This is a genomic window from Serratia sp. A07, from assembly GCF_058725505.1.
Genome location: NZ_JBZXDO010000004.1, coordinates 110,859 through 168,529, shown reverse-complemented (window position 1 = coordinate 168,529; position 57,671 = coordinate 110,859). Strand labels below are relative to the sequence as shown.

General features: G+C 60.2%; 50 protein-coding genes and 1 other annotated feature (2 of these 51 cut by a window edge). Of the genes, 14 read left to right on the top strand and 36 right to left on the bottom strand.

The window, feature by feature from the left end:
• From carB to pvcA, 6 genes are all read right to left on the bottom strand, one after another.
• A protein-coding gene (carB, locus tag AC4PR2_RS06220; RefSeq protein WP_038873387.1) for a carbamoyl-phosphate synthase large subunit crosses the window boundary here: on the bottom strand, window positions 1-2,095 show its 5' portion. The gene continues 1,130 nt to the left of window position 1, outside the view; 2,095 of the gene's 3,225 nt are visible here — the first part of the coding sequence; it begins with the start codon at window positions 2,093-2,095; its stop codon lies off the left edge, out of view.
• A 16-nt stretch (window positions 2,096-2,111) separates the two neighbouring features.
• On the bottom strand, window positions 2,112-3,260 hold the full coding sequence (gene carA / locus AC4PR2_RS06215) for a glutamine-hydrolyzing carbamoyl-phosphate synthase small subunit (RefSeq protein ID WP_048232622.1): 1,149 nt from the start codon (window positions 3,258-3,260) through the stop codon (window positions 2,112-2,114).
• A 470-nt stretch (window positions 3,261-3,730) separates the two neighbouring features.
• A complete protein-coding gene (dapB, locus tag AC4PR2_RS06210) occupies window positions 3,731-4,552 on the bottom strand; it encodes a 4-hydroxy-tetrahydrodipicolinate reductase (protein WP_197756712.1) in 822 nt (273 codons plus the stop codon).
• A 263-nt stretch (window positions 4,553-4,815) separates the two neighbouring features.
• Complete coding sequence (locus AC4PR2_RS06205) at window positions 4,816-6,075, bottom strand: glycosyltransferase (RefSeq protein ID WP_060440791.1); 1,260 nt, start codon at window positions 6,073-6,075, stop codon at window positions 4,816-4,818.
• Between the two features lie 24 nt (window positions 6,076-6,099).
• Window positions 6,100-6,963, bottom strand: coding sequence for a TauD/TfdA dioxygenase family protein (locus AC4PR2_RS06200; RefSeq protein WP_492174952.1), 864 nt, complete (start codon window positions 6,961-6,963; stop codon window positions 6,100-6,102).
• 96 nt (window positions 6,964-7,059) lie between these two features.
• Complete coding sequence (gene pvcA, locus AC4PR2_RS06195; protein ID WP_060422401.1) at window positions 7,060-8,025, bottom strand: L-tyrosine isonitrile synthase; 966 nt, start codon at window positions 8,023-8,025, stop codon at window positions 7,060-7,062.
• Window positions 8,026-8,216: 191 nt separating this feature from the next.
• On the opposite strand from pvcA, the gene AC4PR2_RS06190 reads away from it, so the two are divergent.
• On the top strand, window positions 8,217-9,143 hold the full coding sequence (locus AC4PR2_RS06190; protein ID WP_060422398.1) for a LysR family transcriptional regulator: 927 nt from the start codon (window positions 8,217-8,219) through the stop codon (window positions 9,141-9,143).
• 274 nt (window positions 9,144-9,417) lie between these two features.
• Here the strand turns inward: AC4PR2_RS06190 and ispH are convergent, their stop codons facing one another.
• The 5 genes from ispH to ribF are packed head-to-tail and all read right to left on the bottom strand — an operon-like array spanning window position 9,418 to window position 15,134.
• Window positions 9,418-10,371, bottom strand: coding sequence for a 4-hydroxy-3-methylbut-2-enyl diphosphate reductase (gene ispH / locus AC4PR2_RS06185; protein ID WP_038873368.1), 954 nt, complete (start codon window positions 10,369-10,371; stop codon window positions 9,418-9,420).
• The gene (fkpB, locus tag AC4PR2_RS06180; RefSeq protein ID WP_033637057.1) at window positions 10,352-10,822 is read right to left on the bottom strand and encodes an FKBP-type peptidyl-prolyl cis-trans isomerase; all 471 of its coding nucleotides are present in this window, start codon (window positions 10,820-10,822) and stop codon (window positions 10,352-10,354) included. The genes ispH and fkpB overlap by 20 nt, the downstream gene beginning before the upstream one ends.
• Before the next feature lies 1 nt (window position 10,823).
• Window positions 10,824-11,333: a signal peptidase II gene (gene lspA, locus AC4PR2_RS06175; protein WP_038873364.1), complete on the bottom strand. Its 510-nt coding sequence runs from the start codon at window positions 11,331-11,333 to the stop codon at window positions 10,824-10,826.
• A 13-nt stretch (window positions 11,334-11,346) separates the two neighbouring features.
• The gene (gene ileS, locus AC4PR2_RS06170) at window positions 11,347-14,163 is read right to left on the bottom strand and encodes an isoleucine--tRNA ligase (protein ID WP_492174951.1); all 2,817 of its coding nucleotides are present in this window, start codon (window positions 14,161-14,163) and stop codon (window positions 11,347-11,349) included.
• A gap of 32 nt (window positions 14,164-14,195) precedes the next feature.
• Window positions 14,196-15,134, bottom strand: a complete 939-nt coding sequence (ribF, locus tag AC4PR2_RS06165) for a bifunctional riboflavin kinase/FAD synthetase (protein ID WP_159317635.1) — start codon at window positions 15,132-15,134, stop codon at window positions 14,196-14,198.
• 390 nt (window positions 15,135-15,524) lie between these two features.
• Between ribF and rpsT the strand changes: the two genes are divergently transcribed.
• Complete coding sequence (gene rpsT, locus AC4PR2_RS06160; RefSeq protein WP_033637053.1) at window positions 15,525-15,788, top strand: 30S ribosomal protein S20; 264 nt, start codon at window positions 15,525-15,527, stop codon at window positions 15,786-15,788.
• A gap of 71 nt (window positions 15,789-15,859) precedes the next feature.
• Here the strand turns inward: rpsT and nhaR are convergent, their stop codons facing one another.
• The 4 genes from nhaR to dnaK all read right to left on the bottom strand — a co-directional run bounded on the left by nhaR (window position 15,860) and on the right by dnaK (window position 21,499).
• A complete protein-coding gene (gene nhaR, locus AC4PR2_RS06155; protein ID WP_025159627.1) occupies window positions 15,860-16,759 on the bottom strand; it encodes a transcriptional activator NhaR in 900 nt (299 codons plus the stop codon).
• Between the two features lie 192 nt (window positions 16,760-16,951).
• On the bottom strand, window positions 16,952-18,118 hold the full coding sequence (gene nhaA, locus AC4PR2_RS06150) for a Na+/H+ antiporter NhaA (RefSeq protein ID WP_087762940.1): 1,167 nt from the start codon (window positions 18,116-18,118) through the stop codon (window positions 16,952-16,954).
• Between the two features lie 236 nt (window positions 18,119-18,354).
• Window positions 18,355-19,479: a molecular chaperone DnaJ gene (dnaJ, locus tag AC4PR2_RS06145; RefSeq protein WP_004932969.1), complete on the bottom strand. Its 1,125-nt coding sequence runs from the start codon at window positions 19,477-19,479 to the stop codon at window positions 18,355-18,357.
• Between the two features lie 106 nt (window positions 19,480-19,585).
• Window positions 19,586-21,499: a molecular chaperone DnaK gene (gene dnaK / locus AC4PR2_RS06140; protein ID WP_004932972.1), complete on the bottom strand. Its 1,914-nt coding sequence runs from the start codon at window positions 21,497-21,499 to the stop codon at window positions 19,586-19,588.
• A 325-nt stretch (window positions 21,500-21,824) separates the two neighbouring features.
• Between dnaK and satP the strand changes: the two genes are divergently transcribed.
• On the top strand, window positions 21,825-22,424 hold the full coding sequence (gene satP / locus AC4PR2_RS06135) for an acetate uptake transporter (RefSeq protein WP_147839721.1): 600 nt from the start codon (window positions 21,825-21,827) through the stop codon (window positions 22,422-22,424).
• 44 nt (window positions 22,425-22,468) lie between these two features.
• On the opposite strand, the gene AC4PR2_RS06130 is transcribed toward satP, so the two are convergent.
• From AC4PR2_RS06130 to tal, 3 genes are all read right to left on the bottom strand, one after another.
• Window positions 22,469-23,776, bottom strand: coding sequence for an MFS transporter (locus AC4PR2_RS06130; protein WP_492174950.1), 1,308 nt, complete (start codon window positions 23,774-23,776; stop codon window positions 22,469-22,471).
• A 124-nt stretch (window positions 23,777-23,900) separates the two neighbouring features.
• Window positions 23,901-24,488 carry a molybdopterin adenylyltransferase gene (gene mog, locus AC4PR2_RS06125; protein WP_004932980.1) on the bottom strand — a complete coding sequence of 196 codons (588 nt, stop codon included), beginning with the start codon at window positions 24,486-24,488 and terminating at the stop codon, window positions 23,901-23,903.
• A 151-nt stretch (window positions 24,489-24,639) separates the two neighbouring features.
• Window positions 24,640-25,593 (bottom strand): transaldolase, encoded by a 954-nt coding sequence (gene tal, locus AC4PR2_RS06120; RefSeq protein WP_004932982.1) that lies wholly within the window; start codon window positions 25,591-25,593, stop codon window positions 24,640-24,642.
• A 383-nt stretch (window positions 25,594-25,976) separates the two neighbouring features.
• Between tal and AC4PR2_RS06115 the strand changes: the two genes are divergently transcribed.
• Both AC4PR2_RS06115 and yaaA read left to right on the top strand, forming a co-directional pair.
• Complete coding sequence (locus AC4PR2_RS06115) at window positions 25,977-27,413, top strand: alanine/glycine:cation symporter family protein (RefSeq protein WP_055317166.1); 1,437 nt, start codon at window positions 25,977-25,979, stop codon at window positions 27,411-27,413.
• 106 nt (window positions 27,414-27,519) lie between these two features.
• The gene (yaaA, locus tag AC4PR2_RS06110; protein ID WP_064290779.1) at window positions 27,520-28,296 is read left to right on the top strand and encodes a peroxide stress protein YaaA; all 777 of its coding nucleotides are present in this window, start codon (window positions 27,520-27,522) and stop codon (window positions 28,294-28,296) included.
• Between the two features lie 46 nt (window positions 28,297-28,342).
• Here the strand turns inward: yaaA and thrC are convergent, their stop codons facing one another.
• From thrC to AC4PR2_RS06085, 5 genes are all read right to left on the bottom strand, one after another.
• Complete coding sequence (thrC, locus tag AC4PR2_RS06105; RefSeq protein ID WP_100396039.1) at window positions 28,343-29,632, bottom strand: threonine synthase; 1,290 nt, start codon at window positions 29,630-29,632, stop codon at window positions 28,343-28,345.
• A 3-nt stretch (window positions 29,633-29,635) separates the two neighbouring features.
• On the bottom strand, window positions 29,636-30,565 hold the full coding sequence (gene thrB / locus AC4PR2_RS06100) for a homoserine kinase (protein WP_004932993.1): 930 nt from the start codon (window positions 30,563-30,565) through the stop codon (window positions 29,636-29,638).
• A 1-nt stretch (window position 30,566) separates the two neighbouring features.
• Window positions 30,567-33,026 (bottom strand): bifunctional aspartate kinase/homoserine dehydrogenase I, encoded by a 2,460-nt coding sequence (gene thrA, locus AC4PR2_RS06095; RefSeq protein ID WP_443014453.1) that lies wholly within the window; start codon window positions 33,024-33,026, stop codon window positions 30,567-30,569.
• Between the two features lie 24 nt (window positions 33,027-33,050).
• Window positions 33,051-33,168 (bottom strand) — a sequence feature (Thr leader region).
• Window positions 33,107-33,175, bottom strand: coding sequence for a thr operon leader peptide (thrL, locus tag AC4PR2_RS06090; protein WP_071998276.1), 69 nt, complete (start codon window positions 33,173-33,175; stop codon window positions 33,107-33,109). It overlaps the preceding feature by 62 nt.
• Window positions 33,176-33,387: 212 nt before the next feature.
• Window positions 33,388-34,074, bottom strand: coding sequence for a tRNA/rRNA methyltransferase (locus AC4PR2_RS06085; RefSeq protein ID WP_443014452.1), 687 nt, complete (start codon window positions 34,072-34,074; stop codon window positions 33,388-33,390).
• 630 nt (window positions 34,075-34,704) lie between these two features.
• Here AC4PR2_RS06085 and arcA point away from each other — a divergent pair.
• Window positions 34,705-35,421, top strand: a complete 717-nt coding sequence (gene arcA / locus AC4PR2_RS06080) for a two-component system response regulator ArcA (RefSeq protein WP_004933003.1) — start codon at window positions 34,705-34,707, stop codon at window positions 35,419-35,421.
• A gap of 52 nt (window positions 35,422-35,473) precedes the next feature.
• Here the strand turns inward: arcA and creA are convergent, their stop codons facing one another.
• Window positions 35,474-35,953 carry a protein CreA gene (gene creA / locus AC4PR2_RS06075; RefSeq protein ID WP_038878540.1) on the bottom strand — a complete coding sequence of 160 codons (480 nt, stop codon included), beginning with the start codon at window positions 35,951-35,953 and terminating at the stop codon, window positions 35,474-35,476.
• 342 nt (window positions 35,954-36,295) lie between these two features.
• Between creA and robA the strand changes: the two genes are divergently transcribed.
• On the top strand, window positions 36,296-37,165 hold the full coding sequence (robA, locus tag AC4PR2_RS06070) for an MDR efflux pump AcrAB transcriptional activator RobA (RefSeq protein WP_038878537.1): 870 nt from the start codon (window positions 36,296-36,298) through the stop codon (window positions 37,163-37,165).
• Here robA and gpmB read toward each other — a convergent pair.
• A complete protein-coding gene (gene gpmB / locus AC4PR2_RS06065) occupies window positions 37,162-37,809 on the bottom strand; it encodes a 2,3-diphosphoglycerate-dependent phosphoglycerate mutase GpmB (RefSeq protein WP_060422364.1) in 648 nt (215 codons plus the stop codon). The two genes, robA and gpmB, sit on opposite strands and share 4 nt — an antisense overlap.
• 101 nt (window positions 37,810-37,910) lie before the next feature.
• Here gpmB and yjjX point away from each other — a divergent pair, with 101 nt between their 5' ends.
• A complete protein-coding gene (yjjX, locus tag AC4PR2_RS06060; protein WP_060422361.1) occupies window positions 37,911-38,429 on the top strand; it encodes an inosine/xanthosine triphosphatase in 519 nt (172 codons plus the stop codon).
• A gap of 11 nt (window positions 38,430-38,440) precedes the next feature.
• On the opposite strand, the gene trpR is transcribed toward yjjX, so the two are convergent.
• Both trpR and sltY read right to left on the bottom strand, forming a co-directional pair.
• Entirely contained in the window at window positions 38,441-38,770 is a 330-nt protein-coding gene (gene trpR / locus AC4PR2_RS06055) for a trp operon repressor (RefSeq protein WP_016929152.1), read from the bottom strand.
• Window positions 38,771-38,824: 54 nt separating this feature from the next.
• Window positions 38,825-40,753, bottom strand: coding sequence for a murein transglycosylase (gene sltY, locus AC4PR2_RS06050; protein ID WP_443014451.1), 1,929 nt, complete (start codon window positions 40,751-40,753; stop codon window positions 38,825-38,827).
• A 639-nt stretch (window positions 40,754-41,392) separates the two neighbouring features.
• On the opposite strand from sltY, the gene yfiR reads away from it, so the two are divergent.
• The 4 genes from yfiR to ettA all read left to right on the top strand — a co-directional run bounded on the left by yfiR (window position 41,393) and on the right by ettA (window position 45,588).
• Complete coding sequence (yfiR, locus tag AC4PR2_RS06045; RefSeq protein WP_060422355.1) at window positions 41,393-41,998, top strand: regulatory sequestration protein YfiR; 606 nt, start codon at window positions 41,393-41,395, stop codon at window positions 41,996-41,998.
• On the top strand, window positions 41,995-43,242 hold the full coding sequence (gene dgcN / locus AC4PR2_RS06040; RefSeq protein WP_492174949.1) for a diguanylate cyclase DgcN/YfiN: 1,248 nt from the start codon (window positions 41,995-41,997) through the stop codon (window positions 43,240-43,242). The genes yfiR and dgcN overlap by 4 nt, the downstream gene beginning before the upstream one ends.
• 38 nt (window positions 43,243-43,280) lie before the next feature.
• Window positions 43,281-43,778, top strand: coding sequence for an outer membrane lipoprotein YfiB (gene yfiB, locus AC4PR2_RS06035; protein WP_033649136.1), 498 nt, complete (start codon window positions 43,281-43,283; stop codon window positions 43,776-43,778).
• Between the two features lie 142 nt (window positions 43,779-43,920).
• Window positions 43,921-45,588, top strand: coding sequence for an energy-dependent translational throttle protein EttA (ettA, locus tag AC4PR2_RS06030; protein WP_025159620.1), 1,668 nt, complete (start codon window positions 43,921-43,923; stop codon window positions 45,586-45,588).
• A gap of 30 nt (window positions 45,589-45,618) precedes the next feature.
• Here ettA and AC4PR2_RS06025 read toward each other — a convergent pair whose 3' ends face one another.
• Window positions 45,619-46,530, bottom strand: coding sequence for a LysR family transcriptional regulator (locus AC4PR2_RS06025; RefSeq protein WP_443014450.1), 912 nt, complete (start codon window positions 46,528-46,530; stop codon window positions 45,619-45,621).
• 97 nt (window positions 46,531-46,627) lie between these two features.
• Between AC4PR2_RS06025 and AC4PR2_RS06020 the strand changes: the two genes are divergently transcribed.
• On the top strand, window positions 46,628-47,629 hold the full coding sequence (locus tag AC4PR2_RS06020) for a zinc-binding alcohol dehydrogenase family protein (protein ID WP_197802343.1): 1,002 nt from the start codon (window positions 46,628-46,630) through the stop codon (window positions 47,627-47,629).
• 31 nt (window positions 47,630-47,660) lie between these two features.
• Here AC4PR2_RS06020 and AC4PR2_RS06015 read toward each other — a convergent pair whose 3' ends face one another.
• The 4 genes from AC4PR2_RS06015 to serB form a co-directional block, all read right to left on the bottom strand.
• Window positions 47,661-49,094, bottom strand: a complete 1,434-nt coding sequence (locus AC4PR2_RS06015; protein WP_060422331.1) for a glycosyltransferase family 39 protein — start codon at window positions 49,092-49,094, stop codon at window positions 47,661-47,663.
• A gap of 133 nt (window positions 49,095-49,227) precedes the next feature.
• On the bottom strand, window positions 49,228-50,499 hold the full coding sequence (gene nadR, locus AC4PR2_RS06010) for a multifunctional transcriptional regulator/nicotinamide-nucleotide adenylyltransferase/ribosylnicotinamide kinase NadR (protein ID WP_049198077.1): 1,272 nt from the start codon (window positions 50,497-50,499) through the stop codon (window positions 49,228-49,230).
• A gap of 58 nt (window positions 50,500-50,557) precedes the next feature.
• Entirely contained in the window at window positions 50,558-51,943 is a 1,386-nt protein-coding gene (gene radA, locus AC4PR2_RS06005; protein ID WP_025159617.1) for a DNA repair protein RadA, read from the bottom strand.
• Between the two features lie 19 nt (window positions 51,944-51,962).
• Window positions 51,963-52,940 (bottom strand): phosphoserine phosphatase, encoded by a 978-nt coding sequence (gene serB, locus AC4PR2_RS06000; protein ID WP_016929162.1) that lies wholly within the window; start codon window positions 52,938-52,940, stop codon window positions 51,963-51,965.
• Between the two features lie 110 nt (window positions 52,941-53,050).
• Here serB and AC4PR2_RS05995 point away from each other — a divergent pair, with 110 nt between their 5' ends.
• Complete coding sequence (locus AC4PR2_RS05995) at window positions 53,051-53,734, top strand: YtjB family periplasmic protein (RefSeq protein ID WP_060422328.1); 684 nt, start codon at window positions 53,051-53,053, stop codon at window positions 53,732-53,734.
• A 169-nt stretch (window positions 53,735-53,903) separates the two neighbouring features.
• Here the strand turns inward: AC4PR2_RS05995 and deoD are convergent, their stop codons facing one another.
• From deoD to deoC, 4 genes are all read right to left on the bottom strand, one after another.
• The gene (gene deoD / locus AC4PR2_RS05990) at window positions 53,904-54,635 is read right to left on the bottom strand and encodes a purine-nucleoside phosphorylase (RefSeq protein ID WP_197802341.1); all 732 of its coding nucleotides are present in this window, start codon (window positions 54,633-54,635) and stop codon (window positions 53,904-53,906) included.
• A gap of 96 nt (window positions 54,636-54,731) precedes the next feature.
• The gene (deoB, locus tag AC4PR2_RS05985) at window positions 54,732-55,955 is read right to left on the bottom strand and encodes a phosphopentomutase (protein WP_049198074.1); all 1,224 of its coding nucleotides are present in this window, start codon (window positions 55,953-55,955) and stop codon (window positions 54,732-54,734) included.
• A gap of 70 nt (window positions 55,956-56,025) precedes the next feature.
• On the bottom strand, window positions 56,026-57,348 hold the full coding sequence (gene deoA, locus AC4PR2_RS05980; protein WP_019454991.1) for a thymidine phosphorylase: 1,323 nt from the start codon (window positions 57,346-57,348) through the stop codon (window positions 56,026-56,028).
• Between the two features lie 66 nt (window positions 57,349-57,414).
• Window positions 57,415-57,671, bottom strand: the 3' portion of a protein-coding gene (gene deoC / locus AC4PR2_RS05975; RefSeq protein WP_004933072.1) for a deoxyribose-phosphate aldolase. It continues 523 nt past the right edge of the window; 257 of the gene's 780 nt are visible here — the last part of the coding sequence; its start codon lies beyond the right edge, outside the window — the gene reads right to left on this strand; the stop codon is at window positions 57,415-57,417.

The following is a 57,671-nucleotide window of genomic DNA, read 5'->3' as shown; positions in this document are numbered from 1 at the left end:
CGATGGCGGTGACGGTGGCGTTGGCCGGCTGCTTCAGGCCCAGACGGTTGACCGCCTGCTGGAAGCGCTCGCGGTCTTCGGCGCGGTCAATGGCATCCGGGCTGGTGCCGATGATCGGCACGCCCGCAGCTTCCAGCTCGCGCGCCAGCTTCAGCGGGGTCTGGCCGCCGTACTGCACGATCACGCCCTTCGGCTTCTCGATGCGCACGATTTCCAGCACGTCTTCCAGCGTCACCGGCTCGAAGTACAGGCGGTCGGAGGTGTCGTAGTCGGTGGAGACGGTTTCCGGGTTACAGTTGACCATGATGGTCTCGTAGCCGTCTTCGCGCAGCGCCAGCGAGGCGTGCACGCAGCAGTAGTCGAACTCGATGCCCTGGCCGATACGGTTCGGCCCGCCGCCCAGCACCATCACTTTCGGCCGGTCGTTGGTCGGGTTGGACTCGCACTCTTCTTCATAGGTGGAGTACATGTAGGCGGTGTCGGTGGCGAATTCCGCCGCGCAGGTATCCACGCGCTTGTACACCGGATGCAGGCCGTGGCTGTGGCGCAGCTTGCGAATTTCGCTCTCGGCGACGCCGGCCAGCTTGGCCAGACGCGCATCGGCGAAGCCCTTGCGTTTCAGGGTGCGCAGGAACGCTTTGTTCAGGCCGTTGATGCCCGCTTCGGCCACCTGCTCTTCCAGGCGCACCAGCTCTTCAATCTGCACCAGGAACCAGCGGTCGACGTTGGTCAGGTTGAAGACGCCGTCAACCGACAGACCGGCGCGGAAGGCGTCGGCGATGTACCAGATGCGGTCAGAGCCGGCGTCTTTCAGCTCGCGGCGGATCTTGGTCAGCGCTTCCGGATCGTCCAGGCTTACTTTCGGGTCGAAGCCGGTAGCGCCCACTTCCAGGCCGCGCAGCGCTTTTTGCAGCGACTCCTGCTGGGTGCGGCCGATGGCCATCACTTCGCCGACCGACTTCATCTGGGTGGTCAGGCGGTCGTTGGCGCCGGCGAACTTCTCGAAGTTAAAGCGCGGGATCTTGGTCACGACGTAGTCGATGGACGGTTCGAACGATGCCGGGGTGCGGCCGCCGGTGATGTCGTTCATCAGCTCATCGAGGGTGTAGCCCACCGCCAGCTTGGCGGCGATCTTGGCGATAGGGAAGCCGGTGGCTTTCGACGCCAGCGCCGAAGAGCGCGACACGCGCGGGTTCATTTCGATAACGATCAGGCGGCCGGTTTTCGGGTTGACCGAGAACTGCACGTTGGAGCCGCCGGTTTCGACGCCGATCTCACGCAGCACCGCCATCGAGGCGTTGCGCATGATTTGGTATTCCTTGTCGGTCAGGGTCTGGGCCGGTGCGACGGTGATCGAGTCGCCGGTGTGGATGCCCATCGCGTCGAAGTTTTCGATGGAGCAGACGATGATGCAGTTGTCGTTCTTATCACGCACCACCTCCATCTCGTACTCTTTCCAACCGATCAACGATTCATCGATCAGCAGCTCGTTGGTCGGCGACAGGTCCAGACCGCGTTCGCAGATCTCTTCGAACTCTTCGCGGTTGTAGGCGATGCCGCCGCCGGTGCCGCCCATGGTAAAGGAAGGGCGGATGATGCACGGGAAGCCGACGTCAGCGGCTACCGCCAGCGCTTCTTCCATGGTGTGCGCAATGCCGGAACGCGCGGTGTCCAGACCGATTTTCTTCATCGCCACGTCGAAACGGCGACGGTCTTCAGCCTTGTCGATCGCATCGGCCGTCGCGCCGATCATGGTAACGCCGAACTCGGCCAGCACGCCCTGACGCTCCAGCTCCAGCGCGCAGTTCAGCGCCGTCTGGCCGCCCATGGTCGGCAGCACCGCATCCGGGCGCTCTTTTTCGATGATCTTGCGCACCACTTCCCAGTGGATCGGCTCGATGTAGGTCGCGTCGGCCATTTCCGGGTCGGTCATGATGGTCGCCGGGTTGGAGTTGACCAGAATGACGCGGTAACCCTCTTCGCGCAGCGCTTTGCACGCCTGGGCACCCGAGTAGTCGAACTCACACGCCTGGCCGATAACGATCGGGCCAGCGCCGAGGATCAGGATGCTTTTTATGTCTGTACGTTTTGGCATTTTTTACTGCTCCTGATTATTTGGCGTTAGAACGGTAAGTCTCAATCAGTTCGATAAAGTGATCGAACAACGGCGCGGCATCATGCGGGCCTGGGCTGGCTTCCGGGTGCCCCTGGAAGCTGAACGCCGCTTTGTCGGTGCGGTGAATGCCCTGCACCGTGTGGTCGAACAGCGATTTGTGCGTGACGCGCAGGTTCGCCGGCAGGTTGTTTTCATCGACGGCGAAGCCGTGGTTCTGCGCGGTGATCATCACGGTGTTGTTGTCCAGATCCTTCACCGGGTGGTTGCCGCCGTGGTGGCCGAGCTTCATCTTCATGGTTTTCGCCCCGCTGGCCAGCGCCAGCAGCTGGTGACCCAGGCAGATGCCGAACACCGGAATGTCGGTTTCCAGGAACTGTTTGATGGCGGCGATGGCGTAGTCGCATGGCTCCGGGTCGCCCGGGCCGTTGGACAGGAAGATGCCGTCCGGATTCATTTTCAGCACCTCGTCGGCCGGGGTCTGCGCCGGCACCACGGTCAGGCGGCAGCCGCGATCCACCAGCATGCGCAGGATGTTGCGCTTGGCGCCGTAGTCGTAAGCCACTACGTGGAACGGCAGCTCCGCGGCGGTCTTGGCTTCAGGCAGGTCGCCTTCAAGCGTCCAGCTGCCTTGCTGCCAGCTGTAGGCCTCTTGGGTGGTGACCTCTTTCGCCAGATCCATGCCTTTCAACCCCGGGAAACCTTGCGCCTTGGCCAGGGCCAGCGCGGCGTCCGGCGAGTCGGCGGCGATGATGCAGCCGTTCTGGGCGCCCTTCTCGCGCAGCAGGCGGGTTAATTTACGGGTATCGATATCGGCGATTGCCACGATGTTGTGACGCTTGAGGTAGTCGGACAGGCTTTCTTCGTTGCGGTAGTTGCTGGCGATCAGCGGGAGGTCACGAATGACGAGGCCTTGGGCGTGTACTGCGGAGGATTCTTCGTCGGAAGCATTAGTGCCGACATTGCCGATATGAGGATAAGTAAGAGTAACGATCTGGCGGGAATAGGAAGGATCAGTGAGGATTTCTTGATAACCGGTCATCGACGTATTGAAGACCACTTCCCCCACTGCCGTTCCCTCTGCCCCGATGGCCCGACCGTGGAATTGGGTTCCGTCTTCCAGAACCAATAGCGCTGACTTTATCAAAACATCCTCCGAGGAATAATCAATCACAATATTTGCATATTAATTCAGATATCGCGATCTAAATCAATGCAAAAACCGTCCGCGAGGCCAATTTTTGGCAAATTGGGCGCATTTTAATGATGAGTGTCCGGCTTGTCTACCCAAACTGCCGTTTTTTGTTTTATTTTTGCAGTTCTCGCCACTCATGCGGCTTGAGCGGCGATAAAAACACAGAAAACCGGGGCTGGAAAACGGTTGCGAGGCTGAATGACGAAAAATGGCGCCAGAATGGGCTCCAAAAGACGCTGAAATGAGATTTGGTGGATAAAAACGGGATGATTAGCAAGGAAAACATCAATAAATAACAATCAATGAAATAAAAACACACCAACGCTTAGTTTCTCATGTTAAAAAAAAGGACAATAAAATTATTGTCCGATTATCATAGCATTATGATCAACACAACCACATCACGATGGTATGCAAATTAATTATAATTGGTCCAGATTCAACACGTCACGCATATCAAACAGGCCTTTATCCCGGTTATACAACCAGGCAGCCGCACGCACCGCGCCGCTGGCAAAAGTCATCCGGCTGGAGGCCTTATGGGTAATTTCCACCCGTTCACCGATGTCGGCGAACATCGCGGTGTGCTCGCCGACGATGTCGCCGGCGCGAATGGTGGCAAAGCCGATGCTTTTCGGATCGCGTTCGCCGGTATGGCCTTCGCGCGCATAGACCGCGCAGCTTTTCAGGTCGCGCCCCAGCGCGCCGGCGATCGCTTCGCCCATGGCCAGCGCCGTGCCCGACGGCGCATCCACTTTGTGGCGGTGGTGCGCCTCAACGATTTCGATATCGGTATAGTCGCCCATCACCTGCGCGGCCTTCTCCAGCAGTTTCAACACCAGGTTGACGCCGACGCTGAAGTTGGCGGCGAACACGATGCCGATATGCTGCGCCGCATCGCGGATCGCCTGTTTGCCGGCGTCATCGAAGCCGGTAGTGCCAATCACCATCGCCTTGTGGTGCGCCACGCAAAAATCCAGGTAACCCCGGGTGCTTTCCGGGCGGGTGAAGTCGATCAAAATATCGAACTCGTTCGCCACCTTCTCCAGACTGTCGCTCACCTTGACGCCCAGCGCGCCGATGCCCGCCAGTTCGCCGGCGTCGACGCCGACCAGGCTGGAACCCGGGCGCGACAACGCCGCCCCCAACACCACGCCTTCCGCCTGCTGCACCGCCTGGATCAATTGACGGCCCATCCGGCCGCCGGCGCCCGCAATCGCAATGCGGATTTGTGAATCACTCATGCTTGCTCTCTTCTTGATTTGACGCCTATCCCATTAGGCTATCGATTCAGGGTAACCGCCCCGCTTCAGCGTCGCCAGAGGATTCATTTCATAATTAGAAAATTATGATATTCCTCCGTTCTCATCAGCGGCGCTGTCGTGAGATTAACATTCAACCGATTTGGCGGCCTGCGACGATTGTACATAATCATGCAGTTTCCATGGCAAAAAAATGCAGAAAAAAGGCGCCGAAAACGGCGCCAGAGGAAGGAAGAACGGCGAGGTCAGGCGGTAATGGCGGCCACTTCGTTGGCGATCGCCGTTAGCGCGTCGTGGCGGGCATAGTCCTCACGCACCAGCGCCGCGCGTTGCCGATAGATCGGCTGTTGCAGAATGCGCGTCGCCGCCGCCAGGATCTGTTCGGCGGTCGGCGTGCTGGTGTGCAGGCTGATGCCGCAGCCGGCGGCCACCACGCGCGCGGCCGCCTCTAGCTTGTCCTCGCCGGTGCCGGCGACGATCAGCGGCACGCCGCTGTCCAGCGCATAGTTGATCGAGCCGTAACCGCCGTTGGTGATCAGCAGCGCCGTCTCCGGCAGCCAGCGTTCGAAGGAGATGAATTCCCGCACTCTGGCATTGCCCGGCAGTGCCTCCATCAGCCCTTCCGTCGCCCGTCCGCCGGTCGTGGCCAGCACTCGCACCGGCAAATGCGCCAGCGCTTGCAGCGTCGGTACGATCAGCTGATGCAGATCGACATTGGCCAGCGTGCCCTGTGTCACAATCACCAACGGCCGACGGTCATCCGTCTCCCACAGCGTCTCTTCCGCCGCCGGCTGGCCGCCGCTGCGCAGCGGGCCGACGAAGCGCACGCCGCTCGGCAGATCGTCACGCTCATATTCCAGCGCCGTGGTAGCCAGCTGCAGGAAACGCTCGCAGCCGCCGATCAGCGCGTCGGTGAATGGGCGATCCAGCGCCCGCCCGCCCGCCTGCACCAGCGCGGTATCGAAGCTCTGCTGTACTTCATCGAGCAGCACGCGCGTTTCTTCATCCACCAGCTGCTCACGGGTCAACGCCTGTGGCAGCAGCGCCGGCGGGATACGCGGGCCATAAAAAATAGCATCGCGCGAAGAATACGACAGCGGCGTAACGCCGATACCGAAGACCGGCGGCCGCTCGGCGGACTGCAGCAGCGGCAGCACGCCGTAGAAGCAGTTCTCCACCATCAGCAGATCGGTCTTTTCGGCGGCGATGGCCGCCCGCAGCTGCCGATCCAGCAGCGGGATCGGTGCGGCGAAGAAATCCTTCAGCGCCAGCGCCATCTGCGCATTGCCCGGCGGCAGCGCGGCGCGCGCCGGAAAGTGCTCTTCCAGGTGGCGATAGTCGAAATCTACCTGCGCGTCGAACGGCACGAAGTTCGCGCCCGCCGCCTCGGCGCGTTCGCGAAACAGCGCGCCGGTCATCACCCGCACCTGATGCCCTTGGGCAATCAGGTGGCGAGCGATGGCTAACATCGGGTAAACGTGCCCCGGAGTGGCGACCGCCGCCATCAGTATCCTTGCCATAATGCTCCTTTACGCTTCTGCGTTGGCCGGCTTCAGCGCCAGATTGGCGCACACCGGGTTGCTCTGAATATGCACGCGCTGCAAATGACGCGCGGAACGGGCGGTAAAACCTTCACGGCCGTGCAACAGCGAGAAGTTATCCGCCACCACCACGTCGCCCTGCTGCCACTGATGGGCATAATAGTGACGCGGATCGTACAGATGCTGCTGCAGAGTGTGATGGAACTGTTCCTGCTGCTGTTCCGGCACGCCGTGATATTCCAGCGCATGCTGGTTAAGGAATTTTTTCCCTTCCATCGGCGGTTCATTGTAGCGCATGATCAAGCCCCTGCCGTTCGGGTGCTGCACCACCAGCGGCGAACTGACTTCGCCGCCGTAATGCACCACTTGCTTGATGCGGTAGGTGATCGACACTGACAGCCACTGATCCAGCAGCGCTTCGTCCGCATTGGCCAACAGCCGCGTGGTATCGACGAAGGTAGTGCGCCCGCCTTCGTCCTGCGACGGCGCCGCCACACAGTGGAACAGCTGGAACTCAGGGATGGTCGGCTTATACATGCCATCCCAATGCAGCGGGACGTAGCTGCTGTCGAAGATATGATCCTTGGCGTCCGGATGTTCCTTCACGTCCAGCACCGCACCGAACGGCCACATCATGATTTCGCCCCACTGTTCGGCATAGCGAGTCAGGACTTCCGCCTCGCTGAAACCGGAGTCGAATCCGCGCAGCACCAGCAAGTGGTGTTCCTGCGCCAGCGCTCGCAGCGCCGCCACCGGCAGCTCGCCGATCTTTTGCCCCGGATGCTGCGGCGTCAGGATCGCGCCGAACGGGGTATTCGGTTGGATATGGCAATTAAGCGGTTGGTTGTTCATCGGTGATTCTCCTTGCATCGAATGTGCTGCTCACACGGCAACGTGCCGTCAAAAACGCGCCCGCCAGGATTTCGGGCGCAAAAGCCTGCGGCAGCCTCAGGCCATCTGTGGCTGCTCGATCAGGTAATGGCTCGGCGTGCCGCGGATCTCCACCAGTTCGCCGTCCAGGCTCTGCGCGTCTTTACGCTTCATCAGCACGAACTGGCCGTTCACGTTCGCCGCCACGCCGTGCCACGGCGTCAGCCAGTCGTCTTTGGTCGGCATCATGTGGATGCCCATTTTCAGGCTGTCGACCGGCTGCGGGTGAATCGACAGGCGGATCGCCGCCGGGAAATGTTGCGCCAGCAGGTTGCCCCAGGCCCAGCTGCGTTGGATCACGCCGCAGGCGCGCTGCTTGGCGTCCTTCTGCAGCGCGGCGTTGGAACCGCTGTAGCCCGGCAGCTGGCTGTCTTCATACAGGAAACGCGTGATGGCGCGGTACAGCAAGAGGCCCTGTTCGTCCTGCATCAGCTGTTGCTTGATCGCCTCTTCCGACTCGGCGTAGCCGTCCACCAACAGCCGGCGCAGCAGATCGTAATCGTCGGTATGCTCCGCCAGGCCTTTGACGTCGCCGAGGTTGAACACGCTCAGGTGCGTCGCACCCACTTCATGCAGCAGGCCTTCAATCTCGCGCTGGTAGTGGTTGATCGCTTCGTCGCTGACGCGGATCAGATCGCCGAACACGTGGCCGTCGGAGCAGATAACGATATGCGCACCCGGCGGGTAATAGAGTTGAATACGCTGGCACAGCGAGTTGAGGAAGATCAGCGACAGCCGCTCCGCCATGTCCGGCACCGCGCCGATCACCTTGTTGGTGTTGGGCGACTTGGTCGGAAAGGCCGGCAGCACGAATTCGATGCGCTGCTCGTTTTCAATGAATGCCCGAATGCGTGGCAATTGCACCTGAGTGACCCGTTGTTCTTCTTCGGCAATTGAGGTGTCGCCACCGGGGAAACGGCGGCGGTATTGCAATAATTCACGTAGGATTTTTAACGCTATTTCATCTTTCTGAACGCTGTCCACAATGTGCTCCTGTTGCGATGCGGCGCGGGTGTATTATTGAAAAGCGCAATAAGATTTATCAAAAAGAGAAAAAACCTCTGCGAGATAATAATTAGCCCGGCGTTTATATGCTTCAGGCAATATAGAAGAGATGGTGCTATATTATTAGCCCGTATAATTCACAATCTTGGTTAAGTTGTGCTTAACAAACTATGAGCAATATTTTAAAACGCATGGCCATTTTCTCAAAAGTGGTCGATTGCGGCGCATTCAGCATGGCGGCAAAAGAATTGGGCATGACGACCTCGGCCGTCAGCCAACATATTCGCCAGTTGGAGGAACATCTGGGCATTCAATTACTGTTGCGGTCGACGCGTTCATTGAGTCTGACCGAAGCCGGATTGTGCTTTTATGAAGATTGCCTGCTGATGATCCACGCCGCCGAACGCGGCCAACAACGGATCGCCGCGCTGCGTGGCGAACTGGTGGGTGAACTACGCGTCGCCACCTCGACCGAATTCGCCACCCACTATCTGGTGCCGGCGCTGCAGAGCTTCCTCGACGAGCACCCGCGGCTCACGCTGCGGCTGGAAATCCACGATGAGAAGATAGACCTCATCACGCAACGCATCGATCTGGCGATACGCGGCGGCGTGCTGGCCGACTCCAGCTACGTTTCCACCCGGCTGGCGCGCTGCCGCGAAGTGCTGTGCGCCTCGCCGGCCTACCTGGCGCACCACGGCGTGCCGGATTCGCCGCAGGCGCTGACGCATCACCACTGGGTGACCTTTACACCGCTCGGCAACCCGCAGTTTGTTCGTCTGATCCATCGCGACGGCGGTGAACACCGCATGCGCATGACCGGGCGCTTGTTCACCAACAGCGGTATGGCGATGAAGGAGTTGGCGCTGACCGGCAAGGGTATCATTCGCAATTTCTTCGCCAACGTTGAGCGTGAGTTGCTCAGCGGCGAGCTGATTGAAATATTGCCCGACTGGCGATTACCGGAAATAAATTGCTATGCCATTATGCCGCGTCGGGAGATTCAGCCATTAAAAGTCCGACGATTGCTGGAGCATATGAAGCTCTATTTAAAGGAGAAAGGATTAAACGCCTTAGAACATATTCGGCAGGAATAAAATAAGAAACATCTGCAACACCCATTATTGTAATTATTGTAATCACCTTGCCAACGCCAGGCCTTATTTAGATTGCAGACTAATGATACCTTGATTAATGACTTTTCGTCAGCTTATATAATTAATGACACCGACGCTATTTCAAATACTCAGAATAAATTTGACTTTAGTTAGCAGAAAATTTGAATATGCGCAGCGTTTTATTTTCAATGCCATGCGAATGCCCAAAAAAAACGGGAAGCCTGGGCTCCCCGTTGTCATCCGCCGGCGCCTGTCAGTCTATCTGACGAACGTCCACGCGCAGCTCTTTCGGCACTTCGAACACGATGTTCTCTTCACGCCCGCTGATTTCATGCACGTCCATACCGCCCAGCGCTTTGAGGCGAGAGATCACCTCCTGCACCAGCACGTCCGGCGCTGAGGCACCGGCGGTAACGCCGATATGGCGCGCCCCGCTCAGCCAGCTCTCCTGAATATCCGCCGCCGAATCGATAAGATAAGCCGGTTTGCCGACGCGCTGCGCCAGTTCCGCCAGTCGGTTGGAGTTGGAGGAGTTTTTTGACCCCACCACCAGCACCACGTCCGCATCGCCGGCCAGGTTACGCACCGCTTCCTGACGGTTGGTGGTAGCGTAGCAAATGTCATCCTTGCGCGGGCCGATAATGCTCGGGAAACGCTGGCGCAGGGCGTCGATCACGTCCGAGGTATCATCTACCGACAGCGTGGTCTGCGTCATGAAGCACAGGTTGCTTTCATCTTTCACCTGCAGCTTCCACACGTCTTCCGGCGACTCGACCAGGTACATGCCGCCCTGCGGGTTGCTGTACTGGCCCATGGTGCCTTCCACTTCCGGGTGCCCGGCGTGGCCAATCAGAATCGCTTCGGTGCCGCGGCGGCTGGCGCGCGCCACTTCCATATGCACCTTGGTCACCAGCGGGCAAGTGGCGTCGAACAGCATGGTCAGATCGCGCGCCTTGGCTTCGGCGCGCACCGCCTGAGAAACGCCGTGCGCCGAGAAGATCAGGATAGAGCCGTCCGGCACTTCCGCGATCTCTTCGATAAACACCGCGCCGCGCTCACGCAGGCTGTCGACCACGTAGCGGTTGTGCACCACTTCATGCCGCACGTAGATCGGTGCGCCATACAGTTCCAGCGCGCGTTCCACGATGCTGATCGCACGATCAACCCCGGCGCAGAAGCCGCGCGGGTTAGCCAGCAATATTTGCATGCATCTCCTCCTGCTGCGGATCGATCTCCAGCACTTCGATATCGAAGGTCACCGGATGGCCCGCCAGCGGATGGTTGAAATCGACGGTGATCGAATCTTCCGCCACCGCGCGCACCACGCCCGGCATTTCACTGCCGTCGATGGCGGTAAACAGCATGATGGTGCCCACGTCCGGCACGCCGGTTTCCGCGAAGTCGCGGCGCGAGAAGAACTGGACCAGATCCGGGTTCTCCGCGCCGAACGCCGCTTCCGGCTGCAGGGTAAAGGCGCATTTGTCGCCCGCGCGCAGGCCAAGCAGCTGCGCTTCCAGCGGTGCCGACAGGCTGCCGTCACCCAGGCGGAACAGCGCCGGCTTGCCGCTGCTGCGGGTGGATTCGGCGGTCGAACCGTCTTCCAGTTTCAGCGTAAAGTGAACCAGCACCGCGCTGTCACTGATAACCTGAGCCGTCATATTACTCACCTTTACTCTTTGCGTCTTTGTTCGCCGGCGACAGGAAACCTTCCAGCACGATCATCGCCGCGCCCACGCAGATGAAGCTGTCCGCCAGATTGAAGGTCGGGTAGTGCCAGTCACCGACGTAGAAGTCGATGAAATCGACCACGAAACCGTGCCACAGGCGATCGAACAGATTGCCCAACGCCCCGCCGATAATAAAGGCGTAGGCGATGTTGTTCAGCTTCTGCTGCGCGGTGCTGCGGTACATCATCACCAGCAGCACCGCAACGATGGCGATGGCGATGCCGGCGAAGAACCAGCGCTGCCAGCCGCCATGGTCGGCCAGGAAGCTGAACGCAGCGCCGTAGTTGCGCGCGTAAAACAGGTTGAACGACGGGATCAACGGCTGGGACTGGCCCAGCGTAAAGTTAGCGAGGATCCACTGCTTGCTGCCAAAATCCAGCGCCAGCACCGCCACCACAACCCACAGCCAACGCAGGCCGGTCGAACAAATTGATTTACTCATCAGGCGCGAGTTCTCAGGCAAAGTTACGCTTCTCGCCGTCACCGGCGACGTTGCTCACACAGCGGCCGCAGATGTCTGCGTGTTCCGCCACCAGGCCGATATCGGTGGTGTAATGCCAGCAGCGCGGGCACTTCTCACCCGGTGCCGTGCTGAAGGCGATCTTCAGCCCTTTCAGCAGCTCGGAAGCCTGCGCGTCGGCCGGCGCATCCGCCAATGGCGCAACGCTTGCCGCAGAGGTCAGCAGCACGAAGCGCAGCTCATCCTGCAGGCTGTTCAGGCGCGCCGCCAGCTCGCTGTCGGCATACAGCGTTACCGCCGCTTCCAGCGAACCGCCGAGGCGTTTGTCGGCACGCGCCTGCTCCAGCACCTTGTTCACTTCGCCGCGCACTTTCAGCAGTTCGGCCCAGAAAGCGTCGTTCATCGGCTCGCCTTCCGCCAGCCCGAACAGGCCGTCGTACCACTCTTCGGTAAACACGTACTGCGCGCGTTTGCCCGGCATGAAGCCCCAGATCTCGTCCGCAGTGAACGACATGATCGGCGCCATCCAGCGCACCAGCGCTTCCACGATGTGATACAGCGCGGTCTGGCAGCTGCGGCGGGCGACGCTGTCGCTCTTCGCGGTGTACTGACGATCCTTGATGATATCCAGATAGAAGGAGCCCATCTCGACCGAGCAGAACTGCATCAGACGCTGCACCACTTCGTGGAAATCGTAGTTGGCGTAAGCCTGCTCGATATCCTGCTGCGCCGCCAGCGCACGGCCGACCGCCCAGCGATCCAGCACCACCATGTCTTCCGGCGCCACGCAATCGGTGCTCGGCTCGAACCCGTTCAGGTTGGCCAGCAGGAAACGCGCGGTGTTGCGGATGCGGCGATAAGAATCGGCGGAACGCTTGAGGATCTCGTCGGAGACCGCGATTTCGCCGGTGTAATCGGTCGATGCTACCCACTGACGCAGAATGTCGCCGCCCAGCTTGTTCATCACGTCCTGCGGGCTGACGGTGTTGCCGATCGACTTGGACATCTTGCGGCCCTGGCCGTCGACGGTGAAGCCGTGGGTCAGCACTTCTTTATAAGGCGCCTTGCCTTTCATCGCGGTGGAGATCATCAGCGATGACATGAACCAGCCGCGGTGTTGGTCGGAGCCTTCCAGATACATGTCGGCGCTGTGGCCCTGGAACTCAGGGCGCACGTCAACCACCGAAGCGTGGGTGGAACCGGAGTCGAACCACACGTCCAGCGTATCCGGCACTTTCACGTAGTCGGCGGCTTCCGCGCCGAGGATGTCGGCCGCGTCCAGATCCCACCAGGCCTGAATGCCGTCTTGCTCGACGCGCTTGGCCACTTCTTCCATCAGCTCAACGGTGCGCGGGTGCAGCTGCTCGGTTTCTTTGTGCACGAACAGCGACATCGGCACGCCCCAGGTGCGCTGACGCGAGATGCACCAGTCCGGGCGGTTGGCCACCATCATTTCGATGCGCGCCTGGCCCCAATCCGGGATCCACTGCACGCCTTTGATCTCTTCCAGCGACTGCTGACGCAGGCCTTTCTGATCCATGCTGACGAACCATTGCGGCGTGGCGCGGAAGATGATCGGCGTCTTGTGGCGCCAGCAGCACGGATAGCTGTGCAGGAACTTCTCGACGTGCAGCAGCGCGCCTTTCTCACGCAGCAGGTCGACGATCAGATCGTTGGCCTTGAAGACGAACTTGCCGTCCAGCAGCGGGTGAGTGCCGGTCAGGTAGCAGCCGTTCGGCCCTACCGGGTTGGCGATCTCCAGACCGTATTTTTGGCTGATGACGAAGTCATCCGGGCCATGACCGCCTGCGGTGTGCACCGCGCCGGTACCGGCGTCCAGCGTCACGTGCTCGCCGAGGATCGCCGGCACGTCGAAGCCCATGAACGGGTGATTGAAGCGCAGCAGCTCCAGATCGGCGCCTTTGCAGCTGCCCAGCACCGTCCACTCGGTGATGCCGGCGCGTTTCATCACGCTTTCCACCAGCTCGGCCGCCAGGATCAGGCACTGGCCGTCAACCTGCACCAGCTGATAGGTGAAGTCCGGGTGCAGCGAGATCGCGCGGTTGGCCGGCAGGGTCCACGGGGTGGTGGTCCAGATAACCAGGGAGATAGTCCCGTTGAAGTGGCTCACGCCGAACTTGGCCGCCACGGCAGCCGCGTCGGCCGCATGGAAGGTCACGTCGATCGACGGCGAAGTCTTGTCGTAGTACTCCACTTCCGCTTCCGCCAGCGACGATCCGCAGTCGGTGCACCAGTGAACCGGCTTGGCGCCTTTCAGCAGGTGGCCGTTGCTGATGATCTTGCCCAGCGCGCGGATGATGTTGGCTTCGGTTTTGAAGTCCATGGTCAGGTATGGGCGATCCCAGTCGCCCAGCACGCCCAGGCGGATGAAGTCCTTCTTCTGGCCTTCAACCTGCTCGGCCGCGTACTCGCGGCACTTCTGGCGGAACTCGGCCGCCGTCAGCTTCTCGCCCGGTTTGCCGTACAGCTGTTCAACCTTCAGTTCGATAGGCAGGCCGTGGCAGTCCCAACCCGGCACATAAGGCGAGTCGAAGCCGGCCATCCCTTTCGACTTGATGATAATGTCTTTGAGAATCTTGTTAACCGAGTGACCAATGTGAATGCTGCCGTTCGCATACGGAGGGCCGTCATGCAAAATGAAGGTTTTTTTGCCCTTTTTGGCAGTACGAATAATCCCGTACAGATCCTGTTCATACCAACGTTGCAGCATGCCAGGTTCGCGCTTGGCGAGGTCGCCGCGCATCGGGAACCCTGTTTCCGGCAAGTTCAGGGTATTCTTGTAGTCACTCATTAGATTCTCGGTTCCGTTTTCGGCTATAGAGATTAAACCGGTGTCTGTAGCCCGAAGAACTTCCGGGCCGTCACCACATCATTGGCGATTTGCTGCTTCAGGGCATCGAGCGAAGCAAACCGTTGTTCATTGCGCAATTTTGCGCGGAGCACCACCTCAATATGGCGCCCGTAAAGATCCATTGTGACATCCAGCAGATGCACTTCCAGCTGCTGGCGCACGCCGGCGACGGTCGGGCGCGTACCGATATTGGCCACGCCCGGCAGCGGCTGCGGCCCCAGGCCGTACACTTCTACCGCATACACCCCTTTCACCGGCGCCACCAGGCGCTTGAGCGGCAGGTTGGCGGTCGGGAAGCCGATGGTGCGGCCCAGCTCGTCGCCGTGCACCACGCGCCCGGAAATGCTGTACGGGTGGCCCAGCAGGGTCTCCGCCAGCGGCAGATCGTCCTCGCTCAGCGCGGTGCGGATCGCGGTGCTGCTGATGCGCCGCTCGCCTTCGCGGAAGGTCGGGGTGCTGACCACCTCGAAGCAGTACTCTTTTCCGGCCTGCTGCAATAGCGGAAAATCGCCCTGACGCCCGGCGCCAAAGCGAAAATCATCCCCCACCATCAGGAATTTGACGCCCAGTTTTTCCACCAGCAGCTCGGCGACGAACGCCTGCGCGGTGTTGGCGGCAAAACGCGGATCGAACTTGACGCACAGCAGGTAATCGACGCCCGCCTGCGCCAGGTAGTTGGCCTTGTCGCGCAGGCGCGTCAAACGGGCCGGCGCTTTGTCTGCGGCGAACATCTCCAGCGGCTGCGGCTCAAAGATCATGACCATTACCGGCAGCCCGAGGCGTTGCCCTTGTTGCTTCAACTGCTCCAGCAGCGCCTGATGACCGCGGTGTACGCCGTCAAAGTTGCCGATGGTGAGCACGCAACCATGGTGGCGCGCCCGGATATTGTGAATGCCGCGAATTAGCTCCATAGCTGGCTCAAAACAGTGGAAATCGGCGGATTATACCTTGTACAGCCGGTAAGGTTAACCCGCGATTGGTGCCTTTATGTAATAGACATACCATACCGGAGATAATCTGCGCGTGAAACGGCTTCGCCGCAGTTTATCCGGCGCCGCCGGGCCGATTCTCGACCGCGGCCAACGGCTTGCGTCCGCCGCGGCAAAACATTGGCGAATTTTCTCGCGAAACACTGTATTCCCAAGAGCGAAGCTGGTAAAATCCTGCGCCATCACAACGTAGCGAGTGCCGCCTGTACAAACGGCGCTTATTTGCACAAATCCATTGACAAACGAAGGCTAAAAGGGCATATTCCTCGGCCTTTGAATTGTCCTCAATAGAATATATTTGGGAGTTGGACCTTGGCTAATATCAAATCAGCTAAGAAACGCGCCGTACAGTCTGAGAAACGCCGCAAGCATAACGCTAGCCGTCGCTCAATGGTGCGTACCTTCATCAAGAAGGTAGACGCAGCTATCGCAGCTGGCGACAAAGAAGCAGCACAAACTGCATTCCTGGTAATGCAGCCACTGGTGGACCGTCAGGCAGCTAAAGGCCTGATCCACAAAAACAAAGCAGCGCGTCATAAGTCAAACCTGACTGCACGCATCAACGCAATGCAATAAGCATTTCGTTATCTGCTTGATAAAAAAACCGGCTCAGGCCGGTTTTTTTACGCCCTGCGTTCAGTGAACCACTAGCAGGAAAACAGCGCCGAGAAGTCTTTGTTGCACACGCGCTGCACCGCCGGATGCTGGATCATGCGCTCGGCGAAGATGATGTAATACTCCTCCTGCACGCTGTCGATGCGCCCAATCTCCACCACGTTGTCATCGTTATAGGTATCCTGCGCATACAGCGTCGGCGCCACGAAAATCGCATTGTGATACATGCCGAAGGCCTTCATCAGCGCCGCATCGTCGAACTCACCCAGGATCTCCACCTGAATGCCCTGCGTATTGAACCAGTTGAGCAGCTTGCGCCCCAGCATCGAGCGGCGGCCGGGGATCAGCAGCTTGCGCTGCTCCAGGCAGGCCGGGAACGGCAGCTCCGGCGCCGGCTGGCGGCAGAAGAAGCTGATGCCGCACTCGCCCAGCTTCAGCGAGAACAGCCCTTCCTGCTGGCTGGAGTCCACCGGGCAATCCGACAGGATCATATCCAGCTTGTGCTGGCTGAGCTGCTCCAGCAGCATCTCGTGCGTCGATTCAAAACAGCGCAGGTGGATCTGTTCGTTGTCCACCACCACCGCCGCTTCCAACACCTGGCTGACCAGGCGCTTCGACAACGCGTCCGCCACGCCAACGTCGAACAGCAGGTTCGACTCTTTGCGGTAGTTGACGATATCCAGCATTTCCTGGCTGAGCATAAACATCTTGTCGGCATAGCGGAACACCAGCTGCCCCAGCTCCGAAGGTACCAACCCGCGCCCCTGGCGTTTGAACAGCTTACCGTCCAACCGCTCCTCCAGCGCTTTGATCTGGCCGGTGATGGTCTGCGGCGTCAAAAACAACGCTTCGGCGGCACCGACCACGGAACCGGCCTTGCAGACCTGCCAGAAATAGTAAAGGTGATTAAAGTTGATATGCGACATCCTCACGAGCGGCTCTCCTTAACAACGTTTCGCAGCGGCAAACGGTGTGCCGTGACGAGCGACAAACTTCCTTTCCCTGCTTCAGACAACGTATAGCCCCATTAGTCCCAACGAAGAACGGCCGAAGCTGCACATATTTTATACCGCGCAGCTCCGACCAGCCATTTTATTGTGTGCCCTTATCGGGCACACGCAGGATTAACGCACCCGCGGCAACGCCAGACGCAGCAACCCATACCCTGCCACCGCCGCCGCAGTGGAGCCCAGCAGGATCCCCAGGCGGGAATAGGTGCTGAGCGCCGCATCCGCATCGCCGAACGCCAGCGAGGCGATGAAAATCGACATGGTGAAACCAATACCACACAGCACCGAAACGGCAAACACCTGTTTGAAACCGATCCCCTCAGGCAAGCGGGCGATGCCCATTTTCACCGCCAGCAGGCTGAAGAGGAAAATCCCCAGCGGCTTGCCGATAAACAGCCCGGCCGCAATCCCGACCGGCAACAGCGACGTCAACCCTTCCAGCGATACGCCCTGCAAAGAAACCCCGGCGTTGGCGAATGCGAACAGCGGCAGGATCATAAACGCGACCCAAGGGTGCAGCTCATGTTCCAGCGTCTCCGACGGCGACGGCCCCTTCTTGACGTTCAGCGGGATCATAAAGCCGACGATCACCCCGGCCAGCGTCGCGTGCACCCCGGACTTGAGGATCGCGACCCACAACACCAGGCCGACCATCATATACAGCGAGGTTTTACCCACGCCGCGCCAGTTCATCACCGCCAGCAGCACCGCCGCCGCCGCCGCCACGCCCAGCGCCACCATCGACACTTCGTGGGTGTAGAACAGCGCGATGATGATAATCACGCCCAGGTCATCGATGATCGCCAACGCCAGCAGGAACACTTTCAGGCTGGTCGGCACGCGGTTACCCAGCAGCGCCATTACGCCCAGCGCGAAGGCGATATCGGTCGCAGCCGGGATCGCCCAGCCCTGGCGGGTGACTTCATCTGCGCCGTTGAACAGCAAATAAATCAGCGCCGGCGCCAGCATGCCACCCAGCGCGGCGATCGCCGGAAACACCGCCTTGTCGCGCCCGGACAGCGAGCCCTGCATCAGCTCGCGCTTGACCTCGAGCCCCACCACCAGGAAGAAGATGGCCATCAGGCCGTCGTTGATCCACAGCAGCAGCGGCTTGGCGATCTCCAGCGAAGCAATTTTTACCATCACCGGCAGGTTGAGGAATGCCTGATAGATCCCCTGCGCCGGGGTGTTGGCCATGATCAGGGCGACGATCGCCGCCGCGATCAGAATGATGCCGCCCGCGGCTTCCTGACGTAAAAATTGACGAATGATGTTGGTCACAATACGTCTCTCCAAATCTGTGCAGGGCGTAGCGCCCTGCGAACCACAGTCATGAAGTGAGTATAGAGGGCGTTTTAGTTCGAAAAAATAAGTTTATAAATGCTAAATAACTCGATAAAACCGATCAAAAGCACGAATAAGTCACATTATTTATAGGGGATTAGGGGTGCGACATGCAAATAAAAACCCCGGGACAGACGCCCGGGGTTCTAATATAAACCAGCAGAAACAGCAGGTTAGCGAGTCAGGTCGTCAAAGAACTTTTTCACCCCGTCGAAGAAGCTCTTCGAACGCGGGCTGTTCTTGTCACCGGACGGGCCGCCCAGGCTCTCTTCCAGCTCGCGCAGCAATTGCTTCTGCTTGTCGTTCAGATTGACCGGGGTTTCCACCACTACGCGGCACAGCAGGTCGCCCTGGCTGCCACCACGCACCGATTTCACGCCCTTGCCGCGCATGCGGAACAGTTTGCCGGTTTGGGTCTCCGAAGGCACCTTCAGTTTCACCCGGCCGTCCAGCGTCGGCACTTCAATCTCGCCGCCCAGCGCCGCCATGGCGAAGTTGATCGGCACTTCACAGTACAGGTTGTTGCCTTCGCGCTCGAAGATCGGGTGCGCCTTCACCTGCACCTGAACGTACAGATCACCCGCCGGTGCGCCGTGCTCGCCGGCTTCGCCTTCACCCGCCAGGCGGATGCGGTCACCGGTATCGACGCCGGCCGGAATTTTCACCGACAGCGTTTTGGATTTTTCTACCCGGCCGTGGCCGTGGCACTTGTTGCACGGATCTTTGATGATCTGACCGCGGCCATGGCAGTGCGGACACGCCTGCTGCACGGTGAAGAAGCCCTGACGCATCTGCACCTGGCCCTGGCCGTGACAGGTTGGACAGGTCACCGGCGAGCTGCCCGGCTTGGCGCCGCTGCCGTGGCAGACGTCGCACTCTTCCAGCGTCGGGATGCGGATCTCTTTGGTGACGCCACGTACCGCTTCCTCGAGGGTCAGCTCCATGTTATAGCGCAGATCGGAACCGCGGCTGGCGCGCTGACGGCGGCCTCCGCCGAAGATGTCGCCAAACACGTCGCCAAAGATATCGCTGAAGTCAGCACCGCCGCCAAAGCCGCCGCCGCCCATGCCGCCCTGTTCAAAGGCCGCGTGCCCGTACTGATCGTAGGCCGCGCGTTTCTGGTCGTCGGTCAGGACTTCGTAAGCTTCTTTAACTTCTTTAAACTTGGTTTCGGCGTCTTGTTCCTGGTTGCGGTCAGGATGGTATTTCATCGCCAGGCGTTTGTACGCCTTTTTGATCTCACGTTCATCCGCCGTCTTGCTGACGCCGAGAATCTCGTAATAGTCTTTCTTCGCCATTCTTTCGCTTACCCTTAACATGCGTGCACGGGCGCAGAGTTGCCTCGACGCCCGTGCTGGTTTCCGGGAGCGGCATCTCGGCCGCCCCGTGCCCGCTTAAGGGCGATTATTTTTTGTCTTTAACTTCTTCGAACTCAGCGTCAACCACGTCGTCGTCTTTCTGCGCCGCGTTGTCCGCGCCGGCGTCAGCACCCTGCTGAGCCTGCTGCGCCTGGGCCATTTCCAGCAGTTTGCCGGAAACCTGCACCAGAGCCTGAGTCTTCGCTTCGATCTCGGCTTTATCTTCGCCTTTCACCGCCGCTTCCAGATCTTTCAGCGCCGCTTCGATCGCCGTTTTGTCTTCCGCCGGCAGTTTGTCGCCCGCTTCTTCCAGCTGCTTGCGAGTGCCGTGGATCAGGTGATCGGCCTGGTTACGTGTCTGTACCAGCTCTTCGAACTTGCGGTCGGCTTCAGCGTTCAGCTCGGCGTCGCGCACCATTTTCTGGATTTCGTCTTCGTTCAGGCCAGAAGATGCCTTGATGGTGATCTTCTGCTCACGACCGGTGTTCTTGTCTTTGGCAGACACGTGCAGGATGCCGTCGGCATCGATATCGAAGGTGACTTCGATCTGCGCCATGCCGCGCGGTGCCGCCTGAATGCCGTCCAGGTTGAACTGGCCCAGAGATTTGTTATCGCTGGCGCGCTTACGCTCACCCTGCAGCACGTGGATGGTTACCGCAGACTGGTTGTCTTCAGCGGTAGAGAACACCTGGCTGTGCTTGGTCGGGATCGTGGTGTTTTTGGTGATCAGCGGCGTCATCACGCTGCCCATGGTTTCGATACCCAGCGACAGCGGGGTCACGTCCAGCAGCAGAACGTCCTTCACATCACCGGCCAACACGCCGCCCTGTACCGCAGCGCCCACGGCAACCGCTTCGTCCGGGTTCACGTCTTTACGCGGCTCTTTGCCGAAGAAGTCTGCGACTTTCTTCTGCACCATTGGCATACGGGTCTGGCCGCCCACCAGGATCACGTCCTGGATGTCGGAAACCGACAGGCCTGCGTCTTTCAGCGCCACTTTCAGCGGCTCGATAGAACGTGCAACCAGATCTTCAACCAGCGACTCGAGTTTGGCGCGAGTCACTTTGATGTTCATGTGTTTTGGACCGGTCGCGTCTGCCGTGATGTACGGCAGGTTAACGTCGGTCTGCTGAGCGGAAGACAGTTCGATCTTCGCTTTCTCAGCGGCTTCTTTCAGACGCTGCATCGCCAGCGGATCGTTGCGCAGATCGATACCCTGATCTTTCTTGAACTCTTCCACCAGGTAGTTGATCAGACGGCTGTCGAAGTCTTCGCCACCCAGGTGGGTGTCACCGTTGGTCGCCAGCACTTCGAAGGTTTTTTCGCCGTCAACGTCGTCGATTTCGATGATGGAGATATCGAAAGTACCGCCACCCAGGTCATAAACCGCGATGGTGCGGTTGCCGACTTCTTTGTCCAGACCGTAGGCCAGGGCCGCAGCGGTTGGTTCGTTGATGATGCGCTTGACTTCCAGACCCGCGATGCGGCCGGCGTCTTTGGTCGCCTGACGCTGGGCGTCGTTGAAGTAAGCCGGTACGGTGATAACCGCTTCAGTTACCGGTTCGCCCAGGTAATCTTCCGCCGTTTTCTTCATTTTCTTCAGCACTTCCGCAGAGATCTGCGGCGGAGCCATTTTCTGGCCTTTCACTTCCAGCCAAGCGTCGCCGTTGTCGGCTTCGACGATTTTGTACGGCATGATCGCTTTGTCGCGCTGCGCTTCTTCATCCTGGAAGCGGCGACCGATCAGGCGCTTGATGGCGAACAGGGTGTTTTCAGGGTTGGTCACTGCCTGACGCTTAGCCGGCTGGCCAACCAGAGTTTCACCGTCCTGGGTATATGCGATAATAGAAGGAGTGGTGCGGTCGCCCTCGGCGTTTTCCAGCACGCGTGCCTTGGCACCATCCATAATTGCTACGCAAGAGTTGGTAGTACCCAGGTCGATACCAATAATTTTACCCATCTAAACGTCTCCACTAAAAAATTCATAATCAGTCAGGTTGCTAACCTATATGCGGGCGATTTTTTGCTTTTCAACTGCCCGATATCTCAGTGCGACCCGCGGTTAGCAACTGCGGTTGCAAATAAGATGGGGCCATCCAATCCGGCATCAAGGGGCAAGGCGAAAAAAATTTCTTTTTTTTATCGTCATTCAGATCATTGTTTCCGGCTGCGGGGATCATTATGATGCGCGCGCTCTGGTGGAAAACTTCGATTTTTTGGCCATTCAGACCATTTATTATTTTACTTCGCTGTTTCCGTTAATTTTCTGTTATCGCAGAGGACTTATGCACACCAACAAGTTGGCGAATCCCGGCCCTCTCGGCCTGATGGGCTTCGGGATGACCACCGTCTTGCTGAACCTGCACAACGCGGGCTTTTTCCCACTGAACTCCGCCATCATCAGCATGGGGATTTTCTTCGGTGGCCTGGCCCAGATCCTGGCCGGTCTGCTGGAATACAAGAAGGGCAACACCTTCGGCATGACCGCTTTCACCGCCTACGGCAGCTTCTGGCTGAGCCTGGTCGGTCTGCTGCTGCTGCCGCGTCTGGGCCTGGCTGAGGCCACCGAGGCGCACGTGCTGGGCATCTACCTGGCGCTGTGGGGCGTCTTCACCCTGTTCATGTTCTTCGGCACCCTGGCCGCCAACCGCGTGCTGCAGTTCGTGTTCGCCAGCCTCACGCTGCTGTTCGCCCTGCTGGCCGTCGGCAACATCACCGGCAATCACGCGCTGCTGACCTTCGCCGGCTATGAAGGCATCATCTGCGGTGCCAGCGCCATTTACCTGGCGATGGCCGAAGTGCTCAACGAGCAATACGGCCGCAAGGTGTTGCCGATTGGCGAACCGGCTCCGGCCCGCGTCGCGGCCTCACCGGTGGCGGCGTAATCGCCCTTCCCTGATGAAAAAGCCCTGCAGTGCAGGGCTTTTTTTTAGCTGTAGGAATCGGCTCGCCGCTCCCCGGCTTCGCTGTTCAGATCGCGATGCAGGTAGAAGCCGAGCAGCAGCCCGATGAGCGACAGCGCCAACACGTAGTAAGCGGGCGCTAACGGGGTCAATTTCATGATCAGCGTCACAAAAATAGGGGTTAAACCGCCAAAAATAGCGTACGAGATATTATATGAGAACGAGATGCCGGTAAACCGCACTTCCGCTGGGAACGCCCGCACCATCACGTACGGCACGGCCCCCACCACGCCTACGCTGAACCCCACCAGCGCATAGCAGGCGAATAGCATTTCCGGGTGCACGCCCACCGTCTGATAGAACAGCCAGCTGCAGCCGGCCAGCAGCACACTGCCGACCACCAGCGTTTTGCTGGCGCCAAAGCGATCGGCCGATAAACCGGCGACGATGCAGCCGGCGATCAGCATGATGGTGGCGATGCTGTTGGCCTGCAGCGTCAAGGCCGGCGCAATGCCGAACTGCTTTTGCAGATAGGTCGGGGTCATCAGGATCACCACCACAATGCCGGCGGAGAGCAGCCAGGTCAGCAGCATCGATACCACCACTTCCCGCTTGTGGTTGAGCACCACCGACTTCAGCGGCAGCTCCTCGGCCAGCGCTTTACGCGCCTGCATCTCGATGAAGATCGGCGTTTCCTGCAGCCAGCGGCGCAGGTACATCGCCACCAAGCCGAACATGCCGCCCAAGAGGAAAGGAATGCGCCAGCCGCCGCCGGCGATGCTCTGCGGGCTGAGCGTAGTGTTGATCACCGTCGCCACCACCGAGCCCAGCAGGATGCCCACCGTCAACCCGGCGGTCAGCGTGCCGCAGGCGAAGCCGATGCGCCGGCGCGGCACGTGTTCGGCAACGAAGACCCAGGCGCCCGGCACCTCACCGCCGATCGCCGCCCCCTGCAGCACGCGCATCAACAGCAGCAGCAGCGGCGCAGCAATGCCGATGCTGGCGTAGGTCGGCAGCAGGCCCATCGCCAACGTCGGCAACGCCATCAGCAGAATGCTCAGGGTAAACATCTTCTTGCGGCCGACCAGATCGCCGAAGTGCGCCATCACGATGCCGCCCAGCGGGCGGGCCAGATAGCCAGCGGCGAAGATGCCGAAGGTTTGCACCAGACGTAGCCACTCCGGCATGTCCGCCGGGAAGAACAGATCGCCGACCACGGCGGCGAAGAACACGAAGATGATGAAGTCGTAAAACTCCAGCGCGCCGCCCAACGCGGCCAACGTCAGCGTTTTGTAGTCTTGCCGGTTCAGCCGGCGATTAGTGTCGTGAGGCATAGGGCACCGTCGGTAAAGGCTGTAAAAATAAAAGCCGCAGGCTTTCTGTAAAAGAATCCTTACTATAGCGGCAAATTATTTTCACACCAGACGGGCTGAAGCCGATCTCGCAGAATGCTGAAATTTAGAGGTTTATCTCGCGACGCGCGCTCTTTGGCCGAAATGCTGCTACCACCGCGGCGTGCGTTTCGACGTAAGGCCCGTCGAGCAGTTGAATGCAATAAGGCACGCTGGCGAAGATGCCGTGTACCACCGCATTGCCCTGCTCATCCTTTACCCCTTCCAGCGTTTCCTTGATCGACTTCGGTTGGCCGGGCAGGTTGATGATCAGCGCCTGTTTGCGGATCGCCCCCACCTGGCGAGAAAGAATTGCCGTTGGCACATAGTGTAGGCTGATCTGACGCATTTGCTCGCCGAAGCCGGGCATCACGCGATCGGCGATCGCCAGCGTGGCGTCGGGGGTGACATCACGGCGCGCCGGCCCGGTGCCGCCGGTGGTCAGCACCAGATGGCAGCCCATTTCGTCCACCAGCTCGCACAGCGTCTGTTCAATTTGCGTCTGCTCATCGGGGATCAGCCGGGTTTCCAGCTTGAACGGCGTCGCCAGCGCGCCGCTCAGCCACTCTTCCAGCGCCGGGATGCCTTTATCCTGATAAACGCCGCCGGAAGCGCGATCGGAAACGGAAACCAAACCAATACGTAAAATATCCATGCGTAACCTCTACAGCCTGATGGGGTCCGAACGGGTTCGTCTCCCGTTCTGTTGTCATTGCCGAGAGTATAAGGGCTTCCCCCGCCGACGGGAGCGTCGGGCATAAAAAAAGGTGGCCTGAGCCACCTTTTTACTGCGCGATCTGCGGGAATTACAGCAGGTCGGCGATCATTTTTTCCAGTTTGCCCTGGTCTACGGCAAACTTGCGGATACCGTCGGTCAGTTTCTCAACCGCCATCGGATCCTGGTTGTGCTGCCAGTAGAACTCAGGTTCGGTCAGTGCGGCAGGACGCGCCTTCACTTCACCGGTGTAAGACAGTTTGCGCTCCAGCGCGCCTTCGCTCTCCGCCAGCTCTTTCAGCAGCGCAGGGGCGATGGTCAGGCGGTCACAGCCGGCCAGTTCGATGATTTCGCCGACGTTACGGAAGCTGGCGCCCATCACCACGGTGTTGTAACCGTGCTGTTTGTAGTACTGGTAAATTTCGGTCACGGAGATCACGCCCGGATCTTCGTGCGGGGCGAACTCTTTCTTGTCGCCGTTGGCTTTGTACCAGTCGAGGATACGGCCGACGAACGGTGAGATCAGGTAAACGCCGGCTTCGGCACAAGCGCGAGCCTGAGCGAAGGAGAACAGCAGCGTCAGGTTACAGTTGATGCCTTCTTTCTCCAGCTGCTCCGCCGCGCGGATGCCCTGCCAGGTCGAGGCCAGTTTGATCAGGATGCGATCGTTGCTGATGCCGGCTTCGTTGTACAGTTTGATCAGGCGCTTGGCCTTGGCCACGCTGGCGACGGTGTCGTAAGACAGACGCGCATCCACTTCGGTGGAGATGCGGCCCGGAACCAGTTTGAGGATTTCCAGACCGATGTTGACCGCCAGCTTGTCGGCGGCGTCGGCGATCTGCTGCTCGCGATCGCTGCTCTGGCCGCGCGCCCAGGCGATGGCTTCGTCAATCAGTTTGCGGTATTCAGGAATTTGGGCTGCATTGAGGATCAGCGAAGGGTTGGTTGTAGCGTCCTGCGGTTGATACAGCTTCATTGCCGCGATATCACCCGTATCTGCAACCACCGTGGTCAGCTGGCGCAGGGAAGTTAATTTGTCGGTCATGTTGGCATTATCTCATCGTTTGTGCATGAACTTTTGGCATTGTTCAACCATGCCCTACCCTGATAATAACATGCGCCAAGCCCGGTGCAAGGCTGGAAAACCGCGGCGCGCAAGCATCTGTTTTATCCTTGGGCGAGCAACCGTTTACGCCGATATCTTTCGCCATAACCGAGCGGATGGAAAGGCAATAACGTGCTATTGTCCGAATAAATTATGTTAAATTCGAAAAAATTGATGCAATTCGTCCGCTAATCTGCGAAAAATCTTAATCGACTGACGCCGGACCAATTCCAGCTAAGCTCTTGTAAAAAATAGGCCAATGTTTTTCACCTGCGGTGGATGCTGCAAGGTGCGCATTAAATTTCGATAAGAGGAGGGATCCCTTGACGGACCTGATGAACTTTATAAACAATATTTTGTGGGGGTCGGTGCTGATTTATCTGCTGCTCGGCACCGGCATCTACTTCACGTTGCGCACCCGCTTTATCCAGCTCCGCCACTTCAGCCACATGTTCTCGGTGTTGAAAAACAGCAATAAAAGCGACAGCGCCGGCATCTCCTCTTTCCAGGCGCTGTGTACCACGCTGGCGGCGCGCGTCGGCACCGGCAACCTGACCGGCGTCGCCATCGCCCTGACCGCCGGCGGCCCCGGTGCCATCTTCTGGATGTGGGTGGTGGCGTTTATCGGCATGGCCACCTCCTTTGTGGAAAGCTCGCTGGCGCAGCTCTACAAAACCAAAGACGATAACGGCAACTACCGCGGCGGCCCGGCCTATTACATGGAAAAGGGCCTCGGCATGCGCTGGATGGGCGTGCTGTTCTCCATCTTCCTGATCATCGCGTTCGGCCTGGTATTCAACGCCGTGCAGGCCAACTCCATAGCCCAGGCCTCCGCCGTCGCCTTCCATTTGCAGCCGCTGCACGTCGGCATCGGCCTGGTGGTGTTGAGCGGGGTAGTGATCTTCGGCGGCATTCGCTCCATTGCCAAAGTGGCCGAACTGGTGGTGCCGCTGATGGCGGGCGCCTACCTGCTGTTGGCCCTCTGGGTAATTGGCCATAACATCGAACACATGCCGGCGATCCTGGCGCTGATCTTCAAAAGCGCCTTCGGCCTACAGGAAGCTGCGGCCGGTGCCGTCGGTTACGGCATCTCCCAGGCGATGACCCAAGGCGTGCAGCGCGGCCTGTTCTCCAACGAAGCCGGCATGGGTTCGGCGCCCAATGCGGCAGCGTCCGCCTCGCCTTATCCGCCGCATCCGGCTTCGCAAGGCTACGTGCAAATGCTCGGGGTATTTATCGATACCATCGTCATCTGCAGCGCCACCGCGGCGATCATCCTCTCCTCCGGCATTCTCGATCAGCCGACCGACAGCATCAGCGGCATCGATCTGACCCAGCGCGCGCTGTCGACCGCCGTCGGCAGTTGGGGGGCGCCGTTCGTCGCCATCGCCATCTTCTTCTTCGCCTTTACCTCGATCATCGCCAACTACGCCTATGCCGAGAGCAACCTGGTATTCCTCGAGCACAACCACCCGGGCGGCCTGATCATTTTCCGCTGCGTGGCGTTGGGCATGGTGATGTTCGGCGCACTGGCGGAGCTGCCGCTGGTGTGGAAAATGGCGGATACTTCCATGGCGCTGATGGCCATCACCAACCTGACGGCCATCCTGCTGCTGTCGCGGGTGGCGCTGAAGCTGGCCGACGACTACCATCGCCAACGCCGCCTGGGCAAGCTGCCGACCTTCGACGCCAACCGTTATCCGGAGCTGAAGTCGCAGCTGGAGCCGGGCGTGTGGGACGGTCATCAACCACCGCGCTGAGTTTTCCGGGGCGCGTGCGGTGCGCGCCTCGGCCTATTGGACCGATTGCCCCTTTTTCCCGCGCTTTTTGCTACAGTATCCGCACTTGGATAAACAGGATCTGGCCATGCTCGTTATTATTTCCCCTGCAAAAACTCTCGATTACGACAGCCCGCTGGCGACAGAACGTTTCACGCAGCCCGAACTGCTGGACAAGTCTCAGCGGCTTATCAAAATTTGCCGCGAGCTGACGCCGGCGCAAATCGCCAGCCTGATGAGCATCAGCGACAAGCTGGCCGGGCTGAACGCCGCGCGCTTTAGCGAGTGGCAGCCCAAATTTACCCCAGACAATGCCCGTCAGGCGCTGCTGGCGTTCAAGGGCGACGTTTACACCGGCCTGCAGGCGCAGGATTTCAACGAGGCCGATTTCGACTTTGCCCAGCAGCATCTGCGTATGCTGTCCGGCCTGTATGGCGTGCTGCGCCCGCTCGATCTGATGATGCCGTACCGGCTGGAGATGGGCATCAAGCTGGAAAACCCGAAAGGCAAAGATCTGTACAGCTTCTGGGGCGATCAAATCACCCAGAAACTCAATGAAGCGCTGGAGCAGCAGGGCGACGACGTGGTGGTCAACCTGGCGTCCGACGAGTATTTCAAGGCGGTGAAGCCGGCCAAACTGCACGGCGCGCTGATCAAACCGGTGTTCCTCGACGAGAAGAACGGCAAGTTCAAGGTCATCAGCTTCTACGCCAAGAAAGCGCGCGGGTTGATGAGCCGCTTTATCATCAAGAACCGCCTGACGCGCAGCGAGCAGCTGGTGGACTTCAACCTGGAAGGCTACGCCTTCGACGAAGCCGCCTCGCAGGGCAATGAACTGGTGTTCAAACGCCCGGAGCAGGCATAAAAAAAGCCGTCGCAAGACGGCTTTTCGTATTCTAGCCTGCCGAACTTCAGGCCGGCAGCGCCATCAGGAATTTGCGCAGTTCGGCAAAGCCGGCCGGCAGCGTGTGCGACAGCAGCGGCAGATCGGCCCGCAGCGCCAGCGCTTTCGGCAACGGCAGTTCCTGGCCGAGGATCGCTTCTACGCTCTCTTTAAACTTGGCCGGATGCGCCGTGCCGAGGAACAGACCGAACTCCCCTTCCTGCAGCTGATCGCGCAGCGCGCGATAGGCAATGGCTGCGTGCGGTTCTGAGATATAACCCAGCTCGGCCAGTTCACGCATCGTTTCCCTGGTGGTCTCATCGCTGACCGCCGCGTGGCCCAGCTCTTTCAGCTGCCAGACCTTACGACGGAACAGCTCTTCCACGCGCGGCCAGTTGTTTGGCTGGCTGACGTCCATGGCGTTGGACAGCGTCGCGACCGTGGCGTGCGGCTGCCACTGGCCGCTGGTCAGGAAGCGCGGCACGGTGTCGTTGGCGTTGGTGGCGGCAATAAAGCGCTTCACCGGCAGGCCCAGCGACTTGGCCAGCAGCCCGGCGGTCAGATCGCCGAAGTTGCCGCTCGGCACCGAGATGACCAGCTGATTGCGCGCTTCCTGCGGCAGCTGCGCCACCGCTTCGAAGTAGTAGCAGATCTGCGCCAGCAAGCGGCTGATGTTGATCGAGTTAGCCGAGTTCAGGTGCAACGCGTCTTTCAATTCTTGATCGTCGAACGCCTGCTTCACCAGCGCCTGGCAAGCATCGAAGTCGCCGTCAATCGCTACGGTGTGAATGTTGCCGCCCAGGGTACAGAACAGCTTCTCCTGCAGCGGACTGATTTTGCCCTGCGGATAGAGGATCACCACCCGGACGTTTTTCAGGCCGTAGAAGGCGTGCGCCACGGCGGCGCCGGTGTCGCCGGAGGTGGCGGTCAAAATGGTCACCGGCTGATCGCCGGCCACTTCCGCCAGCATCTGCGCCATAAAGCGGCCGCCGAAGTCTTTGAACGCCAGCGTCGGGCCGTGGAACAGCTCCAGGCAAGAGACGTCTTCGGTCACTTTCGCCACCGGCGCCGGGAACTCAAAGGCGGCCTGCACGCGTTTCTTCAGCGCCGCTTCCGGTACCTCTTCGCCGATAAAGGCCGACAGAATGCGGCTGCTGCGGGTGACAAAGTCCTGCTCCAGCAGCTGGTCGATCTCGGTCAGTTCGAACTCCGGCAGCTCCAGCGGGAAGAACAGCCCCTGCTGCTTGCCCAGGCCTTGTTTGATCGCCTGCGCGAAGCTGACCTGCTCGTTGTGATCCTTAAGGTTGTACAGTTTCATGCGTTATCCCAGTAGTCGAGCGCCTGCGGTATCCAGACGGCAAATATGAACAAAACCTTCGTCGTTTTGCAGATAGTGTTGTTGCAGCCAGGCGGCCATGCGTTGCGCGGTGGCGCCGTCGTTGCAGACGGCGAACAGCGTCGGGCCGGAACCGGAGATGCCGCAGGCCAGCGCGCCGATCTCCTGCGCCGCCTTGCGCGCTTCGGCGAAGCCCGGCAGCAGCCGGGTGCGGTACGGTTCGGCGATCACGTCCTGCATCAATTTGGCGGCCAGCTGCGGCTGACGGGTGTGGCAGGCATGGATAAAGCCGGCCAGATAGCGACCGTGGCTGATGCAATCCTGACGACGGTATTGCGCGGGTAAAATGGCGCGCGCTTCGGCGGTGGAGACCTTGATGCCCGGATAGGCCATGACCCACAGCCAATCGTCGAAGCACGGCACCTCCTGGCTGATGATGCCTTCTTCTTCCAGCATCAGCTGCAGGCCGCCAAGGTAACAAGGCGCCACGTTGTCGTAATGCACGCTGCCGGAAATGCGGCCTTCCAGCTCGCCCATCAGGCCGAGCAGCGTCGTCTTATCCAGCGGCCGATCGCAGAATTCGTTCATCGCCATCAACCCGGCGACCACCGAACAGGCGCTGGAGCCCAGCCCCGAACCGATCGGCATGTTCTTTTCCAACCGCATCGCCACAGGCACTTCGCGGCCGATCTCCTGGCAAAAACGCTCCCAGCATTGATAAACGATGTTCTCTTTCGGCTCGGCCGGCAGCTTGCTGACGAAGCGCCCGGCATTCTGCAGACTGAACGTCTCGGCGGCTTCGACGCTGACGCAGTCGCCCAGCAGCGTACCGTCGATCGGCGAAACCGCCGCGCCCAGCACATCGAAACCGACGCTGACGTTACCGATCGAGGCCGGTGCATACACCTTAACCATATTAAACTCCCAACTTCCATGACAGTGTGCGCAGCAGATCGGCGAACACGCCCGCTGCGGTCACATCGTTACCGGCGCCGTAGCCGCGCAGCACCAGCGGCAGCGGCTGATAATAGCGGCTGTAGAAGGCCAGCGCGTTCTCGCCGTTCTTCACTTTATACAACGGATCGTTGCCGTCCACCGCCTCGATGCGCACCTTGCAGCGCCCTTCGTCGATCAGGCCGACATAGCGCAGCACCTTGCCTTGCTCGGCGGCGTTGGCCACGTTGCGCGCGAACTCTTTATCCAGCTCCGGCAGCCGCGCCAGGAACTGATCCACGTCGCCCGATGCGTCGAAGGACGGCGGCAGCACCGGCTCGACCTCGATATCGCTCAGCTCCAGCTTGTAACCGGCCTCGCGCGCCAGGATCAGCAGCTTGCGCGCCACGTCCATACCGGACAGATCGTCGCGCGGATCCGGCTCGGTGTAGCCGTTGGCCCGGGCCTGCAGGGTCGCCGCCGACAGCGACAGCCCTTCGTCCAGCTTGCCGAAGATAAAGGACAGCGAACCGGACAGGATGCCGGAGAAGCGCACCAGCTCATCGCCGGCGTTCAGCAGGTTTTGCAGGTTCTCAATCACCGGTAAACCGGCACCGACATTGGTGTCATAGAGGAACTTGCGGTGCGAACCGGCGGCGGCCGCACGCAGTTGCTGATAATAGTTCATCGACGAGGTGTTGGCCTTTTTGTTCGGCGTCACCACGTGGAAACCGTCCGCCAGGAAGTCCACATACTGATCGGCCACCGCCTGGCTGGAGGTACAGTCGACGATCACCGGGTTCAGCAGGTGATACTCCTTCACCAGCCGGATCAGGCGGCCGAGATTGAACGGCTCCTGCGCGCCGGCCAGCTCGTCGCGCCAGCTGTCCAGCGCGATGCCGTGCACGTTGGTCAGCATCACGCGCGAGTTGGCGATGCCGCACACCCGCAGGTCGATATGTTTTTGCTTCAGCCACGGCTGCTGGCGGTAGATCTGCTCAATCAGCGCCCCGCCGACGCCGCCGACGCCGATGACGAACACTTCGATCACCTGATCGGTGTTGAACAGCATCTGGTGGCTGACGCGCACGCCGGTGGTGGCGGAATCATTGCTGACCACGACCGAAATTGAACGCTCGGAAGAGCCCTGGGCGATGGCGACGATATTGATGTTGGCGCGCGCCAGCGCGGAGAAGAAGCGCGCGGAGATGCCACGCAGGGTGCGCATGCCGTCGCCGACCACCGAGATGATCGCCAGGCGTTCCATGACGTCCAGCGGATCCAGCACGCCGTCTTTCAACTCCAGATAGAACTCCTCCTCCAGCGCGCGGCGGGCGCGCTGCAGTTCGCCCTGCGGCACGCAGAAGCTGATGCTGTATTCGGAAGAGGATTGGGTGATCAGCACCACCGAAATGCCGGCGCGCGACATCACGGCGAACACCCGCGCGGCCATGCCGACCATGCCTTTCATGCCCGGGCCGGAGACGTTGATCATCGCCATGTTGTTCAGGTTGGTGATGCCTTTCACCGGCATCGCGTCATCGGTGCTGTCTTTGCCGATCAGCGTGCCGGGGGCCTGCGGGTTGGAAGTGTTTTTAATCAGGCAAGGGATTTGGAACTGGGCAATCGGCGTGATGGTGCGAGGGTGCAGCACTTTGGCGCCGAAGTAGGAGAGCTCCATCGCCTCCTGGTACGACATCGATTTCAGCAGCCTGGCGTCCGGCACGGTGCGCGGATCGCAGGTATACACGCCGTCGACGTCGGTCCAGATTTCGCAACAGTCGGCGCGCAGGCAGGCGGCCAGCACGGCGGCGGAATAGTCGGAGCCGTTGCGGCCCAGCACCACCAGCTCGCCCTTGTCGTTACCGGCGGTGAAACCGGCCATCAGCACGATGTGGTCGGCCGGGATCGCCGCCGCGGCGATGCGCACCGTGGACTCGGCGATGTCCACGGTGGACTCCAGGTAGTGGCCCTGCGCCAGCAGTTTCTCCACCGGGTTGATCACCGTGACCGGGTAGCCCTTGGCGCGGAATACCCCTTCCATGATGGCGATGGAGAGCTTTTCACCGCGGCAGATAATAGCCGCGTTCACGCTGTCCGGGCACTGCCCCAGCAGCGAAACGCCGTGCAGCACCTGCTTGAGCTGCGCGAACTCCTGATCGACCACGCCCTTCAGCCTGTCGTATTCAAAGCCCGGCAGCGCCTGCGCCAGGCCGCTCAGCAGATCGGCAAAGATCCGCTCGGCGTCGCTGATATTCGGCAGAATGTCCTGGCCTGCCACCGTTTTGTCGATCATCGCCACCAGATGGTTGGTGATCTTTGCGGGGGCGGACAAGACCGTGGCTACCTGTCCCTGACGCGCGTTACTCTCCATGATATCGGCGACGCGCAGAAAACGTTCTGCATTCGCCACCGAGGTTCCGCCAAATTTCAGCACTCGCATGTGTGATCTCTCCGAATTTAAGCCGAAAAAAAAGCCCGCACTGATTAGGTGCGGGCTTTTTTCTGTGTTTCCTGTGCGCGTCAGCCCGCCCCGTTACCTGTGGTATCGGTGGTGGTAATAATTGTGGTATTCAGGCTGATATTGCGCATGTTGTCTGTCTGTCTCATGAAATACTCTGTCCCCTCTATTGGTTAAAGCAATCGCTATCCCAAGTCAAACGATTTCTTTTTTTTGCTTATTTTCCGTTCAGCGGCGACATTGCGCGATACCGGAGGTAAAAAGCAAAATGACAGAACAAAAAAACAACTTAAAGCCGATTTAATAGTGGATCACTCTGGGTAACCGCTTGATGAAGCCGCTATCACTTGGCGAGTTTTTTTTCGATGTCGTGCAGCAACGTATGCAACATCGCCGTATCTCGCTGTTGCAGCACGCCGAGCCTCTGGTGCAGCCAGTCGCGCAATTTTTGGTCATCGCCGACCTGCAATGCGTTCAACAAGGCATCGGCACGGCGGCGCAGCGCCTTGAGCTGCCCTTCCGACGCCGCCGTTTCCTGCGGCGTGCTGACGCCCATCAAGCTCGCCAACTGGTAGCAGTACACCATCACCGCTTGCCCCAGATTAAGCGACGGATAGTCCGCCTGCATCGGCACGCCGGTCAGCAAATCTGCCAGCGCCAGCTCTTCGTTGGTCAGGCCGGAATCTTCACGGCCGAACACCAGCGCGGCCTGGCCGACCCACTGCTTACGCTCGCTCAACTGTTCCAGCAGCTCAGGCGGCGTGCAGTAGTAGTGAAAACGCGCGCGGCTGCGGGCGGTAGTGGCGACGGTGAAATCCACGTCCGCCAGCGCCTGCTCCAGCGTGGCGAACGTTTGCACGCCGTCGAGGATCTCGCCGGCCCCGTGTGCCACCCAGCGCGCCGCCGGCTGCAGGTGCGCCTCGCTGTCGACGATGCGCAACGACGTGAAGCCCATGGTTTTCATCGCGCGCGCCGCCGCGCCAACGTTTTCCGGCCGCGCCGGAGCCACTAAAACAATATGAAGCTGCATCACTCTTCCACCGAAGGCGGGCCTGCGTTTTTGACGGTGGCGCAGCGCCCGCTTATATTTACAATTGCGTAACAATAAACGCGTTAATAGCAACAAACAAGATTAAACGGCTCGTTGAGCTAATAAACCCGTCGTAATAGTCATTATTCGTGCTTATGTTTTACTGCATTTATTTATCAATGAGTTAAAACAAGACGATGATCAATAAGCGAATAATTGTATCCTATCGGGCCGGATAATGCTGAATCGTTCACAGAATTTGAGGTTCTGTGACTTAAACTGGCATTTCTGTAAGTGTTTTTCACAAATCTGTTAACGTGCTACAATTGAATTTGATATATGTCAACAAAGCGTAGTTTTGTTGGGTGATGAATTCGGCACGCGCTGTTATATTGCTGTTAATGGGGTTAGGATATGCGCCGATTTGGCACCCCAAGGGGTTGTAGGGAACAGCATCCCCACCAGGCTAGCGATCTTGTTGACATGAGATGGAAAGTGCATCAAGAACGAGTTTACGTACTTTAGTCATTTGCTGAGAGGGAACGTGGCGCTATCTCTGCCCTCCTCTAAGAAAACAGAGACTTCTGTACTTCCGATTTTCTATTTTGTTGGCAATTTTAGGTAGCAAATATGCAGACCCCGCACATTCTGATTGTCGAAGACGAGTTAGTCACTCGTAACACCCTGAAGAGCATTTTCGAGGCGGAAGGCTACATTGTTCATGAAGCCAATGATGGTGCAGAGATGCACAATATCCTGTCTGAAAATGATATCAATCTGGTCATCATGGACATCAACCTGCCAGGCAAAAATGGCCTGCTGTTGGCGCGCGAACTGCGCGAACAGGCCAGCGTCGCCTTGATGTTCCTGACCGGTCGCGATAACGAAGTGGATAAAATCCTCGGCCTGGAAATCGGCGCCGACGATTACATCACCAAACCGTTCAACCCGCGTGAGCTGACCATCCGCGCACGCAACCTGCTGTCGCGTACCATGAACCTGGGCAGCCTGGGCGAAGAGCGCCGCCTGGTCGAGAGCTACAAGTTCAACGGTTGGGAGCTGGACATCAACAGCCGCTCGCTGATCAGCCCGGCCGGCGAACAGTACAAGCTGCCGCGCAGCGAATTCCGCGCCATGCTGCACTTCTGCGAAAACCCGGGCAAGATCCAGTCCCGTGGCGAACTGCTGAAGAAAATGACCGGCCGCGAGCTGAAGCCGCATGACCGTACCGTGGACGTCACCATCCGTCGCATTCGCAAACACTTCGAATCGACGCCGGACACGCCGGAAATCATCGCCACCATTCACGGCGAAGGCTACCGCTTCTGCGGCGATCTGGAAGAGTAATTCCGGCCTGCCGTCATGAAAACGGGGTTCAGCATGCTGAACCCCGTTTTTTTTATTTCGTCTCGGCCCACGGCATGATCGGCACCGCGCTCAGCGCGTTCTTCGGCGAGCCGTCGATCACCTTGTCGGAGTAGCTGAGGTAAATCAGCGAATTACGCTTGGCGTCGTAGAAGCGCACCACCTGCAGCTTCTTGAACACCAGCGAGGTGCGTTTCTGGAACACCACATCGCCTTCCGCCTTGCCGTTTTTGATCTTGTCGCTCAGCTCGATAGGCCCCACCTGCTGGCAGGAAATGGCCGCGTCGGCGGTGTCTTCCGCCAGCCCCAGGCCGCCTTTGATGCCGCCGGTTTTGGCGCGGCTGATATAACAAGTTACATTTTTAACATCCGGATCGTCGAACGCTTCCACCACGATTTTGTGGTCTGGCCCCAACAATTTAAACACCGTATCAACGGAACCTACCTGCTCCGCCTGCGCGCTGCCAACGGTTGCGCAAACCAAACCGAATAAAAATATCCAGCCTTTTTTCATTTACTTAACTCCGATATAACCTTGCCGCAAAAATAGGTTCGGCGATCGCCATTATTTATGTCTAAGCTCACGGAATCGGTTTTTTACGGGTCCGCACCGTTCGTTTTAGCACAGAGCGTGACAAAAATCTTTGAGAGTCGCGGAGTAAAAAAATTGCTATGATGCGGCGTCGTTATTTCTTTGCGCCCACTACGGTGTACCCCAATCCAACTCTGGCGCGGCATGCGCAGCAGAGGCAAAGAGTGCAACGCATAATGGCTCATGGATCGGTCTGATAGCGCAGCACCAGCGTGACGAATCAACAGTTCGGGTTCCTACCCCCAAGCTTTACGAGGAAGATCTATGGATCAAGCCGGTATCATTCGTGATCTGCTTAGCTGGCTGGAAAGCCATTTGGACCAACCCTTGTCGCTGGATAACGTGGCGGCCAAGGCCGGCTACTCCAAATGGCATCTGCAACGGATGTTCAAAGATATTACCGGTAACGCCATCGGTGCTTACATCCGGGCAAGGAGGCTGTCCAAAGCCGCCGTCGCGCTGCGTCTGACCGGCCGGCCGATTTTGGATATCGCCCTGCAATACCGTTTCGACTCGCAGCAGACCTTCACCCGCGCCTTCAAAAAACAGTTTGCGCAAACGCCGGCGCTGTACCGCCGTGCCGAAGACTGGAACGCGTTCGGCATCTGTCCGCCGATCCGTCTGGGGGCCTTCACCCTGCCGCAGCCGGAATTCGTTTCGTTGCCGGATAAGCATCTGGTTGGCCTGACCCAAAGCTATTCCTGTACGCTGGAACAGATCACCACCGTGCGCACCGAACTGCGCTCGCAGTTCTGGCGCCAGTTCCTCGGTGACGTCGATACCCTGCCGCCGGTGTTGTACGGGCTGCATCACTCGCGCCCGAGCCAGGAGAAGGACGACGAACAGGAAGTGCTGTACACCACGGCGCTGGAGCCGGATCAGGTGCCTGACAAGGTACAGGAAGGCCAGCCGCTGGTGTTGCCGGGCGGTGAATTTGCAATGTTCAGCTACGAAGGGCCTACCGAGGGGCTGCAAGACTTTATCCTGACAGTGTACGGCACCTGCCTGCCGGCGCTCCAGTTGACGCGCCGCAAGGGGCACGACATCGAGCGTTTCTATCCGAAAGGCGAGCGCCGTCCGCATCAGGCGCCTATCGAGATCAAGTGCGATTACCTGATCCCGATTCGACGTTAACGCTGCAGTTCGTCCAACGCGGGCATGTCCAGATGCGTGACATCGCCCGCCGTTTCCACGATCCAGCCGGAAGCCAGCCACGGGCTCTGCTGGTGATCGACGCGCGACAGTGAGCAGTTGCGCAAGCGCAGGCGACGTTCCGCATAGGCCGGCAGCCCGAGCACCGTACTGATCAAACACCCCAACGCGATGCCATGGCTGACGAGCAGCGGCTTGCTGCCTTCCGGCAGCATCAGGCAGCTCTCCAGCGCGGCGCGCATGCGCTCGCCCAGCTCCTCCATGGATTCGCCTTGAGGGATACGGCCGTCAGGAGTACCATCGACCATCTGTTTGCGCCACTGCTCTTCCTGCGGCGTCAAACTGTCGATCAGGCGTTCTTCCAGAACCCCCATGTGCAGCTCACGCAAACGCGGATCGCAAATCACTTCGCAGCCACAGGCTTCGGCGATGATCTGCGCGGTGCGGCGCGTGCGCCCCAGATCGCTGGTAATGATATGCGTAACGCCTTCTTTGCTGACGCGCCTGGCGACCAGACGGGCCTGGTGTTCACCCATGGCGGTTAACGGGCTGTCGGACTGACCCTGGATGCGGCGAGCCGCGTTCCATTCCGTTTCGCCATGGCGAACGAGGTATACCTGTAACATTTTTGTTTTCCGTTATACTGCGTGAAATTTGCGTTTATCCCCGGCCCGGCGGCGCTTTTGCCGCTGCCCGGCGTATCGGCCAGAAGGATATCAAACCCGTTATGTACCATGTTGTCGCTGCAACTACCAACCCGGCAAAGATCAAGGCTATTCAACTGGCCTTCGACGACGTCTTCGGCGCGGGCCACTATCGCATTGAAGCCGTCGACGTCGCCAGCGGCGTCTCGCTGCAGCCGATAGGCAATCACGAAACGCGCACCGGCTCGCGCCAACGCGTCATGGAAGCGCGCCAGGTCAGGCCCGAGGCCGATTTTTGGGTCGGCGTAGAAGCCGGGATTGAAGAGAATATGACCTTCGCCTGGATGACCATCGAGAACCCGCACATCCGCGGCGAATCCCGCTCGGCGAGCCTGATGCTGCCGGAAGTCATCTTACAAGGTATTCGCGACGGTCGCGAATTGGGCAGCGAAATGGCGGCAATCACCGGCAACCCCGAGGTGAAGCGTCAGGGCGGCGCCATCGGCGTCTTCACCGACGGCCGGCTGAGCCGCACCAGCGTTTATCATCAGGCGCTGCTGCTGGCGCTGGTGCCGTTCCACAACGCCATCTATCAGCAATAACCCCGAGCCTGTTAGGGCGCGTCGTGCAGCAACTGCTGCTCAAGCCACTGTTTCAGCGCCGGTGAAGCCGCTTTCAGGCTGTTCGATCCGCGGGTGATGGTGGCAATCCCCGCGCCCAGTTCATTTTTCAGCTCACGCTGGCTCATCTCGCCGCGCATCAGTTCCTGAATGATCCGCACCCGAGTGCCCAGCGCGGTGCGCTCGTCCGGCGTCAGCATCAGCTGCAGCAGCGGTTGATGCAGTTCTTGCGCAAACGAATTCTGCAGCAGCGCGACGAAGCGCAGCCAATCCTCATTGCCTTGTTCTGAAAGAGCGGGGTCGTTTAACGATAATTGCGTCATGGCAGCCACCATACTATTTAACTAGTACAGCAGCATACCATAGGGCCGTCAAAATCAATAACGTCTCTGCCACTCGGCGTCGGTCAGCACCTTGGCCGGCCGGTGCGTCAGATAGCGGTAAAACGCGTCATAGGCCAGCACGTTCTTGACGTAGCCGCGGGTTTCCGAGAACGGAATGCTTTCGATAAACGCTACCGGATCGATCCGCCCTGAGCTGTTGCCCAGCCAGGTGTTCACCCGCGACGGGCCGGCGTTATAGGCGGCGGTCGACAGAATGCGGTTGCGGCCGAACTGCTGATAGACCGACTCCAGATAGCTGGTGCCGATGGTGATGTTGGTCTGCGGATCGAACAGCTGGCTCGGGCCGACGTAACCGGGGATGTTGAACATCTGCACCGTATGCTGCGCGGTGCGCGGCATCACCTGCATCAGGCCGGAAGCGCCAACCGGCGACTGTGCCTTCGGATTCCAGGCGCTCTCCTGACGCGCTATCGCCATCGCATAGCTGGTGGTGATCCCCTTGTCATCGGTGGCGCGGCGGAACTCCTGCGGCCAGGCGACCGGGAAGCGTTCCTCCAGGTGATCCCACAGCTTGCCGACGATGGTCGCCTGCACGCTCAGATCGGCCCATTTTTGCTCAAAGGCGTAACGCGCCAGCGCCTCTTGTTCCGGCCGGCTGCGGCTGGCGACGTAGGAGCCCCACTCGCTGCGGGCCAGGTTGTCCATATTCCAGTACATCAGCTCGCGCACCCGGGCGACTTCCGGCCCGTCGGTCAGCGACGCGCGCGGCTTGGCCGCCACCGCCACCATCACCGGATAAGTGGCGTTCAGCTTCTGCGCCGCCACCATCGGATAGAAGCCGCGTTCGGTCATCAGGTTACGCAATATCTCCTCGCCTTCGGCGCGTTTCCCTTCGTCCATCAGTTGACTGGCGCGCCAGTAGCGCCACTCATCCTTGTTGCGCGACTCTTCCGGCAGGCGCGCCAGCCAGGTCGCCACGCCCTGCCGATCGCCGTTGCCCAGCGCCATGCGCACCCGGCGCTCCAGCAGCGAAGGCGAACGGCTGCGCAGGATCACCTGATCACGCCACTGCGCCTGTTCAAAGGTGGCATCGCTGCCCATCAGGCGCCAGGCCACCGCCTCTTCCAGCCCCAGCCGATCGTCGTCGCTCATTTTCTGCAGCCGCGCAAGCGTCGGGATCATCGCCCGCGCGTTTTCCACATCCTGCCGCGCCAGGCGCTCAAAGGCGATGCCGGTGGCGGCGCGGGTAAAGTCGGTCGGCCCCACGCTGCGGGCGAAGGCTTCCACGGTGGTCGGATCGTTTTGCAAGCGCACCAGGGCGTTGCCCATGGTCTGGTAGTCGGCCGGCAGTTGGCTGTAGAGGTTGCTGACCAGTGAACTGTTACCCTCTTTCAGCGCCAGCTTCATGCGCGCTAGAATATCGAGCGGCGTCTGCTTGCCAGCGCCGCGCCAGACGCTGAACAGCCGATCGCAGGCGCTCGGCAGCGTTTTGCCGTTCAGCCACAGTTCGTCGGCGCCGCTCCAGGCCGCCTGCTGATCGCCGGTGGCCCACTTGGCGTAGTAATAGTTGCAGCGCGCCGCCACCGGTTTGGGCGGCTGCGGGCTGAAGGCCAGCAGGGTGCGCCAGTCTTCGCGACGCGCCAGCTCATTGACGAAGCGCGGCGCCAGTGATTTCGCCGGCGGCAGCGTCGGGTTGCGTTTGATAAAGTCGTTCACCTCGGAGAACCCCGCCTGACTCAGATCCTGCGTCAGCTCGCGGTATTCCAGGTAAGGATAAAGCGGGTAATCGCGCAGCGTCGGCATCAGCTGCGCCACCACGTCCATCTGATTGCCGTCCCACGCCTGTTTGATCTGCTGGTAGCGCTGACGTTGCGCATCCAGAGAATCCGCCAGCGCCGCGCCGGAAAACGCCGTCAGGCACAGCCCCATCGCCAACAGCCGTCGCTTGTCCACCTTGACCATCCTCGCTCTTTCCTCACTGGTTATACCGCAGGAGCCGCCCAGCTCCCCGGTGACCGCCGCGCCACGGCGCCGCGGGACAAAATAAAGCCGGGCACACGGCCCGGACGCAGATATCTACCATAGACAGCGCAATCGCTTATCCATTCAATACTGTAGAAGAAGAAGTGTATCGCCATGACGGGAGCCAGGTAAAAAACGTTTACTTTGGCTGACAAATCAGGCCGGCGGGATATTTCCAGCTACCGGATTTTTATTAGCCGCCCCGGTGCTTATTGGAGAAGTAAAATACTTTTTAATTATTAGCTATCACATTATTACATTTTCGAAATGACGCAGTCGTTGCGCAAATCGCCTGACAGCTGGCCAAACGCGCCAACTTTGCAGAACAGCGGTGGCAAACCCGGGTAGGCATTTTTATACTATCAAAAATAAGTAGGATAATTCCGAGAAAACAGCACATAAAGCGCCCAACGAAGACATCTTATAATACAATCCGCGCCAATTATGGGTTAGATAGTGTTCATTAGGCAGTGCGACTGACAGCTTTCAGCAAAACGATTGTCCCTTCAAGCGGGCCGGATTTTTCCTTGTCAGGCCACGGCCTGCGGGCGGTGGATCAGGCCGGAATGGCGGGTGAAAATGGCAAGTAAGACCGCGATAGCGATGCGTTGCGCAAAAAGCCCCGTGCCGGGCTTCCATGCCGCACGCCTGAATATCGGTCGCCTGTTGCTGATCGTTTTGTTGGTGCTGCTGACGTTGCCCGGGCCTGCGCGCGCCGCCGATGATCCCTATCAAAAGCGCACGCACGCCGTAACGACCGTGGTGGTCGGCATCATCAGCTACGCCCGCTGGTCGCGTGAACCCAATCCGATCCGGTTGTGCGTGACCGCACCCACCCAGTATGCCGAAGGGTTGTTCGATCCGATCCTGCTCAGCGCCCCGCGTCCGATTAAAGCCGAGCGCGTGCCGTTCGACAGCCCAACGCTGAGTACCGGCTGCGATGTTATCTACTTAGGGAACATCACCGCCGCGCAGAGACAAAATTTCATGCAGCGCATTTCCGGCAACTCCATTCTCAGCATCAGCGAGAACGATAGCGAATGCTCCGCCGGCAGCGCATTTTGCCTGCAGATCGATGGGGATCAGGCCAGCTTCAAGGTCAACCTGGACGCCCTGGCGCGCAGCGGCGTGCGCGTCCACCCCAACGTGCTGCAGCTGGCACGCAAACAGGCGCCGCCGCTATGAGGCTGTTGCGTAAAAACCGTTCCGGCAATGCGCGCCCGACGCTGGGCCGAGTGCTGCAGCGGGTGCATCTTGGGCTGGCGCTGATCGCCGTCGGCACCGCCGGCATCTTTTTGACGCTGGTGGCGCTGTTTGCACTGCGCGCCTATGCCAACCACAACCTGCACCTGATCGCGCGCTCCATCAGTTATACCGTCGAGGCCGCCGTGGTGTTTGAAGACCGCACCGCCGCGCGCGAGGCGCTGATGCTGATCGCCTCCAACGAAGAAGTATCGGACGCGCGGATCCTCGACAACAACGGCAAGATGCTGGCCAACTGGCGCCATCCCACCGATGGGCCGCTGCACGGCCTGGAGCAGATCGTCGCACACTGGGCGCTGCCCGAACCGGTCATCCTGCCCATCACCCACGAGGGTAAGCAGGTCGGCCAGGTCTGGCTGAGCGGCAACGGCGGCAGCCTGCTGCGTTTCCTGTTGCGCGGCATGGTCGGCATGATCGCCTGCCTGGTGCTCAGTACCTTGTGCGCCCTGGTGTTGTCGCGCCGTATGCTGGTCGGCATCGTCAGTTCGCTGGACGACATCGCCAACGTGGCGCACGCGGTGCGCCGCGATCGCACCTTCGGCCTGCGGGTGCCGTCGGCGCCGATCGCCGAGCTGCATGAGCTCAGCAACGATTTCAACGGCTTGCTCGACGAGCTGGAGGCTTGGCAGGCCCACCTGAAGCAGGAGAACGACTCGCTGGCCCACCGGGCGACGCACGACAGCCTGACCGGCTTGCCGAATCGCGCCTTCTTCGAAGGGCGGCTGAGCCGCCCCCTGGGCGATATCGAGCCGCCGGCAAAATTGGCGGTGCTGTTTATCGACGGCGATCGCTTCAAGGAAGTGAACGACAGTTACGGCCACGCCGCAGGCGATGCGGTGCTGACCACCATTGCCGGACGCATTCGCGCGCAGCTGCGCGAGACCGATCTGGTCGCACGTCTGGGCGGGGATGAATTCGCCGTGCTGCTGGCGCCGGTACACGGCACGGAAGATGTCCTGCAGATCGCTGACAACATCATCGACTGCATGACGCAACCGGTCATTTTGCCGAACGACGAGGCGGTCATTACCTCTCTGAGTATCGGTATTGCGCTGTACCCTGATCACGCCTCGACGCCTCAGGGTCTTTTGCACGAAGCTGACGATGCGATGTATCAGGCAAAGCATCGTTATAACGGAGGCTGGCGGCTGGCTATACATAAATAAGAGCCCCGGCTATAACACTTGAACTAGGGATTTTGACTATGATACAGCAACTGTTTAAAGGTCGTTTTTCACTGCTGACGATGGTGTTCGTCGCCCTGCTGGCGCTCGCCGGCTGCCAGAGCAAGCCGCAGGGCCTGACGCCCGAGCAGATCGCGCTGCTGCAATCGCAGGGCTTCAAGCTGACCGATAACGGCTGGGAGTTTGGCCTGTCGGATAAGGTGCTGTTCGGCAACAACATCGGCAAGCTGAACCCGGAAAGCACCGAGACGGTGCAGAAGATGGGCCGTGCGCTGCTGAGCGTCGGCATCACCAAGTTCCGCCTGGACGGCCATACCGACAACTACGGTGAAGACAGCTATAACGATCAGCTCTCCCTGCGCCGCGCCGATGCGGTGGCCGATCTGCTGGCCAGCGTCGGCATTCCGCGCGCCAATATCGAAACCCGCGGCATGGGCAAGCGCGATCCCGTTGCCGATAACCGCACCTCCAGCGGCCGCGCGGAAAACCGCCGCGTCGCGATCGTCGTCACGCCATAAGCCACCAATATGCGCCTTTATCGGCGCATAAACGGTTATACTTAGCGATCGCTGAGCGATGTCTGGGATCCGAGATCGAAACGGGCTACACTCATGCCGCCAGACATCCTATAAATACTGATATAGAGAGGCTTAGAGCAACGTGGCTCAATACGTCTATACCATGCACCGCGTCGGCAAGGTCGTACCGCCGAAGCGTCATATTTTGAAAAACATCTCCCTGAGCTTCTTCCCTGGGGCCAAAATCGGCGTACTGGGCCTGAACGGCGCCGGTAAGTCCACCCTGCTGCGCATCATGGCCGGCATCGATACCGACATCGAAGGGGAAGCGCGCCCACAGCCGGGCATCAAGATCGGTTACCTGCCGCAGGAGCCGCAGCTTAACCTCGAACACACCGTGCGTGAATCGGTGGAAGAAGCGCTGGCAGAAGTGGTCGGCGCGCTGAAACGCCTGGACGAAGTGTACGCGCTGTACGCGGAAGAAGGCGCAGACTTCGACAAGCTGGCCGCCGAACAGGGCCGCCTGGAAGAGATCATTCAGGCGCACGACGGTCACAACCTCAACGCCCAACTGGAACGCGCCGCCGATGCGCTGCGCCTGCCGGACTGGGACGCCAAAATCGCCCACCTGTCCGGGGGTGAGCGTCGCCGCGTAGCGCTGTGCCGCCTGCTGCTCGAAAAACCGGACATGCTGCTGCTGGACGAACCGACCAACCACCTGGACGCCGAGTCCGTGGCCTGGCTGGAACGCTTCCTGCACGACTTCGAAGGCACCGTGGTGGCGATCACCCACGACCGTTACTTCCTGGATAACGTGGCCGGCTGGATCCTCGAACTGGACCGCGGCGAGGGCATTCCATGGGAAGGCAACTACTCTTCCTGGCTGGAGCAGAAAGACGCGCGTCTGGCGCAGGAAGCCTCCGCCGAAGCCGCTCGTCGCAAGTCGATCGAGAAAGAGCTGGAGTGGGTGCGTCAGGGTGCCAAAGGCCGTCAGTCCAAAGGCAAGGCCCGTTTGGCCCGCTTCGAAGAGCTGAACAACACCGAATACCAGAAACGCAACGAAACCAACGAACTGTTCATTCCACCTGGCGCACGCCTGGGCGATAAAGTGGTCGAAGTCAGCAACCTGCGCAAGTCCTACGGCGACCGCCTGCTGATCGACGACCTGTCGTTCTCTGTGCCGAAAGGGGCAATCGTCGGCATCATCGGCCCGAACGGCGCGGGTAAATCCACGCTGTTCCGCATGATGTCCGGTCAGGAACAGCCTGACTCCGGCAGCATCGTGCTGGGTGATACCGTCAAGCTGGCGTCCGTCGATCAGTTCCGCGACAGCATGGACGGCTCGAAAACCGTGTGGGAAGAAGTCTCCGGCGGGCAGGACATCATGCGCATCGGCAACACCGAGATGCCGAGCCGCGCCTATGTCGGCCGCTTCAACTTCAAGGGCGTCGATCAGGGCAAACGCGTGGGCGAGCTGTCCGGCGGTGAGCGTGGCCGTCTGCACCTGGCCAAGCTGCTGCAGGTTGGCGGCAACGTGCTGCTGCTCGATGAACCGACCAACGACCTGGATATCGAAACCCTGCGCGCGCTGGAAAACGCCCTGCTGGAATTCCCTGGCTGCGCCATGGTGATCTCGCACGACCGTTGGTTCCTCGACCGTATCGCCACCCACATCCTGGACTACCAGGACGAGGGCAAGGTGGAATTCTTCGAAGGCAACTTCACCGAGTACGAAGAGTACAAGAAGCGTACGCTGGGCGCCGACGCGCTCGAGCCGCACCGCATCAAGTACAAGAAGATCGCCAAGTAATCCCCCAGGCGCCGCATGCGGCGCCTTTTTTTATTCCCGCGCCAGCTCGCGCGCGTAGTCGTCAAACGCCGGGTGCTGCAGCACCACATCGATAAAACAGGCCAGCGCTGGGGAATTCAGCTTGCGGCTCGGGTAGACCAGATACAGCTCATTACCCTCCGCGCGCCACGCCAGCAAGACTTCCACCAACAGCTTCTGCGCCACCACCTCGCGGCTGAGAAACGCCGGCAACAGCGTGATCCCCGCACCGGCGATAGCGCATTCACGCGCATACAGCAGGTTGTCGGTGGTGTGCGCCAGCGGCAGCTGCCAACGGTAGTAGTCGTCGCCACAGCGCAGGTTCCAGGCCGTCCAGGCGCGGTGGGCAATGCAGCGATGCTGTTGCAGCTGCTGCGGGTGTTCGATCGGCGGATGCTGCGCCAGATAGGACGGCGCCGCCAACAGATAGCGCGGCGCATACCCGAGACGGCGACCGATCAGCGAAGAATCCTGCGGCTTGCCGGTGCGCAACGCGGCATCGAAGCCTTCCTGTACCAGATCCACCATGGCATCGGACACCGACACCTCCAGCGAAACGTCCGGGTACTGGCGCTGAAAATCCGCCGCCAGCCGCGCCACCAGGGTCGCCCCCAGCCCGGCGGGCGTCGAGATGCGCAGGCGGCCGCTCGGGTTATCGCGCAGCCGCTGCAGCGCCAGATCGGCGCGTTCGGCGGCGGACATCATCGCCTGACAATGTTCCAGATAACGCTCACCGGCGAAGGTCAGGTTCAGCTGGCGCGTGGTGCGGTTGAGCAAGCGCAGCCCCAGCGTCTGTTCGAGCTGGCTGATGCGCTGGCTGACGCTGGATTTCGGCAATCCCACGCGCTGTGCGGCGGCGGTGAAGCTGCCGCACTCCGCCACCAGCGCGAACAGCGCCATGTCCTGCAGCTGTTTGAATTCCATTGTTCACCTTAAACGAACACTCAGTTAGATATTGTCCATCTTATCACCCCACTGCCGCGGGTCTACACTGGGGGCATCATTTGAAAGGAGTACAATCATGTCGATAAAAGCCATTGCCGTAGACCCGCAGAACCCCGCCGGTTTCATCGAAATTTCACCGGAGATGCCGGTTCCCGGCCAGTACGATCTGCTGGTGGAGGTGAAAGCCGTGTCGGTCAACCCGGTGGACACCAAAGTGCACGCCGGTCTGCAGAAAAGCGGCCTGCAGCAGCCGCGCATTCTCGGCTGGGACGCCAGCGGCATCGTGGTGGGCGTGGGCAGCGGCGTCAGCGGCTTCAAGCCCGGCGATGAAGTCTGGTACGCCGGCGACATCACCCGTCCCGGCAGCAACAGCAGCCACCAGCTGATCGACTCACGCATCGCCGCGCACAAGCCGCGCAGCCTGAACTGGGCCGAGTCCGCCGCCCTGCCGCTCACCGCCCTCACCGCCTGGGAGGCGCTGTTCGAACACCTGAACATTCAGAATGCGCCGGAGCACAAGACGCTGTTGATCATCGGCGGCGCCGGCGGAGTCGGCTCGCTGGCCATTCCGCTGGCCGCATTGCGCAGCAAGGTGAAAGTGATCGCCACCGCCTCAAGGCCGGAATCCGCCACCTGGTGCCGTGAACGCGGCGCCGATCTGGTGGTGGACTACCGCGATCTGAAAGGCAATCTGGCGCAGCACGGCATCGAGCAGGTGGATTACATCCTGTGCCTGAACGATACCGACGGCCACTGGCCGGCGATGGCCGAGCTGGTCGCGCCGCTGGGCCATATCTGCACCATCGTCGAGAACGCGCAGCCGTTGGATCAAAACGCGCTGAAGCTGAAAAGCGCCGCGCTGCACTGGGAATTCATGTTCACCCGCAGCATGTTCACCACCCCGGACATCGCGCAGCAAGGCAAGATCCTGCAGCAGATGGCGCAGTTGCTGGACGAAGGCAAGCTGAGCACCACGCTGAGCGAAACCCTGCACGGGCTGTCGGTAGACACGCTGACCGCCGCGCATCGACAGTTGCTCGGCGGCCATATGCAAGGCAAGCTGGTTATCGCTTACTAAGCCTGAATCGCGGCGGTGCCCTGCGCCGCCGTTACTGCGGGCGGACGAAGCCGACGCACAGCGTCTGCTCGTCGGCATGCGGATCGGCGCGGAACGTCAGCGTCTGCTGCCAATCGAGGCGCATCTTCGGCCAGTGGGCCAACTCACCGCCGAAGTCGCTGTGCGCGCAGTCTTCGCCCAACCGGCCGAACAGGGCGACGCCGTGCTGCGCAATCTGCGGATAGCTGATGTTGACGTTGTAGATATTCGGGCGCGTATGATTGGACCAGCGCGTAATGGTCTGCGGCCGGGAACCGGCGTACACCGTCATCCACTGCGACAGGTATTCGCCGCCAACGTAGCGTAGATCGACGCCATACCGCTCCTGCCACTGCCGCTCCACCCCGGCGCTGAACGCCTTGATACCCACCATTTTCTGGCCAGCGTTGCGCACGTTGCCCAGCATCACTGCGGCATAACCCAGATAGACCGCCAGCGCTGCGCACATCAGCCCGAGGGTCGCCGCGCGCAGTGAACGCACCGGCGGCTGACGCACGCAGCCGACCAGCAGCGCGGGCGCCAGCATAAAGAACGGCTGCAGCCACTCGGTCAACCGGCCGCCGACGTTGAAGGAGAACCAGAAAGTGATAATGCCGAGCGGCAACAGATAGATCCACAGCAGCACCCGCATCGGCAACGCCGATGGCCAGGCCAGCACCGCCCCGCTGCGCCGCAGGATCGCCCACAGCACCAGCGACGGATAGAACACCAGCAGCAGCGACTGCAGCATGTCGAGGTTGAGCTGCATCTTGATCTGCGAATCCACCCATTTGAAGGCGGCAAAGTCGTGGTTCCAGAGCCAGAACACGTTCGGCAACACCAACGCCAGCCAGATCGCCACCGCCAGATAGAACTGCGGCTGCCGATAGCAGCGACGGACCTGCGGTACGAACAGCGTCGACAGCGCCACGAAATAGACGAAGGCGAAGGTCGAGTATTTCGCCATCATCGCCAGACCGGCCACCAACGCGAAGGCCGGCCACCAGTTGGCCGAACGCGAGATCGCCATGTGGAAGAACAGCGCCATCCACGGCCACAGCATCACCAACAGGTAGTTGTCGTTGTAGGGAATAATGTCGAAATTGATGATGCCGGACAGGTTGAGCGTCAGCAGCGCCATCCAGGCCAGCGAGGTGCTGCCGCTCAGACGCCGCGCCAACAGCCAGACGCCCAACATGCCGATGGCGATGGCGATGAAGTGCCCGCCATACCAGTAAACGTTCAGCGGCAGCCACGACAGCCAGATCGCCGGATGCATCGCCGCACCGACCAGCCACGGATTTTTCGGTGAGCCCCACTCGCCGTTGAGGCCCCAGTTGAGCGCCTCGACGGCGTCGTAAGGCAGGGTAGGATCGAGATGAACAGTCAGCAGCGTCCAGGCTGCGGCATAGCAGACCAACCAGAGAGCGAGTAAGCGATAAGACATGTCTTCTTCTAAGCGTTATTGTAAAGAAAATCTTAACTTAGTCGCTGTCGAATGAACCATGTTTAAACAAGCCGTTAAATGTGCGCCTGGGTGGCGTTTCTGCCGCATCGATCGCACATTACGCTAATTTTACTCAGCCTGCCGCGTGACGATGGGCGGGCGCGCTCAACCGGCCGGCGTCCGCCGCCAGCAGCTGTTGCACCAGCTCGACGCAGCGCAGGAAACGCTCTTCGTAATCGCTGGACTCAACGTGCACGTACTCGATGTTGTTGGCGCGCAGCATCTCCTCCAGCAGGCGCTGGAACGCCAGGCGATCGGCGGTGCTGCCGAGGCTGCGCAGGCCGTCCGCCACCCACGGCGTGTTGTTTTCCAGCAGTATCACCAGATCGAAACGGTATTCGTCGATCAGCGCCTGCACGAAGGGGTGTTCACGCCCTTCGTACTTTTTGCAAAATGCCTGCGTAGTCACGAAATCGGTATCGATAAACGCCACCTTGTTGGCGTACTTGACCGCGAAATCCACGTATTGCGCCTGCCCGAGGGCAATTTTGTCGTAGTCGGAATACTGCAGCGCCATCTCGTCGCCGCCCAGGTGCGAAAACACGTAATCGCGGCCATATTCCCAGGCACTGGTGGTGTTGAAGATGTTGGCCAACTTGTTGACCAACGTCGACTTGCCGCTCGATTCGCCGCCGAGGATAGCTACGGTGCGCACGAAGAACGGCTTCACCTCGGTCGGGATGTAGTCCCAATAGCGGAACGGATCCTGGCGGATCTGATTGCCGCTGATGTTCATGAACGAACGCTCGGGGTCGACCAAAATGGTTTCGATGCCCAGATGCTCGCGGTAGCGCGGCGCATCCTGCGCTTCGCTGGAATAGATGAAGCTCGGCACGATGCCCTTCTGTTCCATAAAGGCCTTCATGCCGTCGCTCCACACGTTCCAGCCGTGCGGATAGGGTTCGATGCCCTGCTCGTCGAACGAGTGGATATGGATGTTTTTCTGGTACTTGAAGGTCTGCAGCAGCCAGCGCAGGCGATCGCTGACCGTCGGCTGTTGCGACATCGAACTGTTCTCGAACAGCTCGCGATCGCGCGGCTCGTCATGGCACAAGATAACGTGCAGCTCGTCCACCTGGCTGCAGGCGCGCTGGATCAGGTAGATGTGGCCGGTGTGCAGCGGGTAAAATTTACCAAACACCACGCCGACTTTAACCTCTTTACGCGGGAACTCCAGCCCGAGAAAACGGTGCAGCGCCTCGAGCTTTTGCGCGCTCGGGCTTTTGATCTTGTCGTTCAACAGCTGGCTGAGATAGCCTTTGGTCATGCCGCTGGCATCCGCCACCTGCTGCAAAGTACAGCCCTTTTGCTTAATGGACGTCTTCAGGTAATCAAATTGCGGCATGGCCACCTCCGTTTAGTATGCTAAACAAAATAGCATATCTTTCTCGCCGTCGGCGACATTAATAAAACTCTTCCAGCACGTCCAGCGCGTCCGCCAGCTTCTTGACCCCGAACACCTGCATGTTGGCCGGCGGCTTCTTCGGCATGTTGCCGTGCGGCACGATGGCACGCTTGAAGCCGTGCTTGGCCGCTTCGGAGATGCGCTCCTGGCCGCTCGGCACCGGGCGAATCTCTCCCGCCAACCCCACTTCGCCGAACACCACCAGATCGTTCGGCAGCGGCCGATCGCGCAGGCTCGAGACCAGCGACATCAGCAGCGCCAGATCGGCGCTGGTCTCGCTGACCTTTACCCCGCCGACCACGTTGACGAACACGTCCTGATCCGACATCTGCAGCCCGCCGTGCCGGTGCAGCACCGCCAGCAGGATCGCCAACCGGTTCTGCTCCAGGCCCACCGCCACGCGGCGCGGGTTGGACATCATCGAGTGATCCACCAGCGCCTGGATCTCCACCAGCAGCGGCCGGGTACCTTCCCACACCACCATCACCGAGCTGCCGGAGGTGACTTCATCGCCGCGGCTGAGGAAGATCGCCGAAGGGTTGCTGACTTCGCGCAGCCCCTGTTCGGTCATGGCAAACACGCCCAGCTCGTTGACCGCGCCGAAGCGGTTCTTGTGGCTGCGCAGAGTGCGGAAGCGGGAATCGGCGTCGCCATCCAGCAGCACCGAACAGTCGATACAGTGTTCCAGCACTTTCGGCCCGGCCAGCGAGCCGTCTTTGGTGACGTGGCCGACCATGACGATCGCCACGCCGCGCGTCTTGGCGAAGCGCGTCAGATAGGCGGCGGTTTCCCGCACCTGCGCCACGCTGCCCGGCGAAGACTGAATGTCCGCCATGTGCATCACCTGGATCGAGTCGATCACCATCAGCTTCGGCTGCTCCTGCTCGGCGATCAGGCAGATCTGCTCGATGCTGGTTTCCGACAGCATGTTCAGGCCGCCGGTCGGCAGCCCCAGACGGTGAGCGCGCATCGCCACCTGCTGCAGCGACTCCTCGCCGGTGACGTACAGGGTTTTCATCTGTTCGGACAGTTTGCACAGCACCTGCAGCAACAGGGTGCTCTTGCCGGCGCCGGGGTTGCCGCCGATCAGAATGGCGCTGCCGGGCACCACGCCGCCGCCCAGCACGCGGTCGAACTCGAGAAAGCCGGTGGTGAAGCGCGGCAGCGCCTCAAGGCTGATTTCCGACAGCTTCTGTACCTTGCTGACGCCGGCGTCGCCGGCATAACCGCTGAGGCGATCGTTGCGCGCCGCTGCGGGCGATGCGGCCAAACGCACTTCCGTGATGGTGTTCCAGGCATGGCAGGCGCTGCACTGCCCCTGCCAACGCGGATAGTCCGCCCCGCACTCATTGCACACAAATGCCCGTTTTGCCGCTTTTGCCACGTCTTACCTCAATCTTTCGTTATCGCACTTCGTGTTTCAGGCTGCCGGTGAGAATACACAGCACGCCCATCAGATCCGCATGCCGGATCGCCACCTGCGCTTTTTCATACACTTTCGGTTTGGCGTGGTAGGCGATGCCCAACCCCGCCGCCTGCATCATTTTCAAATCGTTGGCGCCGTCGCCGATGGCCACGGTCTGCGCCAGCGGGATCTCAAGCTTTTCCGCCAGCCGCAGCAGCGTGTCGGCTTTGAACTGTGCGTCCACCACCGGCCCCAGCACTTCGCCGGTCAGCTTGCCGTCGCGGATCTCCAGCTCATTGGCCGCTGCCGCCACCAGCCGCAGCCGGTTGCGCAGGTATTCGGCATAGTAGGTGAAGCCGCCGGAGGCGATCGCCACATGCCAGCCCATTGCCTGCAGCTTGCCCACCAGGCTGGTCAGCCCCGGCATCAGCGGCAGCTCGTCGCGCACCTGCTTGAGGATGTTGGCGTCGGCCCCTTTCAGCGTGCCGACGCGCTGGCGCAGGCTGGCGGTAAAGTCCAGCTCGCCGCGCATCGCGCGCTCGGTGACTTCCGCCACCTGCTCGCCGACGCCCGCCAGCTTGGCGATCTCGTCGATGCACTCGATCTCGATCGCCGTCGAATCCATGTCCATCACCAGCAGCCCCGGCGTGCGCAGGTGTGGGATCTTGCCGAGCGGCGCCACGTCCAGCCCGCTCTCCGCCGCCAACAGCTTGGCGCGCGGCGTCAACGTGCCCGCCAACCGCACCACCTGATAGTCGTCCACGCCCCAGGCGGTGACGATCACCATCGCCGCGCCGAGCTTACGTTGGAATTGCGTAATGCGCGCCTTGTCCAGCTTTCTGCCGTATAACAGCCACCCGGTATTGCCCGCCCGGTAGTCCAGCGGCATCACTTCGTCGCCGCTGAGCGAAAGGGGAAGACCCGGCCATTGAGAGATCTCCGCCGGAAGATCGCAATAGGTCAGACTGTTTGACATCATTGACTCCTGAATGGACAAAAACGCTGCATGATAAAACGACGCATCAAGCTATCCTATCGCCAGCGGTTCTGGCAACATAAAGTGTCCCCGATGCCCAAGGAACCTGCATGGCTCGCGCTAAACTGAAATTTCGCCTGCACCGCACCGCTATTATCCTGATTTGCCTGGCTTTGCTGGTGCTGCTGATGCAGGGCGCCTCTTATTTTAGCCTGAGTCACCAAATGGCGCGATCCGAGCAGGTTGAAGAACTGGCGCAGACGCTGACCAAACAGGTCGCCTACAGCCTGGCGCCGCTGCTGGACGACGACGGCAACACCCCGCGCATCGACGCCATCCTCAAGCAGCTCACCGATCACAGCCGCATTCTCGACGTCAGCGTGTATCAGCTGGACGGCACGTTGGTCTCCCACGCCGGGGAACAGATAAGTATACGCGATCGCCTGTCGCTCGACGGCAAACGCGCCGGCAGCTACTTCAACCACCAGTTGGTCGAATCCATTCAGGGCAAAGACGGCCCGATCGGCTTTATCCGCATCACCCTCGACACCCACGTGTTGGCGACCGAATCCAAGCAGGTGGACAACACCACCAACCTGCTGCGCCTGATGATCCTGCTGGCGCTGGCGATCGGCATCATTCTGGCGCGCACCCTGCTGCAACACCGCCGCAGCCGCTGGCAGCAGTCACCGTATCTGTTGACCGCCAACACGCCGTTGGCAGAAGGCAATACGGTGGAAGACGACGAAGAGGATGCGCCGGAGAAAAAACAGGAAGCGCCGAAGCAGGGGTAACTCAGGCCAGGCGCTGAATGCGCTCGCGCCGTTTTCTTGTCCTTTCGGTGAATAGATTGTCCGTAACAACGGGATCCACAACCAATTGAAAGGTAAAGCGTTAGCCAAAACTGGCCAAGCGGAATGAATAGATTGACGGGCGGGCGTCATGATGACGCCCGCCGGGGTATTACGCTTTGTCGCCCAGCAGCACGGATTCCAGCGCGATAACGATCATTTCGTTAAAGGTGGTCTGGCGTTCCGCCGCCGTGGTCGCTTCGTGACGCAGGATGTGGTCGGACACGGTGCAGATGGTCAGCGCCTTACAGCCGAACTCTTCGTACAGCTCCGCCGCCACGCCGTAGATGCCGGCCGCTTCCATTTCCACGCCCAGGATGCCGTACTTCTTCATCACCTGGAACATGTCCGGATCCGGGGTGTAGAACAGATCGGCGGAGAAGATGTTGCCCACGCGCGCCGGGATGCCCTGCGCCGCCGCCGCGTCGACCGCGTTGCGCACCATGTCGAAGTCGGCGATCGCCGCGTAGTCGTTGTCCTTGAAGCGCAGACGGTTCACCTTGGAGTCGGTGCACGCGCCCATGCCAATCACCACGTCACGCAGTTTGATATCGTCACGCACCGCGCCGCAGGAGCCCACGCGAATGATCTTCTTCACACCGAATTCGGCGATCAGCTCGCGCGCATAGATGGAGCAGGACGGGATGCCCATGCCGTGGCCCATTACGGAGAGGCGGCGGCCTTTGTAGGTGCCGGTGAAGCCCAACATGCCGCGCACGTTGTTCACTTCCACCGCGCCTTCCAGGAAGGTTTCGGCGATGTATTTTGCACGCAGCGGATCGCCCGGCATCAGTACTACGTCAGCGAAATCACCCATCTCAGCATTAATGTGCGGCGTAGCCATAATTCTCTTCCTTTAAATCGTATTAAATAGCGTTAAACGTATAAACCGTGGCATGTCAGACGGCGGCCAGCTGCGCCGCCGTCTGAGACTCACGAATTAAAACATGCTCTTACCGTAATCCATCGGCGACAGGCCAAAGTAATTGGCGACGGTCTGGCCGATGTCGGCGAAGGTCTCACGGTGGCCCAGCGAGCCCGGCTTCACTTTCGGGCCGTAAACCAGCACCGGGATGTGCTCACGGGTGTGGTCGGTGCCCGGCCAGGTCGGGTCGCAGCCGTGGTCGGCGGTGAAGATGATGATGTCTTCGTCTTTCACCAGCTTCAGCAGCTCCGGCAGGCGGCGGTCGAACAGCTCCAGCGCGGCAGCGTAGCCCGCCACGTCGCGGCGGTGGCCATAGGAGGAGTCAAAGTCTACGAAGTTGGTGAACACGATGGTGTTGTCGCCGGCCTTTTCCATTTCGATCAGGGTCGCGTCGAACAGCGCGTCGATGCCGGTCGCCTTCACCTTCTTGGTGATGCCGACGTTGGCGTAGATGTCGGCGATTTTACCGATCGACACCACTTCACCGCCCTTCTCGTCCACCAGCTTTTTCAGCACGGTCGGCGCCGGCGGCTCTACCGCCAGATCGTGGCGGTTGCCGGTGCGCTGGAAGTGGCCCGGCTTATCGCCGACGAACGGACGCGCGATCACGCGGCCGATGTTGTACCCGCCTTCGGTCAGCTCTTCACGCGCGATTTCGCACAGCTCATACAGGCGATCCAGGCCGAAGGTTTCTTCATGGCAGGCGATCTGGAACACCGAGTCGGCGGAGGTGTAGAAAATCGGCTTGCCGGTTTTCATGTGCTCTTCGCCCAGCTGATCGAGGATCACGGTGCCGGACGAGTGACAGTTGCCCAGGTAACCCGGCAGCTTGGCGCGCTCGACCAGCTTGTCCAGCAGTGCCTGCGGGAAGCTGTTGTGCTCGTCCGTGAAGTAGCCCCAGTCGAACAGCACCGGCACGCCGGCGATTTCCCAGTGGCCCGACGGCGTGTCTTTACCGGAAGAGAGCTCGCTGGCGTAAGCGTAAGCGCCGATGATGTCGGCGTTGCGGTCCAGCCCCTGCGGGAAGTTGCCGGTGGACTCTTCCGCCGCTTTACCGAGGCCCAGACGGCTCAGGTTAGGCAGCGTCAGCGGCCCCTGGCGGCCCACGTTGGCCTCACCGCGCGCGCAAACCTCGGCGATGTGGCCCAGGGTGTCGGAACCCTGGTCGCCAAAACGTTCGGCGTCTTCGCTGGCACCGATGCCGAAGGAGTCCAATACCATAATAAATGTGCGTTTCATCTGTGCTCTCCTGCGTGTTCTCACGCTTTGGACGGCCGCGAAAAAGCCGCGGCCGTTCCTGATTCTTGGGTTATTCCGTGATGCGCTTATACACCACCGGCGTCGCTTCCGGCGCCTTGTCGCTCAGCGTCATTGCGCTGCGCACCGCATCGGCCGCCTGCTGCCAGCTCTCTTCATCGTTGGCGTGGATCATCGCCAACGGCTGCTGGGCATCCACTTTATCGCCCAGGCGCGCCACCTCGGTCAGCCCAACGCTGTAGTCGATGGCGTCGCTCGCCCGGCGACGGCCGCCACCCAGCGAAACCACCGCCATGCCCAGCGCGCGGGTATCCATGGCGCTGATGATACCCGGCTTTTCAGCATACACCGGCTTGCTCAGCGTTGCCGCCGGCAGATAGCTATCGTAGCGTTCGACGAAGTCTATCGGCCCCTGCTGCGCCGCCACCATGCGGCCAAACACCTCCGCCGCCTTGCCGTTGTCCAGCACCGCCTGCAGTTTGGCGCGCGCGTCGGCCTCGTCTTGCGCCAGGCCGCCGGACAGCAGCATTTCCACGCACAGCGCCAGCGTCACTTCCAGCAGGCGCGGGTTGCGGTATTCGCCGGTCAGGAAGCGCACCGCTTCGCGCACTTCCACCGCGTTGCCGGCGCTGGAGGCCAGCACCTGGTTCATGTCGGTCAGCAGCGCGGTGGTCTTGCAACCCGCGCCGTTGGCCACGCCGACGATCGCCTGCGCCAAATCTTGCGACAGGGCATAGGTCGGCATAAAGGCGCCGGAGCCGACCTTCACGTCCATCACCAGCGCATCCAGCCCTTCCGCCAGCTTCTTGGCCAGAATGGAGGCGGTGATCAGCGGGATCGAATCCACGGTAGCGGTAATGTCGCGGGTGGCGTAGAAACGTTTGTCCGCCGGCGCCAGCGAGCTGGTCTGGCCGATGATCGCCACGCCGACGTCCTGAATGATTTTGCGGAAGGCGTTATCGTCCGGGAAAATATTGAAGCCCGGAATGGCTTCCAGCTTGTCCAGCGTGCCGCCGGTATGCCCCAGGCCGCGGCCGGAGATCATCGGCACATAGCCGCCGCAGGCCGCCACCATCGGGCCAAGCATCAGCGAGGTCACGTCGCCCACGCCGCCGGTCGAATGCTTGTCGACAATCGGGCCGTTCAGCGCCAGACTCTTCCAATCCAGCACGGTGCCGGAATCGCGCATCGCCATGGTGAGCGCCACGCGCTCCGGCATGCTCATGTCATGGAAATAAATGGTCATCGCCAGCGCGGCGATCTGCCCTTCCGACACCACGTTGTCGCGAATGCCGTTGATGAAAAAGCGGATTTCCGCTTCGCTTAACGGCTGGCCGTCGCGTTTTTTACGAATAATTTCTTGAGCCAGGAACAAGGCATCCCCCTGTGTCGCCGAGAGTCGGTGCAGACGGGCGCGCCTGGCGCCCGCCAACGAAATCGATCAGTAGCCGCCGCCGGCGGTCTGGGTCTGGTGGCCCAGCGCGGTCAGCAAGCTGGCCAGCAGGCTGGAAGCGCCAAAGCGGAAATGCCGCGCATCGGCCCAGCCTTCGCCCAGAATACGATCGGCAAGTTGCAGATAATGCAGCGCATCCTCTGCGGTGCGCACGCCGCCGGCCGGCTTGAAGCCCACCGTCTTCGCCACGCCCAGATCGCGGATCACCGACATCATCAGCTCGGCGCTTTCCAGCGTGGCGTTGA

Excerpts from the sequence above, each read along its gene's own strand:
- dapB (WP_197756712.1), bottom strand. The coding sequence starts at position 4,552 with ATGAGTGATTCACAAATCCGCATTGCGATTGCGGGCGCCGGCGGCCGG.
- AC4PR2_RS06205 (WP_060440791.1), bottom strand. The coding sequence starts at position 6,075 with ATGGCGGCGGTCGCCACTCCGGGGCACGTTTACCCGATGTTAGCCATC.
- AC4PR2_RS06200 (WP_492174952.1), bottom strand. The coding sequence starts at position 6,963 with ATGAACAACCAACCGCTTAATTGCCATATCCAACCGAATACCCCGTTC.
- AC4PR2_RS06190 (WP_060422398.1), top strand. The coding sequence starts at position 8,217 with ATGAGCAATATTTTAAAACGCATGGCCATTTTCTCAAAAGTGGTCGAT.
- ispH (WP_038873368.1), bottom strand. The coding sequence starts at position 10,371 with ATGCAAATATTGCTGGCTAACCCGCGCGGCTTCTGCGCCGGGGTTGAT.
- fkpB (WP_033637057.1), bottom strand. The coding sequence starts at position 10,822 with ATGACGGCTCAGGTTATCAGTGACAGCGCGGTGCTGGTTCACTTTACG.
- lspA (WP_038873364.1), bottom strand. The coding sequence starts at position 11,333 with ATGAGTAAATCAATTTGTTCGACCGGCCTGCGTTGGCTGTGGGTTGTG.
- ileS (WP_492174951.1), bottom strand. The coding sequence starts at position 14,163 with ATGAGTGACTACAAGAATACCCTGAACTTGCCGGAAACAGGGTTCCCG.
- ribF (WP_159317635.1), bottom strand. The coding sequence starts at position 15,134 with ATGGAGCTAATTCGCGGCATTCACAATATCCGGGCGCGCCACCATGGT.
- dnaJ (WP_004932969.1), bottom strand. The coding sequence starts at position 19,479 with ATGGCGAAGAAAGACTATTACGAGATTCTCGGCGTCAGCAAGACGGCG.
- dnaK (WP_004932972.1), bottom strand. The coding sequence starts at position 21,499 with ATGGGTAAAATTATTGGTATCGACCTGGGTACTACCAACTCTTGCGTA.
- satP (WP_147839721.1), top strand. The coding sequence starts at position 21,825 with ATGCACACCAACAAGTTGGCGAATCCCGGCCCTCTCGGCCTGATGGGC.
- AC4PR2_RS06130 (WP_492174950.1), bottom strand. The coding sequence starts at position 23,776 with ATGCCTCACGACACTAATCGCCGGCTGAACCGGCAAGACTACAAAACG.
- mog (WP_004932980.1), bottom strand. The coding sequence starts at position 24,488 with ATGGATATTTTACGTATTGGTTTGGTTTCCGTTTCCGATCGCGCTTCC.
- tal (WP_004932982.1), bottom strand. The coding sequence starts at position 25,593 with ATGACCGACAAATTAACTTCCCTGCGCCAGCTGACCACGGTGGTTGCA.
- yaaA (WP_064290779.1), top strand. The coding sequence starts at position 27,520 with ATGCTCGTTATTATTTCCCCTGCAAAAACTCTCGATTACGACAGCCCG.
- thrC (WP_100396039.1), bottom strand. The coding sequence starts at position 29,632 with ATGAAACTGTACAACCTTAAGGATCACAACGAGCAGGTCAGCTTCGCG.
- thrB (WP_004932993.1), bottom strand. The coding sequence starts at position 30,565 with ATGGTTAAGGTGTATGCACCGGCCTCGATCGGTAACGTCAGCGTCGGT.
- thrA (WP_443014453.1), bottom strand. The coding sequence starts at position 33,026 with ATGCGAGTGCTGAAATTTGGCGGAACCTCGGTGGCGAATGCAGAACGT.
- AC4PR2_RS06085 (WP_443014452.1), bottom strand. The coding sequence starts at position 34,074 with ATGCAGCTTCATATTGTTTTAGTGGCTCCGGCGCGGCCGGAAAACGTT.
- arcA (WP_004933003.1), top strand. The coding sequence starts at position 34,705 with ATGCAGACCCCGCACATTCTGATTGTCGAAGACGAGTTAGTCACTCGT.
- creA (WP_038878540.1), bottom strand. The coding sequence starts at position 35,953 with ATGAAAAAAGGCTGGATATTTTTATTCGGTTTGGTTTGCGCAACCGTT.
- robA (WP_038878537.1), top strand. The coding sequence starts at position 36,296 with ATGGATCAAGCCGGTATCATTCGTGATCTGCTTAGCTGGCTGGAAAGC.
- gpmB (WP_060422364.1), bottom strand. The coding sequence starts at position 37,809 with ATGTTACAGGTATACCTCGTTCGCCATGGCGAAACGGAATGGAACGCG.
- yjjX (WP_060422361.1), top strand. The coding sequence starts at position 37,911 with ATGTACCATGTTGTCGCTGCAACTACCAACCCGGCAAAGATCAAGGCT.
- trpR (WP_016929152.1), bottom strand. The coding sequence starts at position 38,770 with ATGACGCAATTATCGTTAAACGACCCCGCTCTTTCAGAACAAGGCAAT.
- sltY (WP_443014451.1), bottom strand. The coding sequence starts at position 40,753 with ATGGTCAAGGTGGACAAGCGACGGCTGTTGGCGATGGGGCTGTGCCTG.
- yfiR (WP_060422355.1), top strand. The coding sequence starts at position 41,393 with ATGGCAAGTAAGACCGCGATAGCGATGCGTTGCGCAAAAAGCCCCGTG.
- dgcN (WP_492174949.1), top strand. The coding sequence starts at position 41,995 with ATGAGGCTGTTGCGTAAAAACCGTTCCGGCAATGCGCGCCCGACGCTG.
- yfiB (WP_033649136.1), top strand. The coding sequence starts at position 43,281 with ATGATACAGCAACTGTTTAAAGGTCGTTTTTCACTGCTGACGATGGTG.
- AC4PR2_RS06025 (WP_443014450.1), bottom strand. The coding sequence starts at position 46,530 with ATGGAATTCAAACAGCTGCAGGACATGGCGCTGTTCGCGCTGGTGGCG.
- AC4PR2_RS06020 (WP_197802343.1), top strand. The coding sequence starts at position 46,628 with ATGTCGATAAAAGCCATTGCCGTAGACCCGCAGAACCCCGCCGGTTTC.
- AC4PR2_RS06015 (WP_060422331.1), bottom strand. The coding sequence starts at position 49,094 with ATGTCTTATCGCTTACTCGCTCTCTGGTTGGTCTGCTATGCCGCAGCC.
- nadR (WP_049198077.1), bottom strand. The coding sequence starts at position 50,499 with ATGCCGCAATTTGATTACCTGAAGACGTCCATTAAGCAAAAGGGCTGT.
- serB (WP_016929162.1), bottom strand. The coding sequence starts at position 52,940 with ATGTCAAACAGTCTGACCTATTGCGATCTTCCGGCGGAGATCTCTCAA.
- AC4PR2_RS05995 (WP_060422328.1), top strand. The coding sequence starts at position 53,051 with ATGGCTCGCGCTAAACTGAAATTTCGCCTGCACCGCACCGCTATTATC.
- deoD (WP_197802341.1), bottom strand. The coding sequence starts at position 54,635 with ATGGCTACGCCGCACATTAATGCTGAGATGGGTGATTTCGCTGACGTA.
- deoB (WP_049198074.1), bottom strand. The coding sequence starts at position 55,955 with ATGAAACGCACATTTATTATGGTATTGGACTCCTTCGGCATCGGTGCC.